At 31.3% G+C, this 57,671-nt stretch carries 40 protein-coding genes (2 of these 40 running past the window's edge); 23 read left to right on the top strand and 17 right to left on the bottom strand.

What is annotated here, in order from left to right:
* The 12 genes from rplP to rpsL all read right to left on the bottom strand — a co-directional run.
* Window positions 1–119 carry the 5' end (the start) of a 50S ribosomal protein L16 gene (rplP, locus tag DAD81_RS10095; protein WP_111708141.1) on the bottom strand. The gene continues 310 nt to the left of window position 1, outside the view, so 119 of the gene's 429 nt are visible here — the first part of the coding sequence; it begins with the start codon at window positions 117–119; the stop codon falls past the left edge of the window.
* Window positions 120–144: 25 nt separating this feature from the next.
* Window positions 145–876 carry a 30S ribosomal protein S3 gene (gene rpsC, locus DAD81_RS10100; RefSeq protein WP_111708142.1) on the bottom strand — a complete coding sequence of 244 codons (732 nt, stop codon included), beginning with the start codon at window positions 874–876 and terminating at the stop codon, window positions 145–147.
* Window positions 877–888: 12 nt separating this feature from the next.
* Entirely contained in the window at window positions 889–1,293 is a 405-nt protein-coding gene (gene rplV / locus DAD81_RS10105; protein WP_111708143.1) for a 50S ribosomal protein L22, read from the bottom strand.
* Window positions 1,294–1,302: 9 nt separating this feature from the next.
* Complete coding sequence (gene rpsS / locus DAD81_RS10110; RefSeq protein WP_111708144.1) at window positions 1,303–1,581, bottom strand: 30S ribosomal protein S19; 279 nt, start codon at window positions 1,579–1,581, stop codon at window positions 1,303–1,305.
* 7 nt (window positions 1,582–1,588) lie between these two features.
* Entirely contained in the window at window positions 1,589–2,413 is an 825-nt protein-coding gene (rplB, locus tag DAD81_RS10115; RefSeq protein ID WP_111708145.1) for a 50S ribosomal protein L2, read from the bottom strand.
* Window positions 2,414–2,424: 11 nt separating this feature from the next.
* Window positions 2,425–2,715, bottom strand: coding sequence for a 50S ribosomal protein L23 (rplW, locus tag DAD81_RS10120; RefSeq protein ID WP_111708146.1), 291 nt, complete (start codon window positions 2,713–2,715; stop codon window positions 2,425–2,427).
* Window positions 2,716–2,724: 9 nt separating this feature from the next.
* Window positions 2,725–3,354 carry a 50S ribosomal protein L4 gene (gene rplD / locus DAD81_RS10125; protein WP_111708147.1) on the bottom strand — a complete coding sequence of 210 codons (630 nt, stop codon included), beginning with the start codon at window positions 3,352–3,354 and terminating at the stop codon, window positions 2,725–2,727.
* Window positions 3,354–3,971, bottom strand: a complete 618-nt coding sequence (gene rplC, locus DAD81_RS10130; protein ID WP_111708148.1) for a 50S ribosomal protein L3 — start codon at window positions 3,969–3,971, stop codon at window positions 3,354–3,356. Before rplC ends, rplD begins: the two co-directional genes overlap by 1 nt.
* A 141-nt stretch (window positions 3,972–4,112) precedes the next feature.
* A complete protein-coding gene (rpsJ, locus tag DAD81_RS10135; protein WP_070237956.1) occupies window positions 4,113–4,418 on the bottom strand; it encodes a 30S ribosomal protein S10 in 306 nt (101 codons plus the stop codon).
* A 17-nt stretch (window positions 4,419–4,435) separates the two neighbouring features.
* Complete coding sequence (gene fusA, locus DAD81_RS10140) at window positions 4,436–6,553, bottom strand: elongation factor G (protein WP_111708149.1); 2,118 nt, start codon at window positions 6,551–6,553, stop codon at window positions 4,436–4,438.
* Window positions 6,554–6,565: 12 nt separating this feature from the next.
* A complete protein-coding gene (gene rpsG / locus DAD81_RS10145; RefSeq protein WP_111708150.1) occupies window positions 6,566–7,042 on the bottom strand; it encodes a 30S ribosomal protein S7 in 477 nt (158 codons plus the stop codon).
* Between the two features lie 23 nt (window positions 7,043–7,065).
* Window positions 7,066–7,440 (bottom strand): 30S ribosomal protein S12, encoded by a 375-nt coding sequence (gene rpsL / locus DAD81_RS10150; protein WP_068206887.1) that lies wholly within the window; start codon window positions 7,438–7,440, stop codon window positions 7,066–7,068.
* Between the two features lie 253 nt (window positions 7,441–7,693).
* On the opposite strand from rpsL, the gene DAD81_RS10155 reads away from it, so the two are divergent.
* From DAD81_RS10155 to DAD81_RS10265, 23 genes are all read left to right on the top strand, one after another.
* Entirely contained in the window at window positions 7,694–9,277 is a 1,584-nt protein-coding gene (locus DAD81_RS10155) for a ShlB/FhaC/HecB family hemolysin secretion/activation protein (RefSeq protein WP_157961113.1), read from the top strand.
* Between the two features lie 232 nt (window positions 9,278–9,509).
* Window positions 9,510–12,752, top strand: coding sequence for a SusC/RagA family TonB-linked outer membrane protein (locus DAD81_RS10160; protein WP_111708323.1), 3,243 nt, complete (start codon window positions 9,510–9,512; stop codon window positions 12,750–12,752).
* Window positions 12,753–12,763: 11 nt separating this feature from the next.
* Window positions 12,764–14,209: a SusD/RagB family nutrient-binding outer membrane lipoprotein gene (locus tag DAD81_RS10165; protein WP_111708152.1), complete on the top strand. Its 1,446-nt coding sequence runs from the start codon at window positions 12,764–12,766 to the stop codon at window positions 14,207–14,209.
* Window positions 14,210–14,636: 427 nt separating this feature from the next.
* Window positions 14,637–17,798 carry a SusC/RagA family TonB-linked outer membrane protein gene (locus tag DAD81_RS10170; RefSeq protein ID WP_111708153.1) on the top strand — a complete coding sequence of 1,054 codons (3,162 nt, stop codon included), beginning with the start codon at window positions 14,637–14,639 and terminating at the stop codon, window positions 17,796–17,798.
* A gap of 10 nt (window positions 17,799–17,808) precedes the next feature.
* Entirely contained in the window at window positions 17,809–19,329 is a 1,521-nt protein-coding gene (locus DAD81_RS10175) for a SusD/RagB family nutrient-binding outer membrane lipoprotein (RefSeq protein WP_111708154.1), read from the top strand.
* Between the two features lie 19 nt (window positions 19,330–19,348).
* A complete protein-coding gene (locus tag DAD81_RS10180; protein ID WP_111708155.1) occupies window positions 19,349–20,020 on the top strand; it encodes an immunoglobulin-like domain-containing protein in 672 nt (223 codons plus the stop codon).
* A gap of 10 nt (window positions 20,021–20,030) precedes the next feature.
* Complete coding sequence (locus tag DAD81_RS10185) at window positions 20,031–20,705, top strand: lipid-binding protein (RefSeq protein ID WP_111708156.1); 675 nt, start codon at window positions 20,031–20,033, stop codon at window positions 20,703–20,705.
* A 371-nt stretch (window positions 20,706–21,076) separates the two neighbouring features.
* A complete protein-coding gene (locus tag DAD81_RS10190; protein ID WP_111708157.1) occupies window positions 21,077–22,750 on the top strand; it encodes a sulfatase family protein in 1,674 nt (557 codons plus the stop codon).
* Window positions 22,751–22,835: 85 nt separating this feature from the next.
* On the top strand, window positions 22,836–25,334 hold the full coding sequence (locus DAD81_RS10195; RefSeq protein WP_111708158.1) for a glycoside hydrolase family 2 TIM barrel-domain containing protein: 2,499 nt from the start codon (window positions 22,836–22,838) through the stop codon (window positions 25,332–25,334).
* A 112-nt stretch (window positions 25,335–25,446) separates the two neighbouring features.
* Window positions 25,447–27,009 carry an alpha-L-fucosidase gene (locus DAD81_RS10200; protein WP_111708159.1) on the top strand — a complete coding sequence of 521 codons (1,563 nt, stop codon included), beginning with the start codon at window positions 25,447–25,449 and terminating at the stop codon, window positions 27,007–27,009.
* A gap of 674 nt (window positions 27,010–27,683) precedes the next feature.
* A complete protein-coding gene (locus DAD81_RS10205) occupies window positions 27,684–30,782 on the top strand; it encodes a SusC/RagA family TonB-linked outer membrane protein (RefSeq protein WP_111708160.1) in 3,099 nt (1,032 codons plus the stop codon).
* Window positions 30,783–30,804: 22 nt separating this feature from the next.
* A complete protein-coding gene (locus DAD81_RS10210) occupies window positions 30,805–32,331 on the top strand; it encodes a RagB/SusD family nutrient uptake outer membrane protein (protein ID WP_111708161.1) in 1,527 nt (508 codons plus the stop codon).
* A 168-nt stretch (window positions 32,332–32,499) separates the two neighbouring features.
* Window positions 32,500–33,504 carry a sugar kinase gene (locus DAD81_RS10215; protein WP_111708162.1) on the top strand — a complete coding sequence of 335 codons (1,005 nt, stop codon included), beginning with the start codon at window positions 32,500–32,502 and terminating at the stop codon, window positions 33,502–33,504.
* An 11-nt stretch (window positions 33,505–33,515) separates the two neighbouring features.
* Window positions 33,516–34,430: an alpha/beta hydrolase gene (locus DAD81_RS10220; protein ID WP_111708163.1), complete on the top strand. Its 915-nt coding sequence runs from the start codon at window positions 33,516–33,518 to the stop codon at window positions 34,428–34,430.
* A 127-nt stretch (window positions 34,431–34,557) separates the two neighbouring features.
* The gene (locus tag DAD81_RS10225) at window positions 34,558–36,123 is read left to right on the top strand and encodes an alpha-L-fucosidase (protein WP_111708164.1); all 1,566 of its coding nucleotides are present in this window, start codon (window positions 34,558–34,560) and stop codon (window positions 36,121–36,123) included.
* Between the two features lie 71 nt (window positions 36,124–36,194).
* Entirely contained in the window at window positions 36,195–36,281 is an 87-nt protein-coding gene (locus tag DAD81_RS21020) for a hypothetical protein (protein WP_245949229.1), read from the top strand.
* A gap of 232 nt (window positions 36,282–36,513) precedes the next feature.
* Window positions 36,514–38,988 (top strand): sugar-binding domain-containing protein, encoded by a 2,475-nt coding sequence (locus DAD81_RS10235; RefSeq protein ID WP_111708165.1) that lies wholly within the window; start codon window positions 36,514–36,516, stop codon window positions 38,986–38,988.
* Between the two features lie 2 nt (window positions 38,989–38,990).
* Window positions 38,991–42,269, top strand: a complete 3,279-nt coding sequence (locus tag DAD81_RS10240; RefSeq protein ID WP_157961114.1) for a VPS10 domain-containing protein — start codon at window positions 38,991–38,993, stop codon at window positions 42,267–42,269.
* Window positions 42,270–42,452: 183 nt separating this feature from the next.
* Window positions 42,453–45,092, top strand: a complete 2,640-nt coding sequence (locus tag DAD81_RS10245; RefSeq protein ID WP_111708166.1) for a T9SS type A sorting domain-containing protein — start codon at window positions 42,453–42,455, stop codon at window positions 45,090–45,092.
* A gap of 103 nt (window positions 45,093–45,195) precedes the next feature.
* A complete protein-coding gene (locus tag DAD81_RS10250) occupies window positions 45,196–47,934 on the top strand; it encodes a T9SS type A sorting domain-containing protein (RefSeq protein WP_111708167.1) in 2,739 nt (912 codons plus the stop codon).
* Entirely contained in the window at window positions 47,931–48,641 is a 711-nt protein-coding gene (locus DAD81_RS10255; RefSeq protein WP_111708168.1) for a hypothetical protein, read from the top strand. The genes DAD81_RS10250 and DAD81_RS10255 overlap by 4 nt, the downstream gene beginning before the upstream one ends.
* Window positions 48,642–48,663: 22 nt before the next feature.
* The gene (locus tag DAD81_RS10260; protein ID WP_111708169.1) at window positions 48,664–50,007 is read left to right on the top strand and encodes a family 43 glycosylhydrolase; all 1,344 of its coding nucleotides are present in this window, start codon (window positions 48,664–48,666) and stop codon (window positions 50,005–50,007) included.
* Complete coding sequence (locus tag DAD81_RS10265) at window positions 50,007–51,524, top strand: sulfatase family protein (protein WP_111708170.1); 1,518 nt, start codon at window positions 50,007–50,009, stop codon at window positions 51,522–51,524. Before DAD81_RS10260 ends, DAD81_RS10265 begins: the two co-directional genes overlap by 1 nt.
* Before the next feature lie 61 nt (window positions 51,525–51,585).
* On the opposite strand, the gene DAD81_RS10270 is transcribed toward DAD81_RS10265, so the two are convergent.
* The 5 genes in view from DAD81_RS10270 to DAD81_RS10290 are tightly spaced (at most 11 nt apart) and all read right to left on the bottom strand, a layout consistent with a single transcriptional unit that may run on beyond the window.
* Complete coding sequence (locus DAD81_RS10270; protein WP_111708171.1) at window positions 51,586–52,998, bottom strand: sulfatase; 1,413 nt, start codon at window positions 52,996–52,998, stop codon at window positions 51,586–51,588.
* Between the two features lie 5 nt (window positions 52,999–53,003).
* Window positions 53,004–54,410, bottom strand: coding sequence for a glycoside hydrolase family 28 protein (locus DAD81_RS10275; protein WP_111708172.1), 1,407 nt, complete (start codon window positions 54,408–54,410; stop codon window positions 53,004–53,006).
* 11 nt (window positions 54,411–54,421) lie between these two features.
* A complete protein-coding gene (locus DAD81_RS10280) occupies window positions 54,422–55,969 on the bottom strand; it encodes a sulfatase family protein (RefSeq protein ID WP_111708173.1) in 1,548 nt (515 codons plus the stop codon).
* Window positions 55,962–57,470 carry a sulfatase family protein gene (locus DAD81_RS10285; protein WP_111708174.1) on the bottom strand — a complete coding sequence of 503 codons (1,509 nt, stop codon included), beginning with the start codon at window positions 57,468–57,470 and terminating at the stop codon, window positions 55,962–55,964. The genes DAD81_RS10280 and DAD81_RS10285 overlap by 8 nt, the downstream gene beginning before the upstream one ends.
* Window positions 57,471–57,474: 4 nt before the next feature.
* Window positions 57,475–57,671 carry the final stretch of a glycoside hydrolase family protein gene (locus DAD81_RS10290; RefSeq protein WP_111708175.1) on the bottom strand. The gene runs 844 nt beyond the window's last position, so 197 of the gene's 1,041 nt are visible here — the last part of the coding sequence; its start codon lies beyond the right edge, outside the window; its stop codon occupies window positions 57,475–57,477.

The raw sequence follows: 57,671 nt of genomic DNA on the forward strand, positions 1-57,671 counted from the left end.
TCCAAAGATTTGATACCAAACATTCCATTAGAAAGTTGGTGTCCTCTTTGAGAATTTCCCTTCATATTACCTTTCGCCTTCTGTACTTTACGATATTTAACTCTCTTTGGCTGTAACATTTTTAATTTCTAAATTTTTAAAAATTTATTTTCTTCTACGTGGTGTTTGTGGTCTTTTAGAGTTTCTTCCTCTATCATTACCGCCCTTTCCTTGTTTTTTAGAAAGACCAACTAATGGAGATAATTCTCTTTTACCATAAACTTCACCTTTCATAATCCATACTTTAACACCTAAGCGTCCGTATGTAGTATGAGCCTCAACAAGTGCATAATCAATATCAGCTCTGAAAGTAGAAAGAGGAATTCTACCATCTTTATAGTGCTCAGAACGTGCCATTTCAGCTCCGTTTAAACGACCTGAAATTTGTACTTTAATACCTTCAGCGTTCATACGCATCGTAGCAGCGATTGCCATTTTAATTGCTCTTCTGTAAGAGATTCTACTCTCAATTTGACGAGCAATACTAGCAGCTACTAAACGTGCATCTAATTCTGGACGCTTAATTTCGAAAATATTAATCTGAACTTCTTTACCTGTAATTTTTTTAAGCTCTTCTTTTAACTTGTCTACCTCTTGTCCACCTTTCCCAATAATAATACCAGGTCTAGCAGTAGTGATAGTAACGGTTACAAGTTTAAGCGTACGCTCAATAATTACTGTTGAAACACTTGCTTTTGATAATCTGGCATGAACATACCTTCTTATCTTATCATCTTCAGCTAATTTATCACCGTAGTTTCTTCCTCCATACCAGTTAGAATCCCATCCTCTGATAATTCCTAAACGATTTCCTATTGGATTTGTTTTTTGTCCCATCTCTACTTATGATTAATTGCTAACATTTTTACTTCCTAAGACTAAAGTCACATGATTAGAACGTTTTCTAATTCTGTGTGCACGACCTTGTGGTGCTGGTCTTAATCTTTTTAACATTCCAGCGCTATCTACAAAAATTTCTTTTACAAATAAACCTGCATCTTCAATGCTTGCATCTTCGTTTTTTGCTTGCCAGTTTGCAATTGCACTTAACAATAATTTTTCTAGATTAATAGATGCTTCTTTAGCATTGAATTTTAAGATTTGAAGTGCTTTTTCAACCTCAACTCCTCTAACCAAATCAGCAACTATTCGCATTTTTCTTGGTGACGTAGGACAACCTGTAAGCTTAGCGAAAGCAATTTGCTTTTTCTCTTCTTTGATCTGTTGTGCTCTTAATTTTTTTCGAACTCCCATGATTACCTACTATTTTTTACCTTTATTTTTTGCACCAGCGTGTCCTCTATAAGAACGTGTTGGTGAAAATTCTCCTAATTTATGCCCTACCATGTTTTCTGTAACATATACAGGTACAAACTGACGACCGTTATGAACAGCTATAGTTTGTCCAACACTATCTGGAGTAATCATCGAGGCTCTTGACCAAGTTTTGATTACTGATTTTTTTCCAGACTCTAGGTTTGCTTCTATCTTCTTCTCAAGTTTATGAAAAACGTAAGGTCCTTTTTTTAATGAACGTGCCATATATCAATTATTTTTTTCTACGTTCTATAATATACTTATTACTCGCCTTGGTCTTAGATCTAGTTTTGAATCCTTTTGCAGGAATACCATTTTTAGATCTTGGATGACCTCCAGAAGATTTACCTTCTCCACCACCCATTGGGTGATCCACAGGATTCATCACTACCGGTCTTACTCTTGGTCTTCTACCTAACCAACGAGATCTACCCGCTTTACCAGATACCAATAATTGGTGATCTGAGTTAGATACAACTCCAATAGTTGCTTTACACGTAACAAGAATTAATCTTGTTTCACCTGAAGGCAATTTCACAGTTGCATATTTACCATCTCTTGCCATTAACTGAGCAAAAGAACCAGCACTACGAGCTAAAACAGCTCCTTGACCTGGATGTAATTCTATACAAGAAATTGTTGTTCCTAATGGAATTTCGTTTAGCAACATTGTATTTCCAACATCAGGAGTAGCTCCTTCACCAGAAATAATTGTTTGCCCTACTTGTAAACCATTTTGAGCTATGATGTATCTTTTATCACCATCTTTGTAAGAAACTAATGCGATAAACGCAGTACGATTTGGATCATACTCTATAGTTTTTACAGTTGCAGGAACACCGTTTTTATCTCTTTTAAAATCGATAATACGATATTTTTGTTTATGACCACCACCTAAATGGCGCATTGTCATTTTCCCACGATTGTTTCGACCTCCAGATCTTTTTTTCGGAGCTAGTAAACTTTTCTCCGGCTTATCAGTAGTTATGGTGTCGAACCCATTCACTACTCTAAAACGCTGACCTGGTGTTATTGCTTTTAACTTTCTAACTGACATTGTTATCTTTCTTAGATATTGCTATAAAAATCAATACTTTCTCCTTCAGCTAATTGAACTATTGCTTTTTTGTAAGCTCCTTTCATTGCTTGTACAATTCCACTTTTAGTGTACTTTGTATTACGTTGAACAGGATAATTCATAGTTCTTACACTTTCAATTTCAACACCATAAGCAGAAGCTACAGCATTTTTAATTTCAAGTTTATTAGCGTTTTTATTCACAACAAAAGCATAACGATTATATAACTCGCTATCATTAGTTGCTTTTTCCGTTATAATAGGTTTAATTAAAATACTCATATCTACTACCTATTTGCTTAAATTAGATTCAATTCCTTCTAAAGATCCTTCAGAAAGAATTACTTTGTTTGCATTTAGCAATTCATATGTACTTAATCCAGTGTTAGTTACTGTTTTTAAGCGTTTTAAATTGCGCGATGACAAATATACATTTTTATTTGGTTCAGCAAACACAAATAACGATTTTTTGTTTTCAATACCTAATGCATCTAAAACAGCTGTAAAGTTTTTTGTTTTTGGAGATTCAAAATTAAAGTCTTCAACAACTAAAATATTGTTCTCTTTTGCTTGAATACTAAGAGCAGATCTACGAGCTAATCTTTTTAAATTTTTATTCAATTTAAAAGAATGATCTTGAGGTCTTGGTCCAAATACTCTACCACCACCTCTAAATACCGGAGATTTAATACTACCCGCACGAGCGGTACCAGTACCTTTTTGCTTTTTAATTTTTCTAGTACTACCAGAAATTTCAGCTCTCTCTTTAGCTTTACTAGTTCCTTGTCTTTTGTTTGCCAAAAATTGCTTTACATCTAAATATACAGCGTGATCGTTTGGCTCAATTCCATATACAGCATCAGAAAGTTCAACTTTTCTACCTGTATCTTTTCCTTGTATGTCTAAAACTGATACTTCCATTATTTCTGAATGATTACATAAGCGTTTTTATGACCAGGAACTGCTCCCTTAACCACAAGTAAGTTCTTTTCAGCAACTACTTTTAAAACTCTTAAATTTTGAACTGTTACTTTCTTTCCTCCCATTCTTCCTGCCATACGCATTCCTTTGAATACTCTAGCTGGATAAGATGCCGCTCCAATTGATCCTGGCGCTCTTAAACGGTTATGTTGACCGTGAGTAGCTTGACCTACACCGGCAAATCCGTGACGTTTTACAACACCTTGAAATCCTTTACCTTTTGAAGTTGCTGATACATCAACAAACTCACCTTCGGTAAATAATTCAACTGTTACTTCATCACCTAATTTGTGTTCCTCATCAAAATCTTGAAATTCGATAACTTTTTTCTTGGCAGTTGATCCAGCTTTTTTAAAGTGACCATCTAAAGCTTTATTCGAGCTTTTTGCCTTCTTGTCATCGAAACCTAATTGAAGAGCGCTATACCCATCAATTTCTTCAGTTCTGACTTGGGTAACTACGCATGGACCTGCTTCGATTACTGTACAAGGAATATTCTTCCCGTTTTCGTCGAATAAGCTGGTCATTCCGATTTTTCTTCCTATTAACCCAGACATTCTAATTTGTATTAATTATTAATTTATTTTTATTATCTAAAAAACAGGGTTGAAAATAATTCAACCCTGAATTTATTTTCTTCCGTTTTTCCCTCGACTACCGCTTAGGACATGTAACCAAATAAAATTGGCTTTGTGAAATTAAACTTTAATTTCTACTTCTACTCCACTAGGTAATTCAAGTTTCATTAAAGCATCAATAGTCTTCGATGAAGAACTATAAATGTCTAACAATCTTTTATAAGAACTTAATTGGAATTGTTCTCTTGATTTTTTATTTACGTGCGGAGAACGTAATACTGTAAAAATCTTTTTATGAGTTGGTAATGGAATTGGACCATTAACAACAGCTCCAGTATTCTTAACCGTTTTAACGATTTTTTCAGCAGATTTATCTACTAAATTGTAATCGTACGATTTTAATTTTATTCTAATTTTTTGACTCATCGTTTATAATTTAGAGATTAACCTTTTGATTTTGCTATTACTTCTTCAGCAATGTTATTTGGACATTGTTCAAAATGTGAAAATTCCATTGATGATGATGCTCTACCTGATGATAATGTTCTTAATGTAGTTACATATCCAAACATTTCTGATAAAGGCACATTTGCTTTTACAACTTTTGCACCAGCTCTATCATCCATTGAGTTAACTTGACCTCTTCTTCTATTTAAATCTCCTACAATATCTCCCATGTTTTCTTCAGGAGTTACTACATCAATTTTCATTATAGGCTCAAGAATTACGGCTTTTGCAGCTTTAGCAGCATTTTTAAAACCTAATTTCGCAGCCAATTCGAATGATAATTGATCTGAATCCACTGCGTGGAAAGATCCATCATATAAAGTAACTTTTAAACTATCAACTTCGTAACCAGCTAATGGTCCGTTTTTCATAGCTTCTTTGAAACCTTTTTCAATTGAAGGTATAAATTCCTTAGGAACATTACCACCTTTAATATTATTAATAAAAGTTAATCCTGTTTCACCTTCATCAGCAGGCTCCATAATAAATTTGATATCAGCAAATTTACCACGTCCACCAGATTGCTTTTTATAAGATTCACGGTGATCTGCAGATGCTGTAATAGCTTCTTTGTATTCAACTTGTGGCTGACCTTCGTTTACTTCAACTTTAAACTCACGTCTTAAACGATCTACAATAATCTCTAAGTGTAATTCACCCATTCCAGAAATAATTGTTTGACCTGAATTTTCATCAGTTTTTGCAGTAAAAGTAGGATCTTCTTCAGCTAATTTACTTAAAGCCATTCCTAATTTATCAACATCAGCTTTTGTTTTAGGCTCAACAGCTATACCAATAACTGGATCTGGAAAATCCATCGATTCTAAAACGATAGGATGTTTCTCATCACACATAGTATCTCCAGTTTTAATATCTTTAAAACCAACACCAGCTCCAATATCTCCAGCTTCAATATAATCTATTGCATTTTGTTTGTTAGAGTGCATTTGGTATATACGTGAAATACGTTCTTTTTTACCTGAACGAGAATTCAAAATATATGAACCTGCATCTAAACGACCAGAATAAGCTCTGAAAAATGCTAAACGACCAACATAAGGGTCAGTTGCAATTTTAAACGCTAAAGCTGCAAAAGGTTCTTTAACATCTGGCTTACGAATTTCTTGTTCTTCTGTTTTTGGATTTATACCTAAAACACCCTCTTTATCAGTTGGTGAAGGTAAATATCTACATACAGCATCTAATAAGAATTGAACTCCTTTATTTTTAAAAGCAGAACCACAAACCATAGGAATGATAGACATATCCATTACAGCAGCACGCAATGCAGCGTGAATTTCATCTTCTGTAATAGAATTTTCATCTTCCATATATTTCTCTAAAAGAGCATCATCATATGCAGCAACTTCTTCAATAAGTTTACCACGTAATATATGAGCTTCCTCCTTTAAGTCTTCTGGGATATCAACAATATCAAAAGTAGATCCTTGTGTTTCATCATGCCATACAACTGCACGATTTTTCACTAAATCAACTACACCTTTAAATTCATCTTCATCACCAATATTCAAAACAATAGGCACTGCATTAGAACCTAACATTTCTTTTACTTGTTTACAAACTGCTAAAAAGTTAGATCCTTGACGGTCCATTTTATTAACGAAACCAATTCTTGGAACTTTATAATTATCAGCTAGTCTCCAGTTAGTTTCAGACTGAGGCTCAACACCATCAACTGCACTAAATAAGAATACTAAACCATCAAGCACACGTAATGAACGGTTTACTTCAACCGTAAAATCAACGTGACCTGGAGTATCTATTATATTAAAGTGATATCCTTTAGCATTTGCCGCTGGTTTACCATTTTCTGTTGGAAACTGCCATTCACATGTTGTAGCTGCAGAAGTAATTGTAATACCTCTTTCTTGCTCTTGCTCCATCCAGTCCATAGTTGCTGCACCATCATGTACTTCACCTATTTTATGAGAAACTCCTGTATAATATAAGATACGCTCTGTACATGTTGTTTTACCAGCATCAATATGAGCAGCAATTCCTATATTCCTTGTATATTTTAAATCTCTTGCCATTTTTAACTATAATTAAAATCTAAGATGAGAGAATGCTTTATTAGCATCAGCCATTTTATGAACATCCATTCTTTTCTTAACAGCAGCACCTTCTTCTTTCGCAGCAGCTAACACTTCAGCAGCTAAACGCTGAGCCATAGATTTTTCATTACGTTTTCTTGAATATGAAATCAGCCATTTTATAGCCATTGACACTTTACGGTCTGGTCTAATTTGCATTGGGATTTGAAATGTTGCACCACCTACTCGACGGCTACGCACTTCAACTTGTGGCATTACATTACTTAATGCATCTTTCCAAAGCTCTAATCCTGATTTTTCTTCATCTTGTTTCTTTTGTTCTACGATATCTAAAGCATCGTAAAAAACTTTAAAAGCTACAGATTTTTTACCATCCCACATCAAGTTATTCACAAAACGTGTTACTAACTGATCATTAAATTTAGGATCCGGTAAAAGAACTCTTTTTTTCGCCTTTCTTTTTCTCATGTCTTTACATTAAAGTTTTTAAATTACTTTTTAGGTGCTTTTGTACCGTACTTAGAGCGACGTTGTGTTCTTCCATCAACACCTGCTGTATCTAATGCTCCACGAACAATATGATATCTAACTCCTGGTAAATCTTTAACCCTTCCACCTCTAACTAATACTATCGAGTGCTCTTGTAAATTATGTCCTTCTCCAGGTATATAAGCATTTACTTCATTACCATTTGTTAACCTTACCCTTGCAACTTTACGCATTGCTGAGTTTGGTTTCTTTGGTGTTGTAGTGTAAACACGTGTACAAACCCCTCTTCTTTGAGGACATGAATTTAAAGCAGCCGATTTACTCTTCTTAGTTATTTTGGTTCTTCCTTTTCGTACTAATTGCGAAATTGTTGGCATACTAAAATCTTGTTATTAATTATTTTTTAATTCTTAGCTCTTTTCTAAGAGTGTGCAAATGTACAAATAATTTATTGTTAATCAAACATGTAGATATTTTATTTTAAAAAATACTATTTACACAATATTTATACAGTATATTCACAATGTAATTTCAACTAAATTGAAGCAATATTTAAAAATATCCTCTCTACTTATTTACCTATTTTTAACATCTAATATTGGAATTGGCCAAAATATTGAACTAAAAATAATGGCAAAAGACAGCCTAGAAATGAATGTTTTAAATTCAATATTTTACAATAAGCAACATAATAATAAAAATGAGATTTACAATGAAATAGAATCCATCTCTAAAAATTTAACCCAAAAAGGATACATTAATAATGAATACAATATTAAACGTAAAAAGGATTTATATACCTGTACATTCATATTAAATAAAAGAATAAAAAAAATTAGAATTAATATTGCTCAAAATTCTTTAGATAAAAATCTTCTTGAAGAACTTTCAGAAAATTTTTCGAATAACTTTTTTGAAACTACAACAGAAAAACTAGAATCCAATCTTACCCAAATAAAAGATTTTTACACAAAGCAAGGAAACACCTTTATTAAAGTTTCATTAAACAATATTAAATTAAGAAATAACATTCTTACAGCTAAGCTTAAAATAGATAATACTTACAAAAGAAAAATTGATAAAATTATTATTAAAGGCTATGATGAGTTTCCTTTAAAAATTATTAAAAACAAATTACATTTTAATAAGAGAACAATTTTCAACAAAACTGAATTAGATCATATAACTGAAAAGCTGAATAGTATCCCATATTTATTCCAATCAAAAAAACCTGAAGTATTATTTAAAAAAGATTCTACAATATTATATGTATATCTCAAAAAAAAAACTGAGAATCAATTTGACGGGTTGATTGGTTTTTCAAATAAAGAAGATTCTAAAAATATTAATTTAACTGGATATATAAATTTAAACCTTTCAAACACATTTAACAGAGGAGAAAATATTTCTTTAAATTGGAGAAGTAGTGATGGTAAAAAAAGATCTTTGGTTTTAATTTATAAAGCTCCATATATTTTTAAATCTAAATTAGGTTTTGAAGGTGAATTTAACCTTCAAAGAAACGACTCCACCTACACCAATCGAAATACAACTATAAATTTCAATTACAATTACCTAAAAAATCAATCTATTGGAGGGATTGTTAATTTTGAATCTTCAAACACAACACTTAATAATGATGAATTTAATCTAAAAAACTATTCTAAAAATTTATTTGGAATTTCATATAGTTTTGAACATTCAAAAACCACCAATAATTTTTTATTTATAAAGTTGAATTATTTAACAGGAACTAGATCTTCAAATTCAGACCAAGTAAAACAAGACAAATTTCAGTTTCACACTTCATATAAAACCAAATTAGGTGCAAAAAGTAAAATTTCAATTAAAAATAATATTGAAATATTAACTTCTAAAAAATTATTTCAAAATGAATTATTTCAAATTGGAGGATTTAATTCTATTAGAGGTTTTGACGAACAAAGTATTTTAACTTCAAATTACAATATTACTAATATTGAATATCAACTTTTCGTGAACAGTTCAAACTATCTTTTCACAGTTTCTGATTTTGGATTTATTAACAACAACAGCAACGAACCTTTAAAGAACCTAACTAGTATTGGTTTAGGATATAATTTTAGACAAAAAAATACAAATTTCAATATTAGCTATGTTCTTGGAAAAACTAATTTAGATTCGTTTCAATTTTCAAATGCTAAATTTCACATTAAGATGTCTTACTTTTTTTAAAAGAATATTTAAGAATTATACATTCATTTATGTGCGTTTTAACCCTAAATTCTTCGCTTAAGCTAAAACTTAGAAAACTTAAAAACAAATCTTTCTTCTTGTTAAAATTTTGTATTCTATTTTAACATATCACCATTGATATTTAACATTCATTGTGATTTTAACATATAAATATTAGGAATATTAACAAATTATTATGATTTTTAACGAAATTAATTCAAATAATTATATAATGAAAACAAAGTTTAATGGTATGTTAACGCTACTACTGGCGTTAATAGTGCAGATTTCATTTGCACAAGAAAAAACTGTTACTGGTAATGTTTCCGATGCAAGCGGACCACTGCCAGGTGTAACAGTAATTACAAAAGGCACAAAAACTGGTACTCAAACAGATTTTGATGGAAACTACTCAATTAAAGCTTCTAGCGGAGCTATTATTCAGTTTAGTTTTGTTGGAATGAATTCAGTTGAAAAAACTGTAGGCTCTTCTAATGTTATTAATGTAATAATGTCTGAAAGTGCAGAGGCCCTTGATGAAATTGTTATTACTGCCCTTGGTATTTCAAGAGACAAAAAATCATTAGGTTATTCAACCCAAAAAGTTGGTGGGGAAGAAATAACTAAAGTAAAAAGTTCAAATTTTGTAAATTCCTTATCAGGTAAAGCTTCGGGTATACAAATTAAGAAAAATAATAACATGGGTGGATCAACCAATGTTGTTATTAGAGGTAATGCTTCATTAACTGGGAGCAATCAAGCTTTATTTGTTATTGATGGAGTTCCTGTTAGTAACAATAATAGTAATGATCCTGATCAAGCTCAAGCTGTTGGTGGTTATTATGATTATGGTAATGCAGCTTCTGATATTAACCCTGAAGATATTGAATCTATAAATATTTTAAAAGGTGCTGCTGCATCTGCACTATACGGCTCTAGAGCTGCAAATGGTGTAATAATGATTACTACTAAAAAAGGTGGGAAATCTAAAGGATTTGGAATTACCATAAATTCTGGAGTAACAATTGGTACTGAAGACAAAAGCACTTTTACTAAATACCAAGAACAATATGGTGCTGGGTATGGACAATATTACGATGGACCAAACAGCCAATGGTACTCTGAAGATGTAACTGGTGATGGAAATCCTGATCAAGTTGCACTTTATACTGAAGATGGTTCTTTTGGAGCTCCATTTGATCCAAGCTTATTGGTTTATCAATGGGATTCTTTTGATCCAGACTCACCAAATTACAGAACAGCTACACCATGGATAGCTGCTAAAAATAATCCAAATTCTTTTTTTGAAAATCCAGTTACATTAACTAACTCAGTTTCTCTTCAAAGAGGATCTGAAGATGGTTCATTTAGATTAAATTATACAAATTTTGATCAATCAGGATTGTTACCAAATAGTTCTATCAAGAAGAATAACTTTTCTATGACTGGTACCGCTAAACTTAATGATAAGTTAACAGCTACCGGATATGCTAATTACATTAAAACAAACGGTAAAGGACGTAGTTCTACTGGTTACAATGATAATATTCTTGGGATGTTTAAACAATGGTGGCAAACTAACGTTGACCTTCAAGATCAAAAAGATATCTATTTTTCAACAGGAAGAAATGTTACTTGGAACCCTTCAACATCTGAAGCTGGTTCGGCTCCTATTTTCTGGGATAACCCATACTGGAGTAGATATGAAAATTACCAAACAGACGTTAGAAACAGGTTTATTGGAAATATTTCTTTAAACTATGAAATTAATGATTGGTTAAACGTTACTGGTAGAGTTGCTGCTGATACATATTCTGAATTACAAGAAGAACGAAGAGCAAACGGAAGTGTTCCTAGTGACTTTGGTGTAAGTAGAGGAACTGTAGACTCAGGTTATGGAAGAAAAAACATAAACTTTACTGAAACTAATTATGACTTAATGATTAATTTTAATAAAGACTTAACTGATAAAATAAATTTAAAAGGAATTTTAGGGTCTAATACAAGAAGAACTAATTTTGAATCTATCTACGCTTCTACAGCAGGTGGATTAAGTGTCCCTAAATTATATTCATTACAAAATAGTGTAGGTCCACTTCCATTACCAGAAGAAGTTGCTTCTAAAATTGGAGTTGATGGTTTATATGCCAGTGTATCATTTGGATACGATAACACATTTTTTATAGACGGTACTATTAGAAGAGACCACTCTTCTACATTACCAGAAGATCATAGTACTTTTTACTACCCATCTATTGCAACTAGTTTTGTATTTACAAAATTTATAGATCAAGATTGGTTAACTTTTGGTAAGTTAAGAATGAACTATGCTCAAGTAGGTAATAGTGCTCCATTCGACTTTTTATATGACACATATAATGTGAACATTCCACCGGGTGCACCAAGTACTTCAGTTGATAATGTTAAGAAAAATGTTGATTTAAAACCAGAAACTACAAATAGTTTTGAAGTTGGTTTAGACATGAAATTCTTAAAAAACAGATTAGGATTTGACTTTGCTTATTATAAAACAAATTCTGTTGATCAAATTTTTGGAGTTCCGGTTTCAAGAGCTTCAGGATATACTTCAAAAGTTTTAAACGCTGGTGAAATTGAAAATAAAGGGGTTGAATTAACCTTATTTGGAACACCAATTAAAAATACAGACTTTAAATGGGATGTACTTGTAAACTGGTCACAAAACAAAAACCAAGTAATTTCTCTTGAAGATGGAATTGACAACCTTCAATTAGGTAGCTTTCAACAAGGTATTACTATTAACGCAAGAGTTGGTGAACCTTATGGTACAATTCAAGGAACTGATTATACATATATAAATGGAGAAAAAGTTGTTGACCCTAGTAATGGTCAATACATTGCTTCTTCTACATCAGATGTAGTAATTGGAGATACAAATCCAGATTGGTTAATGGGGATTTCAAACAGCTTTAGCTATAAAAACTTCTCTTTCAGTTTTTTAATTGATATTCAACAAGGTGGGAGTATATTTTCTTTAGATCAAGCTTATGGGCTTGCAACTGGTTTACCTGCTGAAACAGCTTTCATTAATGATTTAGGAAACCCAAATAGAAATACTTTAGCTGACGGTGGTGGATTTATCAACCCTGGAGTTAATCCTGATGGATCAACTAATACAACAAGAATAGCATCTTCAAATTATGGAGCTCAAGGATACCGTAGAGGATTACCTAATGCTGCTTTTGTATATGACGCTAGTTATGTAAAATTAAGAGAGATCGCAATAACTTATAATTTTGATAAAGCATTAATGGACAAAACATTCTTAACAGGTGCTTCACTTAGTTTAACTGGTTCAAATGTTTGGATAATTAGTAAAAACCTACCTCATGCTGATCCAGAATCAGGTCTTTCAGCTGGTAACTTACAAGGTTACTCAACAGGTTCTTTACCTACAACTAGAGATTTCGGTTTTAATGTTAAACTACAATTTTAAAAAAAACAATGATGAAAAAAATAATAATACTAATAACGGCTATAATTTTAGTCTCTTGTTCTGATAATCTTGAAGATTTAAATAAGAACATTAAAGATCCTGCTGCTGTGCCTGGCGAAAGTTTGTTTACCGGTGCACAAAAGAATTTGGTTGATCAAATGATTGATTTAAATGTAAATAATAATAACGCTAAATTATGGGCGCAATATTTAACTGAAACAACCTATACTGATGAAAGTAATTACGATCAAACAACAAGAAGTATTCCAGACAACAATTGGAGTGTATTATACAAAGATGTATTAAAAGATTTAGATGAATCTGCCACTGTAATTGAAAATACTACTTATACTACAAATGAACTTAACGCTTTAAAACCAAATAAATTGGCAATTATTGAAATTCTAAATGTATTTACATATAGTGTTTTAATTGAAACTTATGGCGATGTGCCTTTTACTGAAGCATTAGATATTGATAATTTATTACCAAAATATGATGATGGTGAAACTACATATAAAGCTTTAGTGGGTAAATTAGCAGCAGCAATTAATGATCTAGATCCTAGTTTAGAAAGTTTTGGAAATGCTGATAGAATTTATGGTGGTGATGTAATGTCATGGAAAAAGTTTGCTGCTTCTTTAAAATTAAGAATGGGAATCTTATTATCTGATATAGATAGTCAATTTGCGAAAACAACTGTTGAGAGCGCTGTTGCTGATGGAGTGTTTACAAGTAATGCTGATAATGCTGGATTTACATATTTATCTTCAGATCCAAACACAAATCCAATTCATGATAATATGGTTTTAAGCGGAAGACATGATTATGTTGCCGGTAAAACAATTATTGATATGATGAACTCTCTTAACGACCCAAGAATATCTTCTTACTTCCTTCCTATTAGTGATGGTACTTATAAAGGCGGTGTTATTGGTGCATCTTCAAGTTTTTCATCACATTCACAAGTAACTCCTAGAGTTGAAGATGCTGTTGAGCCTGGAATTATACTTGATTATGCTGAAGTTGAGTTCTTATTAGCAGAAGCTGCAGCTAGAAATTTTGCTGTTGGAGGAACTGCTAACAGTCATTATGATAATGGAATAAAAGCCTCTTTTGAATTTTGGCAAGCTGGTGATGCAACTGCATACTTAACTCAGGCAAATGTAGATTATACAACTGCTATAGCTGCAAGCACTTCAGCTACACCTTGGAAAGAAGTTATTGGAAATCAAAAATGGATTGCTTTATTTAATAGAGGTCTTGAAGCTTGGACGTCAATTAGATTATTAGATTACCCTATTATGGCAACTCCTACTGAACCAGTAAGTGGATATCCTATGAGGTATTTATACCCAGTTATTGAACAAACATTAAATAACACTAATTATACTTCTGCTGCATCAACTATTGGTGGTGACAAAGCTGAAACAAAATTATTTTGGGATATATATTAATATCAATTAATAAAAGCTTAATTTAATCTTTTAGCTTTTATTTAAACAACAACAATCCTACTAAATCTTAAAATATTTAGTAGGATTTTGTTTTTTATACCCTACAAAAGAATTATGTATGATATCCAAAATCCAGCATTTAAAATAAAAATCATTATTTTATTCTTTCCATTACAGGCCTTCTATTTTAATACCAAATAAATTTCAATTAAAAATATAGTAAGTTTAATTAAATTTGTTTAATTTTATATTTTAGAATACTTCACAAAACATTTAGAATACATTTAACTCACCTCATTCTAGATTCTATCATATATTAACACATAGTAACTGTTTTTTAACATAATTTAATATTTTAACACATAAAAGTTTGGTTTATTAACAAATTATTAAGATTTTTGACCTAATTAATTCAAATAATTATATAATGAAAACAAAGTTTAATGGTTTATTAACGCTATTACTAGCGTTAATGGTGCAAATATCTTTTGCGCAAGAAAAAACTGTTACTGGTGTAGTTTCCGATTCAAGCGGGCCCCTACCTGGTGTAACAGTAATTGTTAAAGGTACAAATATGGGTACTCAGACTGATTTTGATGGTAAATATTCTGTAAAAGCAGCTACAGGAGCTGTATTACAATTTAGCTACATTGGAATGACCCAAACAGAAAGAACAGTTGGTTCTTCAAATGTTATTAACGTAACTATGAAAGAAAGTGCTGAAGCACTAGATGAAATAGTTATTACTGCAATGGGAGTTTCTAAACAAAAGAAAGCTATTGGTTATGCAATGACTTCAGTAGCCGGAGCAGACATTAATGAATCTCAAGCTGTAAACCCAATGACTGCTTTACAAGGTAAAGTATCAGGTTTAGATGTTTCAACAGCACCAGGTCCTGGAGCTACACAAAACGTAATAATTCGTGGAGCTTCTTCTTTTGGTAACAACCAACCTCTTTATATTGTTGATGGTGTTCCATTAACAAATACTCAAAGTAGATCGGGTAGTGATTTAAATAATCAAGTAGATTTCGGTTCTGGTATTAACTCTATTAATCCAAACGATATTAAAAACTTAACAGTTTTAAAAGGAGCTGCTGCAACTGCACTTTATGGTTCTCGTGCTGCCAATGGTATTATCATGATTACTACTAAAAAAGGTGAAAGCGGTAAATTAAGAGTTAGTTTTGATAGTTCTTATGGTATTTCTCGTGTTGGACACCTTCCTGAAAGTCAAACTCAATTCGGACAAGGATGGAGTGGAGATAGAGCTTTAGATGAAAACGGAAACTGGGGTGCTGCTTATGATGGTGTTGATAGAGTTTGGGGACGTGTAGTAAATAACAGTCAACAAATTAAGCCTTATGTATATTTAAAAAATACAATTAGAGATTTCTATGATTATGGTGAAAACTATAAAAATTCATTATCTCTTTCAGGAGGAAATGAAACTACAGATTACTATTTTTCATTATCACACAATAGTGTTGATGGAGTAATTCCAGGCGATAAAGATACTTATGAAAGATTTACAATTGCTACAAGAGGATCTCATACTTATAAAAAATTAAAAATAAGTACTTCTGTTAATTTTAGTAATGAACAAACAAGTTCAGTACCTTCAGGACAAGGTTCATCAACTTATCAATCTCTTTATGAAATTGCTAATGATTTATCTATTGTAGATATGGAAGATCAAACGAATCCATTCAATACTCCTGATAATTATTTTACACCTTATGGAGTAAATCCTTATTTTGTACTTAATAATGATAGTGCCGTTCAGAATAAAAACAAATTCTTTGGTAAATTTCAACTTGATTATAAAATACTTGATAATTTATCTTTAACGTATCGTTTTGGTGCAGATGTTGAAAACTCTACAGCAGATACTCACCAAGGTATTATCGCTTTTAGTCCTGATTCACCAAATTCTGGGTCTGATTCAGAAACTCCAGGTAATTATTCTCAACTAAGAAGAGAAAGAACACAAGTAAATCATGATTTAAATTTCACTTACAATAAAAGCTTAACTGAAGGTTTAGATTTAAACACTGTATTAGGATTTAATGCTAATGATAGAAAATCTAATTATCTTGAAGGAGCTATTACTTCAATAGATGTTCCTGGTTATTATAACTTAATTAATAGTTTAACACCTGCTCAAGCAACACAATACGAACAACACAGAAGATTAGTAGGTGCTTACCTTAGTGTAGATTTAAGTTTAAATAATTATTTATTTATGAACTTAACAGGAAGAAATGACTGGTCTTCTACTTTGCCAACTGAAAATAATTCTTTCTTTTATGGAGGTTCAACTTTAAGTTTTTTATTAACTGATTACTTAAGATCTAAAGATGTAGATACTGGTATTTTTAATTTCACAAAATTAAGAGTAGCTTATGGTAGCACAGGTAATGATGCAGATCCTTATAGAGTTTTTGATAGATATGTTGCTGGTTACTCTGCTAACCCAGGTTTTCCTGATGTTGATGACTTAACATTTCCTTTAGGTGGTGTAAACTCATATACTGCATCAAATGTATTAGGTAATTCAGCGCTTAAACCTGAAATAACTAAAGAATTTGAGATTGGTATTGAAAATAATATGCTTGATAATCGTGTTGGTTTTGAAGTTTCTTATTATAATAGATTTACTGAAGGATTAATCGCTTCTTTGCCAGTTGATCCATCAAGTGGTTATACTTCTGTTACTTCTAATCTTGGTGATGTAAGAAATAAAGGTATTGAGTTAAGTGTTAATTTTAAACCAATAAGAACTGATAATTTTACTTGGAACGTAAACTGGAACTATTCTGCAAACGACAACAAAGTTGAAAAATTAGATGTTGAAGAAGTATTTTTATCTGGTTTTGGAGATGGTGGTATGTATGCAGTTGAAGGAATGGCGCTAGGTCAATTTAAATTTGCTACAGCTCAAAAAACTACTATAAATGGTGAAGAATACACTGTAGTTGATGGTTCTGGTAACCCACAAGCTACTACTGATCAAGTACTTTTAAATAAAGATATCAACGAAAAATACAGAATGGGATTAACAAATACTTTCACTTGGAAAGGTTTATCTCTTACTGGAACTTTAGATTATAGATATGGTGGTTATATTTATTCAGGTACTAAAGATTATATGCACTGGACAGGAAGTTCTCCTGAAAGTGTATTAAATGATCGTAATGCATTCCTTATACCTAATTCAGTGATTGATAATGGGGATGGTACATTTACTGAAAACACAACTCCTGTTGATCCAACAGCATTGCATACTTTTTATAGCAATGGAGGTTTTGAAGGAGATTCATTTAACGTTATTGACAGATCTTATCTTAAATTAAGAAATGTAACTTTAGGTTATAATGTTGAAAAAAACTTTTGTGATAAATTAAATGTAGAGTCAATAAAAGTTTCTTTTACAGCTAGTAATTTTTTACTTTGGACACCTAAAGAAAATCCTTACATAGATCCTGAAACTACTACTTTTGGTAATGATTTAGATGCTAAATTTGGGGAATTCAGAGCTAATCCAACAAATGAAGTTTTCACACTTGGATTAAATATTAATCTATAAAACTTAAATAATGAAAAAACATATAATAAAATTAACATTTATAGCTCTAGCAATTTTCGCAAGTAGTTGCGACAGTTATTTAGATGTAAATAAAGATCCTAATGTATTAGGAGACACAGATGCACCAGAAATTCTTTTACCAAGTGCACAAGTGCAAATAGGAAATAACTTAATGGGCTGGGACTTAGGTTTTGGAGGAGCTTATTGGAGTGAATACTGGACACAGTCTTATACAGCATCACAATTTAAAACTTTGTGCGAGTATCAAGAAACAGATTTTAACGCTGCCTACCAAGGTTTAACAGCAGGAACTCTTAATGATTTAAAACGTATTAAAACATTATCAACAGACGCAGATAATCAAGGATACTATTATATTGCTGAAGCATTATCAATTTACACTTGGCAAATTATGACAGATTTATGGGGTGATATTCCTTACTCTGAAGCTTTAAAAGGTGATGAGGATTTAAAATCTCCTGTATTTGATAGTGGATCTGATATATATGCTGATCTTTTAACTAGAATAGATGCTTTATTAGCTATAGATGCTACTGATTTAACTATTGCTAATTCATTCGATTTTATTTATCAAGGAGATATGGAGCAATGGACTAAATTTGCAACTTCTCTTAAGTTAAAATTAATGATTCGTTTATCAGAAACTAGTGGTTATAACAATGCAGAATTAGTAACATTCATATCTAATAATTCTTTTTTAACTAGTTCAGCTAAAATTGATGGAAGCTATTGGTCAGATGATACTGAAGGTAAAAAACACCCTATGAGAGAATTTTCAACTGGTGGTGCTAATTACTTAGCTACTAATGTTATTGGATGTAAAACTTTTATAGATTATTTAAACACTAATAATGACCCTCGTATAGACGCTTTATTTACAGCTCCTTCTGGAGGTCATTTAGGAGCTTTCTTTGGTGATTTTGATTCTAAAAAAGATTCAGATTTAAATGGTACAAAAGATGAAGATGAAGATTATAGTGAAGCTATTTTTACTGCAGATATGGACTTAATGATTATGTCTGATTGGGAAGTAGCTTTTTATATAGCAGAAGTTTATGCAAGAGCTAATGATGTAGCAAATGCTAAAATGTACTATGATATGGGAGTTCAAGCTTCTTTAGCTCAAAATTCTATAACTAATAATGATATTATTACAACTGGTTATGCTCAATGGGTAAATGGTACTGTTGAAGAGAATATCAAAGAAATTTCAATGCAAAAATGGGTTGCCAATGCAAACTATCAACATATTGAATCTTTCTTAGAACGTAATAGAACTAAATATCCTGCTGTTAGTGAAATTGATGTTAAAGCTGATCGTAATTTTGCTTACTTAAATTTCCCAGTTGGAGACTTTACAGTTTCAGTAAATGGTAGAGCAAAAACAAATGGAAACTTACCTGCTTCACCTGTTTATCCTTCTGCTGTTCTTAATAGAAATGAAAATGCTCCATCTCAAAAAGTGGATTTATTAGAAAAAGTTTGGTGGAATCAAAAAATTGGTAAATAATATTAAAAAAAATTAAATTATGAACAAATTAATTTATAAAATAATTCCTGTTTTACTTGTTCTCTTCATGTCTTGTGAACAAGATAACGAAACAGAAGGAGTTTCAAGAGTTACCTTCTATAATGATATAGAATTTATTGGTGATGAAAACATGATCGTTGACCAAGGAGGATCTTTTGTTGATCCTGGAGCTATTGCATTTGAAGGTGAAACTGATGTTACCGATCAAATAACAGTTTCTGGAACAGTTGACACGAACACAATAGGTTATTACCAAGTAGAATACAACATAGTAAATGTAGATGGCTTTGGTAAATCAATTGTTAGAAACGTATTTGTTGCTCCTGCAGATCGTTCTACTTCTGATATTTATGCTGGAACATATACAGGTGTTGTAAGTACTGGAACACATACTGATGTTACAACAATTACACATCTTGGAGATGGTTTATATTATTGTACAGACTTTATTGGAGGACGTTACAATATAGGTTTTGGATATGGTCCCGTATACAAACTTAGTGGCTATTTTTATGTAAATGGTGATGGTCAAAGTTTCGGAGCTCTAATAGTTAATTCCGTTTGGGGTCCTTGGGATGTTTTTGATCCAACATTAACAGGAACTACATTCCATCACCTTATTTCCAGTGGTGGTGGTACTAAAAGAGATGTAACTTTAATTAAACAATAAAACAGAAAACATGAAAAAAAATATAATATATATCTCATTAATATTATTTTCTTTTACAATAAATTCTTGTAATGAAGATGTAGAAGTATGGGACAGTAATACACTAAACTATTCAGGAACTTATTTCTGGGAATTATTAAGTGAAGATGGGGCTGATACCTTTCTATCTTACGACTATGATGGTCAAAAAATATTGATCTATAACACTTCTGATAATGTTGAAAATGAAATTTGGATGGAAGATACTGAACATATTTTCCCTTTAAAAAGCAAATTTTCTTTACAAGGTAATTCAGAATCATTTAGCTCTACTAGTACAAATTTTGATGAGCTAACTAATAACCTTTTAGCTGTAGAATTACCTAGTAGTACTCCTTCTGCTTCAAATGAGGAATTAGTTGAAGATAGAGACTATATTAGAAATTTTATTGTTGAGGGTAAAATCTTATCAGATGCAGGAACTACAGCTAGTGGAAACCCTGTTGATAGTCTTTACATTAAAATAAAGTTATTAAGTGGTACAGTTAAATTTACAAGTTACAGCGTACCTGTTAATTTAAGAGCAGATCCTGAAGTAGAAGAATTTGCTTGGGAATATGTTGGTGTAACTTATGATAGTACTCGTGATGAAAGTTATGTAATTTCTGGTTATAGAAAAACTGGTTTTTCTGAAGATGATCACTAAGATTAAATAAAATAGTATTTTAAAACCACCTCAATTGAGGTGGTTTTTTTTTGACTAGTTTTAAACAACTAATAAAAATTAAGACTTAGGATATTATCTATTTGTACATTCCTTTTCTGTTATATGGTTCATACATCACCCTAAATTTATCTCAGGGTCTCACCTTACTTTTCTGATATACAGAATTATGTGATTCTAAAACAATTTAAGAATGACTAATTTTATATTTTTATCACTCTTTTATGCATCTACAAAAATCTACACACAAAATTTAAAAAACATAATAATTTCCTAAAAAAAAACATATGTGGTAATTCAAAACATATTAAAAAACGACCTTTATACTCACAATAATTTCAATTCAATTAAAAATGATTAATAGAATATTTATTCTTTGCTTCTTATTAGCAATAGGAACATCGTGTTCAGAAAAAGCAAAACCTGAACCTCCAAAAAAACCAAACATTATTTACATAATGTCTGATGATCACACAACTCAAGCTTTTGGTATTTATGGTAGTAGATTAGCTGGCTTAAACCCTACTCCTACTTTAGATAAAATAGCGAATGAAGGTATTATTTTTGATAATTGTTTCGTAAATAATTCAATTTGTACTCCAAGTAGAGCTGCTATTATGAGTGGTCAACACAGTCAAGCAAATGGCGTTTTAGATTTAGAAGGTGAATTACCAATGAATCATCAATACTTACCAATTGAAATGAAAAAATTGGGTTATCAAACAGCAATGATTGGTAAATGGCATTTAAAAGCTGAACCTAATTTTGATTATTATAATGTTTTTACAAAACACGGTCAGCAAGGTTCTTATTTTGATCCTTATTTAACTCAAACAGGAATGCACTTTGCAGAAGAAACAGACCCTTCATATGAAGGAAAACAATATATGGGTTACAGTTCAGACATTGTTACCGATATATCTTTAGATTGGTTAAAAAACAAAAGAGATAAAACAAAACCTTTTATTTTATTTCACCAATACAAAGCGCCACATGATGATTTTGAATATGCACCAAGATATAAAGATTATTTAGCCGATACTTTTATTCCAGAACCAGCAAACTTATACGACAATGCTAATAATGGTTCTATTGCTACAAAAGGTGAAAATGGAGAATTATTATCTGTTATTGGTTCTTCCGTTTCAAAAAGAAATACCATAAGAAATATGGGAATGCGTATTTGGAGTAAACAATACACTAAAAGAAACAATCCTGATTTTGACATTCACCAAGCTGATAATTTAAATGATAAAGAATATACCTCTGCAACTTACCAAGAATACGTAAAACGTTATTTACGTTGCGTTAAAGGTGTTGATGATAACGTAGCTCGTTTAATTGAATATTTAAAAGCTGAAGGATTGTATGACAACACAATTATTGTTTATACAGGTGACCAAGGCTTTATGTTAGGTGAACACGATTATATTGATAAACGTTGGATGTACGAAGAAGCTTTTAGAATGCCTTTCTTTGTTCGTTATCCTGAAAAAATAAAAGCTGGTACAAGAACTGATGCTATTATAAATAATACAGACTTTGCTCCTACTTTAATTGAGATGGCTGGCGGAACGCCACCAGAAGAAATGCAAGGTCATAGTTTTAAACATATTTTAGAAACAGGACAAGAACCTGAAGGTTGGCAACAATCTACATATTACCGTTATTGGATGCATATGGCGCACGCACATGCAAACCCTGCTCATTTTGGAATAAGAACAAAACAATACAAATTAATTTTCTTCTATGGAAGATATTGGGTAGATACAGATAAACCAGGTGCTGTTTGGAACAAAGCAAGTTGGGGTAATAGATTTGAATTACATACACCAGCGGCTTGGGAGTTTTACGACTTAAGTAAAGACCCTACTGAATCTAACAATGCATACAAAGATCCTGCTTACAAAGATATTATTACTAATTTAAAAGAACAATTAACAGCAAAACGTAAGGAACTTAATGAAGAAGATGGAGATAAATACCCACATATTCAAAAAGTAATTGACGAACACTGGAATGATTAGTATTCATTTAAAATAAAACCAAGAACGCCACACAAATCTTATGATATGTTTGGCGTTTTTTTCAATCTAAAAACCACAAATAATAATGCGTCTGCTATCAAGTTTATTTTTAATCTGTTTATTATTTTTTTCTTGTAATTCTAAAACAATATCTCCTACTCCAAGACATGAAAATGATTTTAACTTTAACTGGAAATTTTTTAAAACAAAAGACCAACTAGCTATTTCTGATATATCAGACAAAAACAATTGGCAATCAGTAAAAATACCACACGATTGGGCTATTAAAACACCATACAATCAAGCTTACCAAATTACAGACTCCACTCCTAACCTAAGTTATATTGGCTGGTATAAAAAGGAATTCACGTTACCAAAAGATTTAAAAGGAAAAAACATTAGAATAGATTTTGATGGTGTTTATAACAATGCTGAAGTATATTTAAATGGCACAAAAATTACTGAAAGACCTTATGGTTTTAGTCCTTTTAGTGCCTACATTTCAGATGAAATTAATATTGGAGAAAAAAATACACTTGTTGTAAAAGTAGATAGAACCGCCTTTTTAGATGGAAGATGGTACAACGGAGCTGGAATTTATAGAGATGTGAAACTTGTTATTACAGAACCAATTCATATTAAAAAATGGGGAATTGGAATTACCACTCCAAAAATTTCTAAAACTAATTCAACTATAAAAATTAAAACTGAAATTGTAAATGGTCTTCAAAAAGAAAACCTTTCAATTAAATATCAAATTAAAGACACTTCAAATAAAATACTAAAAGAGCAGATCAGTAAAGCTTCCAAAGGCCTAACAACTACTTCCTTAAATATAGAAAACCCTAACCTTTGGAGTATTAAAACCCCTTACCTATATACTTTAACTACTACTGTTATTGACGATAAGGGAAAAATTTGGGATAAAAAAAATGAAACATTTGGTATTAGAAGCTTAAAATATACAGCAAATGATGGATTTTATTTGAACGGTGAAAAAACATACTTTAAGGGCGTTTGCTTACACCATGATGCTGGTGGAATCGGTGTTGCTGTTCCAGATGATGTTTGGCGAAGAAGATTAAATATTTTAAAAGAAGGTGGTGTAAATGCAATTAGAACTTCTCACAACACACCATCTAAAAGATTTTTAAATTTATGTGATGAACTTGGTTTTTTAGTGCAAGCCGAAACTTTTGACGAAATGGATTACCCTAAAGACAAACGTAGAAATTACAATTCAAAAGGTAAAGATCCATTAACTGAAGGTTATAGCAATCATTTTCAAAAATGGGGTGAACGAGATTTAAAAGATATGTTGTTACGTGATAGAAATCATCCTTCGGTAGTTATGTGGAGCATTGGAAATGAAATTGAATGGACATATCCTCGTTATGGAAAATCTAGTGGTTATTGGAATTCCGATAAAAAATATTATTATGATGAACCTCCAATTTCTATTGCTGAAATGAAGGAGAATATGAAGAATAATCCTCGACTAAAATACGAATTGGCTAAAACAGCTCAAAAATTATCTAAATGGGTAAAAGAAATTGACACTACCCGACCGGTAACCGCTAATTTGGTAATTCCTACAGTGAGTCATTTTTCTGGTTATACAGATGCGCTAGATATTGTTGGTTACAGTTACAGAGCTTCAGTGTATGATTATGGACATAGAAATTATCCTGAAAAAATGATTTTAGGAACTGAAAACTGGGCGAATTGGGTTGAATGGAAATCAGTTTTAGACAATCCACATATTCCTGGAATATTTTTATGGACTGGTATTTTTTATATGGGTGAAACTAGCGATGTTAATGAAAGAGGTAGTGATAGCGGTTTAATTGATTTTGCTGGATTTAAAACACCACGTTGGCATATGTTTAAAACTTTGTGGAATAACGCACCAGAAATATATGCAACTACTATAAAATTAGAAAATTCTGAATATGTAAATAAAAATGGAGAGGCGATTGAAAAAACCAAAGATTTATGGAAAAAAAGACGTTGGGGTTTTCAACCGTTTAACACCCATTGGAATTATAATAAAAACGAAAATATTGTGGTTGAAGTTTATACCAACTCTCCTACGGCAGAATTATTTATAAATGATAAATCTTATGGAGTAAAAAAACTAAATTCAAATGAAGACCATATCATTAAATGGATTGTTCCATTTGAAAAAGGCACCTTAAAGGTTGTTGGAGAGGATAATAGCTTAGTTTATGAGATAAAAACCGCTGAAACACCTTCTATGTTAGAATTAAAATCAGATAGAACAGAGTTTAAAGCAAATGCCTATGATGTTGCTCATATAGAAGTTCAATTAACTGATAAACATGGAATTCCAGTAAAACATCTAAATCAGGAAATTTCATTTGAAATAGAAGGCCCTGCTAATTTATTATCTATAGACAATGGGAACAATGTTCAAAGAAAAAAATTTGATACTAAAAGTTGTATTACTGATAAAGGAAAGCTGTTATTAATAATTCAAGCCACAAAAGAAAAAGGAAATGTTAGCATAAAAGCTATTTCAAATAACTGTAAGACAAAAACAATTAGCTTAAAAGCTAATTAATTTCTATATTCTTAACTAATTAAACATTTAGTATATCAAAAAGAACATATGTATTAATTGAAATGATTTATTACAGCGACCTTAGCATCACAAAACCAACTCTAAAAGCTTTATGAAAAAATTAAAGAAATATTATTTATTTACTACCCTAATACTTGCAATAGTCTTATACTCTTGCGGAGAAAAAGCAGCTGAAAAAAATGCTGATGATAAAAAGGTAGCTGAAATACAAAAACCTACATACGAAGCCAACTGGGAATCTATAAAAAAGAATTATAAGGATCCAGCATGGTTTAATAAAACTAAATTTGGAATATTTATTCACTGGGGAGCATACTCAGTACCTGCTTTCGGATCTGAATGGTATCCTCGTCAAATGTATATGGATACTGCAACTTTTACAGCGCAATTAAAACTTCAAACTACTGGGCCAAACGAAACATACACGCACCATAAAAAGACTTGGGGAGATCAAAAAACATTTGGATATAAAGATTTTATTCCAATGTTTAAAGCCGAAAAGTTTGATGCGAATGAATGGATTGATTTATTCAAAAAAGCAGGAGCTAAATATGTGATTCCAGTAGCAGATCATCATGACGGGTTTGCAATGTATAAATCTAATACAACTCGTTGGAACGCCTATGATATGGGACCTAAAAGAGATGTTTTAGGAGAGTTATTTAAAGCTGGTCGTGCAAAAGGTATGATTATGGGTACATCTTCTCATTTTGCTTTTAACTGGTCTTTTTACAATAAAAAAGATCGTTTTGATACTACTGATCCAGCATATGCTGATTTATACTCTTCTAAAGGAAAAGATTTAACTGAACCTGTTTCTGAAAAATTTAAACAACGTTGGTGGGAAAGAACTAAAGACGTTATAGATAATTATCAACCAGATATTTTATGGTTCGATTTTTATTTAGATATTGATGATTATGCAGATATGAGACCTAAATTAGCCGCTTATTACTATAATAAAGGAATAGAATGGGGAAAAGAAGTTGTACTACAAGATAAAAACTTTTCTCATGAAGCCTTTCCTGAAGGAACTGTTGTATATGATTTAGAAAGAGGTAAATTACCTGGTATTAGAAAATTACCTTGGCAAACAGATACTTCAATTGGAAAAAACTCTTGGAGTTATGTTACCAATTGGAAATCAAAAACTGCAAATCAATTAGTTGATGATTTAGTTGACATTGTAAGTAAAAACGGTTGTTTATTACTAAATGTAGGTCCTAAATCTGACGGAACTATCCCTGATGATCAAAAAGAAATATTACTTCAAATTGGAGCTTGGTTAGATATTAACGGAGAAGCAATATATGATACAAAATATTGGAAAACTTTTGGAGAAGGGCCAACAGAGGTAAAAAAAGGACATCATTCTGAAGGTAATAACAAAGATTTATCTTCTAAAGATATTAGATTTACCAATAAAGAAAATAGTTTATATGCTATTGTATTAGATTGGCCAAAAAATGGGAAAGTAAACATTACTTCACTTGCTAAAAATACTGAATACTCAAAAGATTTAGACATTAAAGATATTAGTATTTTAGGAAGTACTGAAAAAATTAAATGGAAACAAACTAAACAAGGTTTAATAGTTACAATGCCTAAAAAACAACCGTGTAACTTTGCTTACACAATTAAACTATCTATCTAAACAACAGCATTTTAAAACTCGTAAAAAAACTCTATAAACTTTATAGAGTTTTTTTTTGTTAAAAAAAGTGTAATAAATACATTTAATTATAATTATTTTTATAGATTTGAATATCATTAAACAAAAAAACCAAATTAAACAAATCAAAACAGTATATATTTTTAACCAAATTATATGTTATATTATTTACAAACCAAACTTAATATCTTTATGTCAAAAACTCAAATCAATTTATATAGAAGTATTTAAACATCATTCAAATCTTTATTTTAATAAATAAAAATCCTGAATAATATAAATACCTTTAATTATTATTTTTCTATGTTTTAATATACCTCATTAAAAAAACCAACTAAAACTAACAAAAAGGTAACATATGGTCTTAACCAAATTGTATGTTAAATTAACCAAACTCAAACTCAACAAATTTTAATGACAAAAAAACCGAACTCTTTTAACCTTTTAAATTAATTTATTTAAAAATATTTGAATTTTCATTCAAACCTTTATTTTCAACAAATAAAGATTCTGAAGCGGAGAAATACACCTTATTTTTAAAAAAATAAACAAGAACAGCTCAATAAACATTTCTTAATGCTTATTAGGTATGGTAATAAAACTGTACTTGTTTAAAACTCAAATTAAACTCAAATTAAACTAAACTCAAATCAATTATGAAGAACAGATTATCGAATCTATTCAGAAAAGCCTCCTTTTTAGGCTTATTTCTAACACTATTGAGCGTTCAGCAATTTTACGCTCAAAAAACTGTAACAGGTAAAGTTACAGACGAAACCAATCAGGGTATTCCTGGTGTAAACATTATTAAACAAGGAACATCTAATGGTGTTACTACAGATTTTGATGGGAATTACTCAATCGAAACAAACAGTTCTGATGTTTTGGTATTTTCTTTTGTAGGTTACAAAAACAAAACTATTACTGTTGGTGCAAACACTAAATTAAATGTAAAATTAGATCCGGATGTAGCTGCTTTAGACGAAATTGTGGTTATTGGATATGGTACAGCTAAAAAGAGTGATTTAACAGGTTCTGTTAGTTCTATTTCAGCTAAAGATTTATTAAAAGCTCCTATTACTAAAATTGGATCTGGATTACAAGGGAAAATTTCTGGGGTAAACATTCAACAAACTACTGGTGCTCCTGGTCAATCAATGAAAATTCGTATTCGTGGTGGTAGTTCAATTAACTACAGTAATGCTCCTTTATATGTTATTGATGGTTTTATTGGAGCTGATATTTCAACTATTAACCCTAGTGACATTGCAAGTATTAACTTTTTAAAAGATGCTTCTGCAACTGCAATTTATGGTTCTAGAGGTGCAAATGGTGTAGTTTTAATTACTACTGTAGCTCCTAAAGAAGGTGCTTTAAAAGTTACGTTTGATACTAACCTTTCATTTAGTAACATGATAAATACGTATGATTTATTACCAGCAGATGAAATGGCTGAGTTAATGAACATTCAAAGAGTTTCTGTAGGAAGACCTCTTGCATTTACAGACAATGAAATCGCTGAATTTAAAGTTCTTGGTGGTACTGATTATCAAGATTTAGTTTCAAGACAAGGGATTAAAAAGAACACAACATTAAATTTAACAGGAGGTAGTGAGAACTTAAAATATTTTTTCTCTGCTAACCATTTAGATGAAGAAGGAGTTATTAAAAATTCATTTTATAAAAGAACATCTATTCGTTCAAATATCTCTGGTAATATAGGTGAGAAAATTAAATTTAAATTTAACACTTATGGTACTCATATTGATTCTCAAGCAAACGGAAGAGGTTCAGCTGGACAAGGTAATGCAATAGGTGCAGCAGTAATTTATCCACAAGTATGGCCTTCAAAAGATGCTGATGGGAATTTCTTAGATCCAAATACATTTGAAGATTATAATGGTGCTTTTTTAATTGGTAGATTGGTAAATCCGGAACAAGCTATTCTAGAAAACCAAGAAACTATGAATGATAAAGTTATCTCTAACATTGATTTAAATGTAGATTTAGGACATAATTTAACTCTTAACTTAGGAGCTTCAGGAAGTTTTGGTTCTGGATATAGCGGAAAAAGAACATTACCTAACTTTATTGATATAACTAGAGAAAATTCTACAGCAACACAAACCACAAACAGAAGTTACAATTACTTAATGAATGGTCAACTTACTTATGAAAAAGAATTTGGAAAGCATAAAGTAAAAGCTTCTGCTGTTTACGAATTCTCAAAAGGAACTAACCGTAACAATTCAGCAACTGTTGGAGGCCTTTCTACATTAGCTAATGAATGGTATTTATTACAAAACGGTGCTCCTTCTTCAATTACTTCTGGTTATAGTGAAGGAAAATTACGTTCTTATATGACACGTATTAACTATAGTTTTGACAACAAATATTTATTAACCGCATCAATGCGTGCAGATGGATCTTCAAGATTTAATGAAGATAACCGTTGGGGTTATTTCCCTTCAGCTGCGTTAGCTTGGAAAGCTTCTGAAGAAGACTTTATTCAAGACATTAACTGGATTGATAATTTAAAAGTTAGAGTAGGTTTTGGTGCAACAGGTAACCAGGCAATTCCTTACAATGCAATTTTATCTCAATTTGATACTTCTGCTGATGCTGCTAGATATAACTATTATCAATTCAATGGAACAGAAACTTACCAAGGTGTAATTCCTGGAGCAGTATTTGACCCTAACATTCAATGGGAAACTACAACATCTTATAATGCGGGTGTAGATTTAACAATTTTAGATGGAAAAATTTCTACTACAATAGATGTATATTCTAAAAAAGGTTCTGATATTATTATTGCAAAATCCATTCCTAGATATACAGGATTAGAAGCAATAACAAACAATTATGCTGATATTGACAATAATGGTATTGAAGTTGGTATAAACTGGAATATTATGAGTACTGATGACCTTCACTGGACATCTTATTTCAATTTTTCAAGAAACAAAAACACTGTTCAAAATTTAGGTCAATCAAACGGTGAACCTGTAGATCATATCTTTGTTGCAAATGAAGACCCAATTGGTATTTGGAGTTTAGTTGGAGGTAACAATAAATTTATTGTTCAAAAAGGTGAATCAATGGGTTCATTATACGGATTACACGCACTTGGTGTTTGGCAAGCTGATGAAGCTACAGAGGCTGCTGGATATAGTTCTTACCCAGGTGAAGTTAAATATGAAGATATTGATGGTGATGGAGTAATATCTGCTGAAGATAGACAAATTGTTGGACAAGCTTCTCCAGAATTTACTTTTGGTTTAGGTACAAGCGTTGCATACAAAAACTTTGACTTATCAGTACAATGTGTAGGCTCAATTGGTAATGATATCTATAATTGGTCTAATAATAGATTAGATTACAATATTCTAAACCCAGATTATAGAGATAGATGGTCTCCAACAAATACAGGTTCAACACAACAAGTTATGCCTTATGGTACTGATTATACGTTAACGTATCTTGTTGATCAATACGTTGAAGATGGATCATACTTTAAAGTAAGTAACTTAACTTTAGGTCACAATTTCCCTGAGTCTGTTACAAATGCATTAAATTTATCTAATTTACGTTTATACGCTAGTGTTGATAATGTATTAACTATTACAAACTACAGTGGTCTTGATCCAGAATCTTCTAGTACAAGTATTACTAGTGATTCTCAAGCAGGGATAGATGCATTTTCTTACCCATTAACAAGAACTTTTGCATTAGGTGTTAAAGTAACGTTTTAATTAACTAAAAATATTATAAAAAATGAAACAACATATATTAAAATTTAAACTACTAATGATTGCTGCATTTTCAATTATATTTGGAAGTTGTGAAGATTTAGAAGTAGGGGCTGAAGGTACAATAGCCCAGGAAACATTTTACGCCGATGAGAACACATTAGAAGCTGGTGTAATAGGGATATTTGGAACGTTACACAGAAACGTATGGTCTATTGATAATTACGCACATTATTCAGGAGCAGATGATTTAACATCTCGTTTAGGTAGTAACAAATGGGTAGTTTTAGAATCTGACCAATTTGCTAGAACTTCTGGTAATTCTTGGTCTACTGTAGATTATGATGGTAAATATAAAACCATTTTAGGATGTAACAGTTTTATTGCAAATGCACACCCAGAAGGTGCTGATGAAACTGTTGTAAATGCAGCACAGGCAAATGCTTATTTTATTCGAGCTTATTGTTATTTACATTTAGCAACAACTTATGGAGATGTTCCAATGCCTTTAGTACCAACTCCAGACCTTCAAATTTCAAAAACTCCAAAACGTGAAGTTTTGGCGCAAGTAATTAGTGATTTAGAATTTGCTGAACAATATGCTGATAACGTAAGAGATACAAATCCTTTAGTACAAGATGGGCATGTGTCTAAAACTGCTGCACAAGCATTTTTAGCTAAAACTTATATGATACTGTCTGGTTATCCTTACAATGAAAATACTTGGGGAGATGTTAAGGAGTATACAAGAAAAATTGTGAATGCTGGTGTTTATTCATTAAATGATGATTATGCTTATTGTTTCCAAGACCCACACCAAGTTAATAAAGAAATGATTTTTGCTCATATTATGAACAGAGAATCATGGCCAATTACAACACAAAACAGAGTTTATGGATTTAGATGGGCTAACTGGATGGATTTATACATGGAGTGGACTTATTTTAATAATTTCCCTGACGGATATAGAAAAGAGTTCTCTACTGCAACAGATGGTAATGAACACTTTGCTACTTTTGGAAACCCGATTGTAACTAAATTTACTTGGGGAACAAAAGCTCCAAATTCAACTGACCCAATTGATCACGTATTCGAAAATACATGGCAAACATCTAATGACAGAGCTGCAATGCGTATGTCTGAAGTTATGTTAATGTATGCTGAAGCATGTGCTAATACTGGTGAAAATGCTGAGGCTATTAAATACTTAAACTATGTTAAACGTAGAGCTTATGCTAAAGGATCAACAAAACAAGCGCAAGTTGCTGCTTTACCTGCTGGTTTCTGGATGGATGCTGACGCTGCTATTGATTATACAGCTGCTGATGGTGATTTAATTGATGCAATTATTACTGAACGTAAATACGAATTTTTAGGTGAAGCTGGTGGTAACAGATGGGTAGATTTAGTACGTTTAGATAAGGTTGCTGAAGCAAATGCTACACGTGATTCTAGAGATATTCCTTTAATTGGAAATCCAGCAGATAAAAGTTTATGGTGGACTCCAATCCCTGCAACTGAAACTGCTTTAAATCCAAATCTTATTGACTAAGATTAAAACCAACTAAAAAAAATTAAACACAAGTTAAGTTTATTTTTAAAATGGCTGATTTCAATTATGAAATCAGCCTTTTTTTTATTAATTTTTTAAATTTTATGACTAATGTTATTTAATTTCATTTTTTAAGCTATAATTTTACGTCAATCAAAACACTTTTTTATGAGTCAAATTATAACATTTGGAGAAGTTCTAATGCGTTTATCTCCTGAAGGAAATAAAAAATTTATTCAATCTAATTTATTAGAATTTTATTTTGGAGGAACCGAAATAAATGTAGGAATTTCAATTGCTAATTTTGGAGGTGATGTAAAGCATATTTCTTGTATATCCGAAGATTTTGTTGGAGACACTGCAATTTCTTACTTAAGAAAATTTGGTGTAGATACTTCAGCAATTGTCCGTTCTAAAAGGCCTTTAGGCGTATATTTTTTAGAAGTTGGGGCTGTTATGCGCCCAAGTTCAATATCATACAATAGATCCCACTCTTCATTTTCTGAAATAAACCCTTCATTGGTAGATTGGAATAAATCTTTAGAAGGAGGTAAATGGTTTCATTGGACAGGTATTACTCCTGCCCTATGCCAAGGCGGTTATGAAACTTTAAAAGAAGGATTAATTTTAGCTCGTGAAAAAGGTATGGAAGTTTCTGCCGACCCTACTTATAGAAGTGGTTTATGGCAATATGGAGGAGATCCAAAAGAAATTCTGTCTGATTTATTAAATTATTCAACCATTTTTATTGGTGGTGTTAATGAAATTAATGAAGTTTTAGGTACAAATTTTTCGTATTCAAAAGAAGACTTTATTGAAGCAAGTAAATTGTTAATGAAAGAATTCCCTTCTATAACTAAGGTATTTGATAAAATAAGAACGGCTGTTAATGCTTCTTGGCATAAAATTAGGTCTAGAATGTGGAACGGTGTAGAATTTAGAAAAACTGAAGATTTAGATATTACACATATTGTAGACAGAATAGGAACTGGAGATGCTTTTGCTGCCGGATTAATATATGGTTTACAACATTTTGACGATTATAAATCTATGGAATTTGCTGCTGCCGCAAGTGCCTTAAAACATACTTATGAAGGTGATGTTAACTTTTCAACTGTAAATGAAGTTATGAATATTTTAGATGGAAATACATCCGGAAGATTTAACAGATAATTATTTAAATAATGAATAAAAACTTATTTACAACAATACTTTTTGCTTTAATAGTTATGAATGCGTTTTCTCAAAAAACAATTCCTCTTTGGAAGAAAACACCTCCAAATCAAATAAAATCTTCTGAAAAAGAAATTATTAAGGAAACCAACATTATTAGAATTTCAAATGTTCAAAAACCTGCTATTGAGGCCTATTTTACAACTAAAAAACTAAATACTAAAAAAGCTATTTTAATTTGTCCTGGAGGTGGTTATGGTATTTTAGCTTGGAACCACGAAGGTACAAACTTTGCTGAATGGTTTGCTTCAAAAGGTATAAACGCTTTTGTACTAAAATATAGATTACCGGATTCCAAATCTCTTACAAAACCTCACCTTGCTCCTCTTCAAGATGCGCAAAGAGCTATGAGAATTATTCGAAAAAATGCAAAAAAATGGAATATTAATGAAAATCAAATTGGAGTTATAGGTTTTTCTGCAGGAGGTCATTTAGCTTCTACAATAGGCACTCACTATAATTATGATGCTTATAAAAAACAAGATAAAATTGATAAAGTTAGTGCAAAACCTAATTTTATGGGATTAATATATCCCGTAATTTCAATGCAAAAAGGAATTACTCATGAGGGATCTAAAAGGCATTTAATTGGCAGTAACCCTTCAGAAGAAATGGTTAATTTATTTTCTAATGAATTACAAGTAAACGCAGAAACCTCACCAACATTTTTATTACATTCAACAATTGACAAAGCAGTACCTATAAAAAATACATTATTATTTTTTGAAGCTCTTCAAAAAAATAATGTTAAAACTGAAATGCATATTTACCCTTTGGGCGGTCATGGTTTTGGTTTTGCCAAAGGACAAAATCAATTAGAGCTTTGGCCTGAACTTTTTTATACTTGGTTAATTAACTTAAAATAAGTTTAAAAGCTTTATTTTATAATTAATTCAATAATTCTATTATTTAAACCAATTGGTTTAAATAATAGATATGCTATAATTACATTTGATTGTGAAATCCAATTTTATAATTTAAGGTAATTAAAAAATGAAAACTGTTATTACTAGATTTTTACTTACAGCTATTACACTGTTAATTTTAACAGCGTGTAACAATAAATCTTCTGAAAAAAAAATTATTCAAAAAAAGTATTCTCCAAATTGGGAATCTTTACAACAACATAAAACACCTGAATGGTTTTTAGACGCCAAATTTGGGATCTATTTTCATTGGGGCGTTTATTCCTATATGGGAAAGGGAGAATGGTACTCAAGACAAATGTATGAAGATAAGCAAGAAGGTTGGGGTAAAGATGTTCGACCACACCACTTAGCAACTTACGGTAAAGATATACACTATCATGATTTTTTTAAAGAATTTACAGCCACACATTTTGATGCTGATGATTGGGCGCAACTTTTTAAAGCTTCTGGAGCTAAATATGTGGGCCCGGTTGCTGAACACTGTGATAATTTTTCTAATTGGGATAGTAAAGTAAACAAATATAATACTGTTAATTTTGGTCCAAAACGTGATATTGTTGGTGAATTAGAAAAATCTATCAAAGCTCAAGGAATGAAATTTGTGACTACTTTTCATCACTCTTGGGAATGGGGTTGGTACAACACCTGGAGCGGAAGAATAGATACTACTGCTGTTGGTTTTGAAGATTTTTATGGAGAGAAGACCTTACCAGAAACATTTAACAGTTTTAAAGGAGGTTTTGACGCTAGTGGCCAATTTACAGGAAAAATAGATCCAAAATATGCTCCTAGCAGAAAATTTATAGATACTTGGAAAACAAAAATTTATGAAGTTGTAGACAAATACCAACCGGATTTATTATGGTTTGACAGCCGTTTGTTTGTGATTCCTGAAAAAGACAGACAAGAAATGGTTGCTCATTATTACAATAAAGGTGAAGAATGGAATAAACCTGTTACTTTAACCTATAAAAATGAAGATTTACCAAAAAACATTGCAGTAATTGACTTAGAGAAAGGGCGTTTTGATGAAAAAACTGAATTCCCTTGGTTAACAGATGATTCCTTTGCTTGGCATTCTTGGAGTTGGAGACCAAAAATGCGCTTAAAAACCTCAAATATTATTATTGATGAAATAATTGATATTTCAAGTAAAAATGGATGTTTAATTTTAAACATTACTCCTTCTAGCGATGGATTAATTCCTGAAGAAATGAGAACTGGTTTATTAGAAATTGGTGAATGGCTAAAAGTTAATGGTGAAGGTATTTATGAAACCAGACCATTTTTAACCTACGGTGAAGGTACTACAAAGCTTAAGAAAAATCATTTTGGAGGCGTACAAGGTGACGGTGTAAAATTCCAATCAACCGATTTTAGATTTACACAAAACAAAGCAAAAGATATAGTTTACATTATTCAATTAGAGATTCCAGAACCAAACCAAGAGTTTATATTAAAAACTTTTGCAAAAGATGGAATTGCTGAAAACGAACAAATTAAATCTATTTCATTAATTGGAAGTAATGATACCATTAAATGGGAGAAAACTAATGCTGGTTTAAAAATTAGCTCTCCAAAGAAATTTCCAAATCAAAAAGCATTGGTTTATAAAGTAAACTTAAAATAAATTAAAAATCTAGAGCTTGGTTAAAAGATGACAAAACAAGATTAATTAGCCCTACTATTGCTTCTTGGGAATTGTATGATTTAACCAATGATTCAAAAGAGGTTAATAATGTTTACAATAATCCAAAATACAAGAATCTTATTAAAAGGTTGAGATGAAGCGACAACGCGCACTATACAATGAAACTGACAAAGATTATCCACATATTCAAAAAATTATTGATAAACATTGGAATGACTAATTTTAGTTGTTGATACACACAATATTAATGCCTTAAAACACATTCGTTCTATAATCAGAAACATTTGTGCATTCAATCATTTAACACTTGGCTTATTTTTGTATAGTTCAAAATAGAACTTTTTTAAATTCAAAAATAAACCAAGTAAAATGACTCGACTGTCTAAATTATCAACAAGTATTTTTAGCTTATTAATTATTTCGTTAATTCTAACTGTTTCCTGCGAAAAAAAAGAAGCTGAACTTCAAACTGCAAATATTAATTTCAACAAAGATTGGCAATTTTCTAAAGGAGAAGTTACTGAAGCTATTCAACCAAATTTTGATGATTCTAAATGGGAAACTATTAAAGTTCCTCACGATTGGAGTATAAAAGGTCCTTTTTCAAAAGAGAATCCTTCTTTTTCAAGAGGAGGTTGGTTACCAACTGGAAAATGTACATATAGAAAAACATTTACGGTACCTGCAAATAAAAAAGAAAACAAAGTATTTGTTTATTTTGATGGTGCTTACAGAAATTCTGTAGTTTACATAAACGGGCAAAAAGTTGGTTACAGACCAATGGGTTATATTGGTTTTGAATACGATTTAACTGAATACATAAATTTTGATAAAGAAAATGTTTTAACTGTTACTTTAGACAATTCTGAACAACCAGGCTCTCGTTGGTATACTGGAACTGGAATTTATAGAGATGTTACGTTAAAAATTAGAAATAAAACTTACATACCAAACTGGAGCTTGTATGTTACAACTCCTAAAATTTCAAAAGAAAACGCAACAATAAACGCTGCTTTTGAAATTAAAAACGAATTTAAAGAAGCTACTAATATTACAGCTAAAACTATTGTTTTACAAAATAATATTGAAGTTGCTTCAAAAGAAAACAAGATTACTGTTTCTCCAGAGAAAATTGAAAGTCAAAATGTTACTATTAATATAACTAATCCAAAATTATGGGCACCAGAAACGCCAGAATTATATACGGTTAAAGTTCAATTATTTAATGATGGTGAATTAATTGGTGAAGAAACTACAAGAACAGGAATTAGAGATCTTAAGTATAGTAATAAAACAGGTTTTTCTATAAACGGAGTTCAAACAAAACTAAAAGGTGTTTGCTTACATCACGCTGGTGGTCCAATTGGTGCTGCTATTTATAAAAGAACTATTCAACGTCAGTTAGAAATTTTACGTGAAATGGGTTGTAATGCGGTACGTACTTCTCACAATCCTTTTTCTACTGAATTTTTAGAAACTTGTGATGAAATGGGATTCTTAGTAATGAACGAAGTTTTTGATGAATGGGAAATAGTAAAAAACCCTACTACCGTTCAAGAAGGAAAAAAGATACGTATTCCTGTAAAATATTATGCTGATAAGTTTAAAGAATGGGCAGATACAGATTTAACTGATTTTGTGTTACGAGATAGAAACCACCCATCAGTTGTAATGTGGAGTATTGGAAACGAAATTGATCAAATGAAAACAGATGAAGGAATTCCAATTGCAAATAGATTAATTGATATTATTCATAATTTAGATAACCGTCCTGTTACAAATGGATTAATTGGTTATGGTTGGGATGCTTGGCCAAGTGAAGGTGCTGCACAAACTAGTGATATTAGAGGTTATAATTATATTAAAGAAAATGGTTTAGACCGTGAAGATGAAATTGCACCAGACGCAATGGGAGTAGTTACTGAATGTGCTTCTGCTCAATCTTATTATCCTCGTAGCACATATTTATACGGAAAAGAAAAAGAAGCTTGGTGGAAAAAACTAGGTTATACAAGTCAAGAATCTTATGAATGGGTTGAACAGCGAGAATTAATTGGTTTTAGAGGTGTGCAAGCTTGGAAAGATATTAAGAATAGAGATGATATAATGGGACAATTTATTTGGACTGGTTGGGATTACTTAGGCGAAGTTATTCCTTATGGTTGGCCAGCACGTTCATCTTCATTTGCCCCTATTGATTTATGTGGTTTTCCTAAAGATGGTTATTATTTTTACCAATCTCAATGGACTAACAAACCAATGGTTCATATTTTCCCTCATTGGAATTTAGATGGTATGGAAGGTAAAGAAGTTACCGTTTATGCTTATACAAATGGTGATGAAATTGAATTATTTCAAGATGGAAAATCTTTAGGTAAACAAAAAAATAACTTAAACGATGTTGAGTACCAACAATGGAAAGTTACCTACAAACCTGGTAGTTTAAAAGCTGTTTCTTATAAGAATGGAAAAGAAATTGCAACTAAACAAGTAAATACAGCCGGTAAAGCTGCTAGAATTGAATTATTTGTTAGAAGAACAAACTTAAAAGCAGACGGAGAAGATTTATCTTATATAGAATGTACAGTAATAGATAAAGATGGAAATGTAGTTCCTAAAGCTGATAATCTAATCAATTTTGAAGTGAAAGGTGAAGGAACTTTAATTGGTGTTGGAAATGGAGATAATATGAATTTAGATTCTTTTCAAGCTTCAAACAGGAAAGCCTTTAGTGGTAAATGTTTAGCTATAATTAAAACTACTGAAATAGCAGGTTCTATTAAATTTACAGCTTCAGCAGAAGGATTAGAAACTTCAACAATTACGTTTAATACTTCAAAATAAAAATGAAATATTACATAGCATTATTTTCAATATTCTTTGTTAGTTTATGTGTAAATGCCCAGTTAGATACTGAATACTTTAATAAACTACAAACAGAGCGAGTTTCTTCAACAGATAAGGTTGAATGGAGACAGGTTGGACCAGGAATGGCTGGTTATTGTGAAGAATTTTGGTGTCATCCAACCGATGTAAATGTGCTATTTATGTCTCCAGATATGTACAATAGCTATGGAAGCTGGGATAATGGTAAATCTTGGCAAACCATAAAAAATTATGACGGAACCGGAAAGGATATGCGACGAATTCAATCTATTGTATTTTCACATCAAGATGCGGATTTTGGTTATGCTATAGACGTAAGAGGTGATTTATACAACACAACTGATAGAGGAAGAAGTTGGACTTATGTAAAAGATTTAGGAGGTAAACATGCTGAACTAGCTGTTGATCCAACAAATGACAATAACTGGTATATTGGAGCTGGTGATTTTTGGAATGTAAAAGCAAATCATAGAAAAAAGAGTGATTTGCTAGGCTATGTTTATAAATATGCTGAATACGGACATATTTTGAAAAGTACAGATAAAGGAACGTCGTGGCAAAAGAAAAAAAACGGTTTACCTTCCACCCTAGATGTTGGAAGAATTATTGTTGACCCAAACAATTCAAACAACATAATTATTGCAACAAATTCAGGAGTATTTAAAAGTATTGACCAAGGTGAAAATTGGAGTTTAAGCGGAACAGGTTTACCAAATAACTTACCTCGTGATATGACTTCATTTTATGACAAAAACACTAACGAGTTTATTCTGTATTTAATTGAACAAACCTTTTACGAAGCTAATGGAAATACAACAAATGCAAAAGGTGGAATTTATAAAAGTTTAGATGGTGGTGCAAATTGGACAAGTATTACTGGTAATTTCTCATTTGACTTAACAAAACTGACCAACTATACAACTCAACAAAAATATTGGAGAGCCATTGGTTTTTGGTTTGATAAAAGTTCAACAGAAATTAAAAACCTATACCCAAACTATCCTAAAAATACGTTACCTGTATTAAATAGATTGGTTGTAAATCCATTAAACAAAAATGAAATTTACATTTCACATAATGTAAAACATGATTATTCATTTTTACCTGGTGATGTTTGGAAAACAACAGACGGAGGACAAAATTGGATTACAACTACTAGAACAGGTAAATATTGGTCACAAAATAAAGATGCGTCCTATTGGGTTTCAAAAAATACTCCGAAAGGGCAGAATACTACATTCGCTCATTTACATCATGAAAAATCTGAAAATGAGGAAACATTTGGAAATCGATTTTTAGAAATTAATATTAAAGGAGAAGTGTTTATTTGCTTAGATCAACAAACTATGCGATCTAACGATAACGGATCTACCTGGAACCAAGTTGATGATTTTGAAACAGAAAAAGACAGTAAACATTGGGTTGCTCGTGGCGATAGCAATTTACCTGGTAGGTTTATGTTATTAGAAACGGGTAAAGATGGCAGATATCTTTTTTGCAGCGGTGAACACGGTTTATGGCAAACTGCTAATTTAGGTTCATATGAAGATAAAAATGCATATGCCGTAGAACAAATTGAAGGCCAGGTTAACAGTGGTGGAGCACATTCTATTTCTTCTGTTGCAGTGCATCCAAACGATCCAAACATCATTTACACATTACAATTTAGACAGTCTCACAGAGGGCAATTTAGAAAATCTATTGATGGAGGGAAAACTTGGAACAACCTTTCCTTTCCTTTAGTTTATGGCGGAAATTTATCTTCAGATAATATATTTCAATACTCACTTACAATTGATCCTGAAAACCCTAATAATATATATTTCTGTGTAATTGCAAATCCAATTGCCGAAGTTTCGGGAAAATTATTACCTACAGATTTTAAAACACTTGGTGTTATGAAAAGTTCTGATGAAGGTAAAACCTGGTCTACCATGAATAACGGTTTACCAGATAATGCAAGTGTAAGAAGGTTAAAAATAGATCCGGCAAACTCATCAACCTTATATGCAGCTTTAAATGAAAGTCCTAAAGGTGAAAAAGGAGGTTTATTTAAAACTACAGACAAAGCAAAAAACTGGTCTAAAGTTTCAATCCCTTCAGAAATAAAATCGGTTAATAATGTTTTTATAGACAGAAATACAAATTACATTTTTATTTCTTGTGGAAGATATGAAGGTACTTTTAATGAAGGTGGCGTTTGGAGAAGTAAAGACAATGGTACTTCTTGGGAAAAAATATTTGACATGCCTTATGTTTGGCAAACTGAAACCTCACCTATTAATGCAAACATAATTACGGTAAATGTTCCTCTTCAACATGAAAACAAAGGCGCAACAACCTACAATCCAGGAGCATACTTATCTTTAGACGGTGGAAAAACTTGGATAAAAATAAATAAAAATTTAGGTCAGCCAGATACAATTACTGATTTAAAACCTGATCCAAAAAATGAAAATGTATTATGGTGCGCACTTAAGGGCAGTGGCTGGACTAGAGGTGTTTACGAAACTAACACACCAAAAAAAACAAAATTCACGTTAAATAGCACAGGGAATTCTTGTCCCAATACTAAAAATGGAATTATAACAATTAACTCTAATCTTATAGGAGATTACCAAGTTAATATTAAAAATAATTCTATTGATAGTACTAAAGATTTTTCAAGTTCTTACACTTTTAAAAATTTAGCTACAGGAACTTACTTTGTTAAAATCACATCAAACATAGATTCTTCTTTGGCTTGGGAATATTCAATTAATATTTCAGAACCTGAAAATTTAAATGTTAGTTCTAAAGTGAATTCCGCAAAAAAACAGGTATCTTTTAATTTAAAAGGAGCAAAAAGTTATAATATAAAACTAAATGAAACTACTTTTTCAACTTCCCAATCTACTATTAATTTGTCTCTGAAAGAAGGAAATAACACAATTGAAATACGAACTGATAAAGATTGCCAAGGTTATTTTAAAAAAGATGTTTTTATTTCCAATGAAATTAGCGCGTACCCAAATCCATTCAATTCAGATTTTACTATAAATATAGGCGAAACTTTATCTAAAAAGGTTTTGGTTAATCTATATTCTAGTATTGGAGCATTAACCTATTCAAAAGAGCACCAAGCTGTAAATGGAAAAATTAATTTAAACATCCCTAATATTTCTATAGGATTGTTCTATTTAACTGTAAATACGGGAACTAAAGTAAAAAACATTAAAATTCTTAAACAATCCTTATAGTATATAAGCCAATAGTTTCTGCTCTATAAAAATATAAATTGGAAATTGCGATTAATTATGGTAACCAATACTATTAATTTATTCAATAAATTTTTAAATTAATATGAAACGAGCATGCTAAAAAGTTTATTACCCAACAAAATGACTAATAGCATGTAACTTTTAAAATAATAATATTAACATATGAAAAAACTATTACTCTCAACTTTCACATTACTAGCAAGTATCTTCTTCATTTCAGCTCAAGACATTGTTGATGTAAATTTAGATGTAAAACATTCTGTTGGCGGAGTGTCTGAATTAGATCGCTCAAAATACTTAATGCTTCATGCCGGAGTTGATGATAATGAATGGCCAAATGAAGAATTTAAACGAGAATTTTTAGAAGATTACGACACTTATTTAGGTAGAAATAATGGTTCCCTACCTTGGAATTATTCAATTTGCGAAGAAGATCCAAATAAACCTGGATGGCCAAGTGTTTCATATTTACAAACTGAAGGAGCTAAAGCCATTGCTAATTATAAATCCAATACTAGTGAACACAAATATGAAAATAGAATAAGTAGCTATATGATGGGTGGTCAAGAAGGTATGTATCCGAATGGGAAACATGAAATTAATCCACGAAAAAACGGACTTGACAACTGGATTATGGAAAAAGATGGCTATAAACCAATTGCTGAATTTTACGCTAATTATTTTAAATATTCTTTTGGTTCTGGCGGTGTTAACGGACAACCTTTTCCGGCCTATATAGAAGTTTTAAATGAACCTTTTGTAAAAGCTAATAGCATTGGAACAACTAGAGAAAACATTTCTCAAATGCATAAGATTGTTGCACAAAGAATTAAAGCATTAAATCCACAAGCAAAAGTTGGTGGTTATAGTGCAGCACATCCTGCTTTTGAAGCTGCGGACTTTCAACATTGGGAAAAAAACTGGAAAACATTTATAGATATTGCAGGAGAAGATATGGATTTCTTCTCGTTACACTTGTATGATAATGTTCAAAAAAATGATGAAGGACAATACAGAGCAGGTAGTAATGTAGAAGCTATTTTAGATATGGTTGAACATTATGAATATTTAAAATTAGGTGAGGTAAAACCATTTTGCCTTTCAGAATATGGTTGTTTAAATACTGAAGGAGAATTATATACTAAAGAAAGAGACTGGCATAATTTGCGTTCATTTTCAACTATGATGATGCAATTTTTAGAAAGACCAGATATTATTGATCAAGCGTTACCATTTATTATTTTAAAAGCCAATTGGTGGAGCCCTTCAGGATCACAAGATCCAAATGCTAAATATGCACATAGATTATTTCGTCAGAAAAAAGAATTAGCAGGAGAAACTGGTGATGAATGGGTATATACTGAAATTGTGAAATTTTATCAAATGTGGGCCAATGTAAAAGGTACAAGAGTTGATACGAAATCTAGTAATTTAGATACTCAAATAGATACTTATGTAAATGGTAAAAAAGCATATGTTATTATAAATAATATGCATCACGAGGCTCGCACGGTAGATCTAAATTTAAAAGGGTTTGGAGATGCTCAACTTCAAAATATAGTAATGAAACATTTAAATGCTGAAAACAATGGAATTCCAGCTTTAGATGAAGAAACATTTACTTCAAACATAAATAAAGTAAATATTGGTCGTGAAGCAACTATAATTCTTGAATACACATTCGATAAAGCTATTGACGTTTCAGAAACTTCAAACGAAACAAAATATTTTGCTGACACTTATTATAAACCAATTAATGCAAATCAGAGTAATATTTTTAATATTAATTCTGTAAACCTTGCAGCAAATGGTGAAGCTGTTTTACGTTTAGGACTTGGTAGAGCTCACGAAAAATCATTAAAACCTACTTTAACAATTAATGGTACAACTGTTGACGTACCAACAAATTGGAGAGGAAACGACCAAAAAGGACGTGACGAATTCTTTGGTGTTTTAGAAATTGAAGTTCCTTATAACATTCTAAAAACAGACAATAAAGTATCCATTTCCTTTAATGACAATGGTGGTCATATAAGTAGTTTAACTATGCAAGTTTTTAATTTTAGTAAAGAAATTACTAGAAGTGAAGAAAAATTAAGTTTAAATAATTTTCAGATTAAAACAATTGGTGAAACCTGTGTAAACAAAGACAATGGAATTGTTGAAATTACTGCAATTGACAACCTTAATTATACAGCAACAATAAAATCTCTAAATTTAACTAAGAATTTTACTCAAAATACTTTATTTGATAATTTACCAATTGGAAATCATGAATTATGTATCACAATTCCAAGCAAACCCAATTTTAAACAATGCTTTACATTTAACATTATTGAAGCTGAAGCTTTAAAAGTTTCGTCTAAAATAAGTAAAGAAAATAAAACTGTTGTTTACAACTTAAAAGGAAGTGAAAACTATTCTATTCTGTTAAATAATAAAACTTATAAAACAACAAATTCTACTATTGAATTACCTTTAGTAAATGGCTTAAACACTATAGAAATTAAAACAGATAAAGATTGCCAAGGTATTTATAAAAAAGAATTATTTATTGGTAGTGAAGTTATTGCATATCCAAATCCATTTACAAATAACTTTACAATTAACCTTGGAGAGGATACAAGCAAAACAGCCATAATTAAAGCATTTACAAGTGTAGGCAGTTTGGCTTTTGCAAATGAATATTCTATAAACAATGGCAAATTAAACCTCAACCTTTCAAACCTAAATACAGGAATTTATTTTCTTTCTGTTGAAACTGAACAATCTACAAAAAGAATAAAAATTATAAAACAATAAGAACTTCAACAGTAATTATTTAAAAAAATAAACAACTTAATTAAAATACATATCGACAACTTAAAACAAGATCTAGGTTTTAAGTAAAAAACAAATACTCAAAATGAAATACACATCTAATATTTTATTTGTACTTATTTTTATCATTTCTATAAACAGTTTTGCAAAAAACATTTATGTTTCAAAAGACGGAAATGATTCAAATACTGGAACCGAAGAAAAACCTTACTTAACAATTTCTAAAGCTGCTTCCGTTGCTGTAGCTGGTGATATTATTTTTATTCATGAAGGAACATATGAAGAAACCTTAAAACCAACAAATTCTGGTAGTGCGGGAAATCCAATAATCTTTCAATCATATCCAGGAGAACGTGTTATAATTTCTGCAATGGAATCACTTTCTGGTTGGACACAAGAAGGCGGATCAATATATAAAACCATTATAGAATTTCCTGATCTTGATCAGCAAAACTTTGTGGTAAATAATAATACCATTCTAAATTTAGCCCGATGGCCTAATAAAACTGACGAAAACTCTTTTTTAATAAGTACCATTAGAAACACTGGTGGAAGTGGTCCGGATGTAGAGCAAGGAGCCTATTTAACCGAAAATACTATTCCTGGTTACGATTGGACAGGTGGTGCCATCTTTTTTTATGGAGACAAACCAGGATCTGGTTGGACGGCTTGGAAAAGAACAATAACTAGTAGTTCATCAGGAAGAGTAAATTTTAACTTAACTTTTAATAAAAATGAATCTTGGGTTAGAACTTTTCATGCGCCACAAGATTTAGGTGATTTTTATTTAGAAGGAGTTAAAGGCGCATTAGATTATGAAAATGAATGGTGGTTTGATAAATCTACAAAAGAACTATTTATTCAACTTCCTAATGGAACCCCTCCAGTTGATGGAGTTGTTAAAATGCGACGAAGACTAGAAACTATTAACCTAAAAGACAAAAGCTATATAGAAATAAGAAATTTAGCTGTTTTTGGAGGAAGCATTAATATGGAAGATTCTTCTACTTGGCAATCAAACGGTAACACCCGTACTACCAATAATGTACTTTATGGTATTTCTTCTTTTTATGGAAACCATACACAAGGTATATCTGATTCTTCTCGTTCAGGAAAAGCAAGTATAAATTTACAAGGTTCAAACAACACTATTGAAAAATGTGAAATTGCTTTTAATGCAGCTTCAGGAATTCAAGCCAGAGGAAATTATCAAACAATAAAGAATAATTATATTCATGACTTTGACTTTATATCAAATTATGATGGACCATTGGTTGTTAGAGGAATTAATGATAGTAAAATACTAAATAATACGGTTTTTAATGGAGGAAGAGATGCTATTCAATATTTCGGAACAAATAATGAACTTGCTTATAATGATGTTTCAAGAAGTAATTTATTAGCCGATGATTGTGGTTTATTTTATACAACAGGAGCACAATATACTACTGAAATACATCACAATTGGTTTCATGACGCTGCTTCAACTGGAGATAAAAAGAAAGCCGCCGGAATTTATTTAGATAATGATGCTGCTGGTTTTAATGTACATCATAATGTTATTTGGAACACAGAATGGTCTAATATTCAAATAAACTGGAATGGTAAAGACATTAATGTCTACAACAATACTTTATGGAACGGCTCAGCTGTTATGGGAGCTTGGCATAAGGATGGTACTTCTTTTTCAAATGTAAATGTATGGAATAATTTAAGTGACAAAGATAGTTGGGAGCCACAATCTGACAAACAAAATAATTTAACGGAAACATCTGTGGTTTTTAGAGATTTTGATAATTCTGATTTTTACCTAAAAGCCGACTCAAACCCAATTGACCAAGGAAAAGAAATTACTGGAATTACAGATAACTATGTTGCAAATGCTCCTGATGTTGGTGCTTATGAATATGGTGGAGATGATTGGTCTGCTGGTATAACTTGGAACCCCGATTATGGAGCTGCAGATTTAGGCTGTTACGGTTTACCTGGTGAAGATTGTATTAACCTGCCTCAAAATGATGAAGATAAAGACGGTGTAGCCGATGCATTTGATAATTGTCCTGGAACACCAGTAGGAACTCCTGTTAATGCTTCAGGATGTAAGTATTTCTCATTGCCAGCAACCAATTTTACTGTGTTTGTTCAAGGTGAAGAATGTACAAATAGTAACAATGGTGCAATTACTATTACATCTGCAGATACATCACTGTCATTTACAGCAACTATTGAACAATCTAGCACTTCAAAAGATTTTACTTCATCTGTTAAATTTGAAAACTTAAATGCTGGAAATTATACCGTATGTATAACTACAACAGCAAGTGATGATTATAAACAATGTTTTAATGTGACAATTGACCAGCCAGCGGCCTTAAAAGTTAATACGAAAATAAATGAAGAAAAACAACAAGTAAGTATTCAACTGAAAGGAGGAAATACCTACCGAATTAAACTAAATGATTTTGTTACAAAAACGGATAAAAGTGAAATTACTTTAGATTTAAACTATGGATCAAATAAACTAATGATAACAACTGATAAAGATTGTCAAGGTAAACACGATCAAAACATTCAATTATTCGACACTCCCACTATTTATCCTACAGTAGTTGATGATTATTTAAACATTTCGTTTCCAATTTCTATAAATGAAAATATAAATATTAAAATTATTGATCCCTCAGGAAAGCTTATTGTAAATACATCTAAAAAAATTCAAAATAATTATACTACAATAGATGTATCTGGTTTAAATAGCGGCTTATACATTGTTAAAATTGTATCACCAACCACCAACTTTAATTCTAAAATTATTAAGCAATGATAAAAATTAACAACCTTTTTAAAACTTTAGTCCTTCTATTTTCTTTTATTGTTATTGCTTGTGGCGGAAGCGATGATGAACCATCTAATCCAACTCCTACTCCAGATCCTATTCCTGAGGCGACCATATTAATAGAACCACTTAATAATACGGATTGTAACCAAGGTGAAATAATTTCAGATAAAAACAGTAATGTATTATTTGAATGGAATAAGGCTTTAAATACAACCAAATATACCCTAAGCATTAAAAACTTAAATACTAACAAAGTAGAAGAAAAAACTACAGCAGAAACAAGTTTAACGGTTACTTTATTAAGAGGTACGCCTTATTCTTGGAATGTAGTTTCTATAAACAGCACAAAAGTGACTAAAATTAGTAATACTTGGAAATTTTTTAATGCAGGAAAAGGAACAGAAAATTACACTCCCTTTCCGGCAGAGCTTGTAAGCCCAGAAATGGGGTCTCTATCAAATACAACCGTAACTTTAAAATGGAATGGCAGTGATATTGATGAAGATATTGAATCCTACAATGTTTATTTAGGAACAAACCCTACTCCAACAAAACTATTAAAAACTACTGTAAATGACTCAATTTCTGAAGTAATACTTAATAGTGATACTTTGTATTATTGGATGGTTGTTACTAAAGATAGTCAAGGAAATACATCAAATTCAGAAGTTTTCGAATTTAGAACCAATTAATATAATTAAAACAAAAAAGTAAATGAAAAAAGTAACAACATTCACTTTATTCTTAGTCGCAATTCAATTTTGTTTTGCGCAAAACCCATTAGTAACACATATGTTTACTGCCGACCCAACAGCTCGCGTTTTCAATGGTAAATTATATGTATACCCTTCTAGCGATACCTATCCTCCAGCTGGAAGAGAAAAAGAATTTCCACGTTTTTGTATGCCTGGTTACCACGCATTTTCATTAGAAAACGGATCAACGTGGAAAGATTACGGATGGATACTAAAAGAAAATGACGTGCCTTGGGGAAACAAAGACACTTTTGCAATGTGGGCGCCAGATTGCATAAAAAAAGGAGATACTTACTATTACTACTACCCTGCCGCCCCTAAAGATGGCTCTTCATTTAGACGTATTGGTGTTGGTACATCAAAAAACCCAACAGGCCCCTTTAAATGGGAAAAGAATTATATAAAAGGTGTTAGTGGAATTGATCCTGGTTTATTTATAGATGATAACGAAAAAGGTTATTTATATTTTGGCGGCGGTAAAGAGTTATTTGTAGCTCCTTTAAAAGAGAATATGAAAGAAATTGCTGCAGACCCAATAAAAGTTGAAGGCTTACCTGCAGGTTACAAAGAAGGTTCTTTCGCCTTTAAAAAAGATAGTATTTACTACTTTACATTTGCGCACGTTTTTCCTGATGAAGGTTATACAATTGGTTATGCTACAGCTAAAAATCCACTAGGTCCTTTTACATATCAAGGAAAAATAATGGATAATATTAACAATGGTACAAATCATCATTCTGTTGTAAAATACAATGGAAAATGGATGCTATTTTATCATTATTGGGATTTAAGTGGTTTTAACAAATTGCGTTCTATGTGTGCGGATTATTTGGAATTCAAAAAAGATGGAACCATTAAAAAAGTAAAACCAACTAAGAGAGGAATTGGAAACCCAACTATTGGAGAAGAAATTCAAATAGACAGATACAATGAAATTGATGGAGCTAAAACCGCTTATGTTGGAGGTAATGAACCTGCAGGATGGATGGTTACTGAAACTACAATGATGAGTTCTGTTAAATTTAATGGTGTTGACTTTGGAAAAGGAACCGCAACAAAAATTAAAGCAAGAGTTGCAAGTGGACAACGTATTGGTAGTTTTGAAATTAGAATAGGAAATCCTAAAGGAAAACTAATTGCAACATTCCCTGTAAAATATACTGGCGGGTGGAATTCATGGACAACAATTGAAACTGAATTAACTGAAAAGGTAACTGGGTTACAAAATATTGTAGTTGTTTTTAAATCTGATTGGGGATCAACAAAAATTGTAAACTTAAACTGGCTTAAATTAATAGAATAATGAATAAATATATAATTAAATTACTGTTACTACTTATTCCATTTATTGGCTTTACACAAGAAAAACCAAATGTTATTGTTGTTTTAGCTGATGATTTTGGAGTTGGAGATATTTCACACTACAGAAAAATACATTCTGATAATATTATTGTTGAGACTCCTACTTTAGACAAACTGGCTAAAGAAGGAAAAATATTTACAGATGCGCATTCACCTGCAGCATTGTGCGCTCCTACTCGATATGCTATTATGACCGGAAATCATTGTTATAGAAGTTATGCTCCATCTGGAGTTTGGGGTTGTTACCAACCTTCACCAATTGAAAAAAATCAATTAACTTTAGGTAAACTAATGAAACAAGCTGGTTATAAAACTTCCTTTTTTGGTAAATGGGGATTTGGAATGGATTTCGCTAAAAAAGGAGAACCAAATACTACCTATAGAAGTTCAAGAAAAGAATTTGAAATAGATGTTGACATTACTAAAGTTATAGATAGAGGCCCTGTCCAAAATGGTTTTGATTATAGCTATATGTTTCCTGCAGGAATTCAAGCTGAGCCCTATGCCGTTTATGAAAATGGTATAATGACTCCTTTAAAAGAAGATTCAAAAATTGTACTTATTACACAAAAATATGTAGATCACCTTGGTTTTAAACTTGACAAAAAAGAAGGTTTAGGAGATAGTAATTGGAATCCTTTTAATGCTGGTACATTGTTAATAAACAAAGCAGTTGATTTTATAGAAAGAAGTAGTGAAACAAAACAACCTTTCTTTATGTATTACTGCTCGCAAGCGGTTCATAAACCACATACGCCTTCAAAAAAATTAAACGGAACTAAAATAGCTGGCACAACCCCATCAAGTCATTTAGATATGGTTAAGGAACTAGATGTGCAAGTGCAAATGATGATTGAAACATTGAAACGCAAAGGGGTTTATAACAATACTTTAATTATTTTCACTTCTGATAACGGAGGCTTACAAATTAAAGAAACTATTGCTTCAAAACATCAATCTAGTGATATTTTTAGAGGTGGTAAAAACTCTTGTTTTGAAGGAGGAACTAGAGTTCCTTTTATAACTTGGTGGCCAGGAAAAATTAAGGCAAATACTGTTTCTAACGAACCGATTATTGGAATTGATATAATGGCAACTTTGGCTGATTTAACCAATCAAAATATTGAAGAAAATCAGGCTATGGACTCTTCAAACCTATTACCAATTTTGTTGGATGAAAAAAACATTCAACCACATCCATTTTTATTAACACAAAGTGGAACAGGAAAACGAGCTATGATTACTGAAAATGGTTGGAAATTAATTATTCAAATTGATAAAAAAGATAAAACTTTTAAAAAGAGAACACCTTTTGCGTTATTTAATTTGAATGATAATATTTCTGAAGACGAAAAAGAGAACCTCATTAACAACCCAAAATACAAGGATAAAATAGACAAATTATTTAAAAAATATAATACTACTAGAAATAGTAAAATTAAAACAGGAATACTGTAAATAGAAGTAAAAAAGAGGAATTTTTAGATTAAAAATTCCTCTTTTTCTTTTTATAATATTTTTAATAATGCTTTTTCTTTAACTTTTCCTTTTCAATATCAAAATCCGGATTTAATTCCATCATTTGAGCATCAACTGAGGTTCTCCAAGTATTTAACTTTTTTAATAACCGTGCTGCTTTTTTCGGTTTAGAACTTGTAAGATTTGCAGTTTCATTTATATCCTTTTTAAGGTTATAAAGTTCCAAACTTCCATCTTCATAAAACTCTATCAATTTCCATTTCTTATCTCTAATTGCACCGTAAGGATTTGTTCTATGGTAATGTGGATAATGCCAATACAATTCTTTTCTTTTCAATTTTTTTGTCAATCCAGTTAAAAGTGGTTTCAAACTTACACCATCTTTATGTTGCTCTGGTTTTAGGGTTATCTCTGCAAGATCCAATAACGTTGGGTAAAAATCAGTTCCTATTACCATTTCATTACTTGTAGAGCCAGCCTTTATTTTATTCGGCCATTTTATAACAAATGGCTCTCTCGTTCCTCCTTCATGAGAAAACCCTTTAAAATCTCTTAAACCACCCGTAGTTTCATCGTAATTACCTCCATTATCTCCTGTTAAGATTACAATAGTATTCTCTGCAACCCCCATTTCGTCGAGTTTATCTAAAATTCGACCAACACTATTATCTAATTTCTCTACCATTCCAGCTCTAGCTGGATCCATATACTGATTTTTCGAATTATTGAAGGTCTTTGCCTTTTCCTTATATTTCTTAACTAACTCAGGTGGTGACATTACTGGGCCGTGAATTGTATAATAAGAAAAATACAATAAAAAAGGATTTTTCTTATTTACCGTATCTAAAATTTGAATAGCAGCATCCGTTAATTTATCTGTCAAGAAATCTCCTTTTTCACCATCATCAAGATTTGGCATATCAAAGGGAGAAAAATATTTACCTCTACCTTTTGGCTGCCCCCATTCTCTTCCTCCAATATTAATATCAAAACCGTGATCAGTAGGATAATGCTCTTCAAAATCATCTTGCCCAATTGGCATTAAATGCCATTTCCCTAAAAAAGCAGTTGAATAACCAGCTTCTTTCAAGGCTTCAGGCAATAATACTTCTTTATGTTCCAACCTCATATTCCAATCCGGAACAGTTAATTTAGCATATGGTCTTTTATGGCCATCAATCCAATCTGTTAATTTTAAACGTGCCGGATACTTACCCGTTAAAATTGCTGCTCTACTAGGTGAACAAACAGTACAAGCTGCATAACTATTTGTAAATAACATACCTTGGCTTGCTAACTTATCTATATTTGGAGTTTCATTAAATTCCGCTCCATAACATCCAAAATCTCCCCAACCTACATCATCTACTAACAAAAAAACAATATTTGGTTTACTATTTTGAGCTATAATTATTGTTGGAATTAATACTAGTAATTTAATCAGGTTTCTCATTTAATTTATTTTTGAATCAAAATATCTTCTTTTGTTAAAACTTTACCATTCGCTCTAATATTTCTAGTTGAACTATTTTTTACATTATTAAAAACAACTGGTAAACGTTTGTCTTCTTTGTTCGTTTTTATTGATATGTTTTCCAAATTTAAACCATTTAAATGTCGTGCATAAATTCCGTAAGCAGGTAAACCTTTAACTACATAAAACTCAGGCCAGCGCTTCACATTATCTAACGTATACTCTTTAACATCTAATTTTTCAGCGTCTTCAGTTGTACCTCCACCTGAAACAATAAAATCTACATTTGAAATTGAAATATCTTCAATTTCGTGTCCTGGAATTCCTGTTAAGAAAAAAGCTGAATGTTTATCTCCTTTTGAATTATCAACTATAATATTATCAAATTTCATATTATGCATACGTTTCAAAGGTTCATATTCACCTTCAGGAGTTTCCACACTTGCAATTTGCTGGCAGAAAGTCATAAAAATTGGACGTGGTACATTTTCCATTACCAAATTACTAAACGTCATATGACTCATATTTCCACCTTCATTTTGCTGAATTTTTAACCCAGAATCTTGAATATCTCTAAATGTACAGTTAGAAACCGTAACATATTCAATATCTCCTCTAGATAATAATCCAATTCTTATTCCTCCCCATTTTGTAGTAAAATTACAATTGGTAATAGTAACATTTCTACAAGGTTTCTCTGGAAGTGAAGTTTGCAAACAAATACAATCATCACTATTATCAAAATTTGAATTGCTTACTCTCACATTTTGGCATCCATCAAAATCCAACCCATCTCCGTTAAAATTTGCTCTACTAATAATGGTAATTCCATCAACAGTAATATTATTACAATACAAAAAGGCCGAGGTCCAAGCAGCTGGATTTATTAAATGAATATCACGTAATGAAATATTTGAACAATCTTTTAAACGCAATAACATTGGGCGTTTTATCTTCCCTTTGCGTGGAAAGTTTTCATAATGTCCATTTCCATCAATAGTTCCGTGACCTTCAAAAGCTATTGAAGTTGCATTTTCAGCATAAATTAAACACGCATTTTTAGAAGGTTCTCCTTTATACATATTTTTATGAACTCCTTCTAACGGGTAATCATCTTGATTAACACTTCCTTGTAAAACCGTTCCATTATCCACATACAATGTTACATTGCTTTTCATAAAAATGGTTCCAATAACATAAATTCCTCCGCCATCTACCATTACTGTTCCACCACCGTTTTTGTTGCAATCGTCTATTGCTTTTTGAACAGCAATAGTATTCACCGTTTTCCCATCATCAATTGCTCCATACGCAGCAACATTATACTCTTTAGCAACTACTGATACTATTGTAAAAACAGCTAGTAAAAGTGTTAATTTTAATTTATTCATCGTTTTTTATTTTATTGCTTAGGGAAATATCTCATACTACTATACCTTTTGTAAGTATCAAAAATCCCTTTATTTGGACCAACAATTCTTGGGTCGTTAGTTCTTTTTAATTCCGTTAATAACTCTTTCTTTAAACTATTTTCAATCTTTTTATTTGCTAAAGTTCCTGATATATTATTTAAACAAGCTGTATCTTCTTTCAAATTATACATTTCAAATTCAGGTCTTTTATCCGTTGCTAAATCAAAGTAATAACCATACTTTTTAGAATTTTTATTCTTTGTAAGAAATGATTTAGAAGGTGAACCATCTATATCTGCATAAACATTATCAACCAAATCTCCTTCTTTTTTACCTTTTTTAAACATTTTAGCATCTCCAGCAGGCCAACGTTCAGGCTTCATATTCCAGATTAATAAATAATCACCTTTTCTTATACTTCGTTGTGGATAACCCATATTTGCATGTCTAGCAGAAGTATGTCTTTCTCTTCCTGAAAACACAGCTTTCTCAATTCTCAAATTCTTTTTACCTTTTAAAACCTTTAACAAGCTTTTTCCTGTTATAGGTTGCATATTTTCAGCTTTAACTTGTGCAATCTCCAAAATTGTTGGAGCTAATTCAACAAAACCAACTGGCTGACTAATTCTTTTATTTTTTGAAAACTCTCTAGGGTATCTTATTGCTAAAGGCACATGCACACCATAATCGTAACAATTGGCTTTTGCTCTTGGAAACGGCATTCCATTATCTGCAGTAACAATAACTACTGTATTTTCTAACTCTCCTATTTCTTCCAAATAAGTTAACATTTTAGTTAAATGCAAATCGAACCATTCAATTTCAACCGCATAATCAAGCATATCGCCTCTAATAACATCATTATCAGGGAAAAATGCAGGAACCTCAACATCTTTCAACTGCTTATTAGTTCTTTTCCAAGAATCTTTTTCATAACCTCTATGTGCTTCGTGACCTCCATACCAAAAGAAAAATGGTTTATCTTCTTTTGAATTCTCCATAAAATATTTGAAATTCTCAAAGTAATTTTTATCACTTATTTTATTGGTAAACCTTTCATCATTAGATTCATTGTAAACAATTTTACTATGATACGGACCAGCAGCATTTTCTTTTCTCCACAACGAATCTTTTTCACTTAACGCATATCTAAAAGGCGATACACCTTTACCTGCAACACCTACAGCATACCCATTGTTTTTTAATTCATCAGTAAACGGTACATATTTTTTCATCCAAGAAGAACCGTGCTGACCTGATTGTTCATTTTGCCAAGGATGTCTTCCCGTTACAATTGAACTTCTTGAAGGCGCACATCCTGGTGAACCAGCATAACAGTTTTCAAAATAGATTCCTTCACGAGCTATTCTATCAAAAGATGGCGTATTCACAAATTTACTTCCTGCAAAACTTGTATGCGGATAAGAAACATCATCGCAAATTGCAAATAAAATGTTTGGCCTTTTTACGTTTTTTTGAGCAGTTACTGATCCTACAACTATAAAAAATAGTGCTATTACAATCTTAATTTTATTCATTTGTTAACTTTAATAGATTATCTACTTTTGTTCCTTCTGGAACTTTCTTAACATTTAAAAGTTCTCTTGCTTTTAAAACTTTGTCTCCTGTTTCTTTTTGCCATTGATACAATACATTTTGATATTTTATGACTTGTGATTTGTATGCTGATTTCAATGCTAAATTTACAGTTTCGTCTATATCATTATTTAAATTATATAACTCAAATGGGTATTTTTTTTCGGGTTCAAAATAAATGCGTTGTAGTTCATTTAAACTATCTTTCTTATACAAATTTAACATACTTTTAAAAGTAAGTGTACGTTTCGCATATCCATTCCCTCTAAATGACAACTCTGGAAAAAAGTGATGTATATATTGATATTCTTTTGAAATCACAGCTCTTGAACAATCAAAAGTACCATCCATTCCATCACGTGTAGCAAAAATATAATTTCGCTTTTTTGGTTTTTCACTCAACAAATCTAACCCTTCCATTGTTCTAGGAATTTCTATTCCAACTGCTTTTAAACACGTTGGAGCAATATCAATAATACTTGCTAGTTCTTCATTCTTTTCTGAAGACTTAATATTATTAGGCCACTTCATAATCATTGGAATATGCGTTCCTGAAGTCCATAAACTTTGTTTGTGTCGTTGTAAAGTTGCTCCGTGATCAGACATTAAAATAACTAGTGTATTATCTGCATACCCTGAATTATCTAATGCTCTTAAAAATTTACCAACTTCAAAATCTACATGAGAAACAGCATCTAAACTTAAAGCTAATACCTCACGAACCTCTCCTGTATCAGCATAATGAGGCGGAATATTAATCTTTGTTGAGTCTACTGCAATCCCCCTTTCCTTAGCCCATTTTCTCCCCGGAACAAATCCGTGTTTTTTACCAGTTTCAATATTTGCATAGGCGAAAAATGGTTGATTACTTCCTTTTAAATCCCATTTTCCACCTTTAAAATAGCTGTCAATATTTTCTGGATCTATAGTTTGAAGGTTTTTAAAAACTTCTTTCCCACTTTCTCTATTATTTTCAGATTTTCCTCTGTCAAAATTTAAATCTGTTTTAGCGGTAGCTCCATATAACTTTTGATACATTATATCTCCATTACTTCTGAAATTTACTGTAAAATATCCTGCATTATCCATCAATTCCGTAAGAATAGTATAACCTTCAGGTAATTTATCTATATAAGAACTACGGTGATGAGGCGCTCCAATAGTAGAAGCATAACAACCCGTAAACAATGTGGTATGACTTGGACTACAAACTGTTGCCGCTGAGTAAGCCCGTGTAAACAACATTCCTTCTGAAGCTAATTTATCTATGTTTGGTGTTTTAACCAAGGTGTTACCATAACAACCAAAATCTGGGTCCAAATCATCCAAAAATAAGATTAGAATATTAGGTTTACTTTTTTGTGTTAATTTCTCTTTTGAAGCACACGAAATATTCAACCCTAAAAGAAGAATCATTCCAATATTTAATAATCTAACTAACATAAAACTAATGTTTATCTATTTTTGATAAATCAATTTTCAACACTGCACCACTATGTTTTCTGTCCTCTCGCATAATTGCATTAAACAAATATTCAGGTTCTTCATTTTTCCATAAAACTTGAACACGCTCATACCTACATTTCTCACAAACTGGAAAATAATGATCTCCCTTATAATGACTTCGCTGATATTCTCCCCAAT

It is taken from the genome of Lutibacter citreus, assembly GCF_003260195.1.
Taxonomy (GTDB): domain Bacteria; phylum Bacteroidota; class Bacteroidia; order Flavobacteriales; family Flavobacteriaceae; genus Lutibacter; species Lutibacter citreus.

Coding starts and splice junctions, on each gene's coding strand:
- rpsC (WP_111708142.1), bottom strand. CDS start 876: ATGGGACAAAAAACAAATCCAATAGGAAATCGTTTAGGAATTATCAGA.
- rplV (WP_111708143.1), bottom strand. CDS start 1,293: ATGGGAGTTCGAAAAAAATTAAGAGCACAACAGATCAAAGAAGAGAAA.
- rpsS (WP_111708144.1), bottom strand. CDS start 1,581: ATGGCACGTTCATTAAAAAAAGGACCTTACGTTTTTCATAAACTTGAG.
- rplB (WP_111708145.1), bottom strand. CDS start 2,413: ATGTCAGTTAGAAAGTTAAAAGCAATAACACCAGGTCAGCGTTTTAGA.
- rplW (WP_111708146.1), bottom strand. CDS start 2,715: ATGAGTATTTTAATTAAACCTATTATAACGGAAAAAGCAACTAATGAT.
- rplD (WP_111708147.1), bottom strand. CDS start 3,354: ATGGAAGTATCAGTTTTAGACATACAAGGAAAAGATACAGGTAGAAAA.
- rplC (WP_111708148.1), bottom strand. CDS start 3,971: ATGTCTGGGTTAATAGGAAGAAAAATCGGAATGACCAGCTTATTCGAC.
- rpsJ (WP_070237956.1), bottom strand. CDS start 4,418: ATGAGTCAAAAAATTAGAATAAAATTAAAATCGTACGATTACAATTTA.
- fusA (WP_111708149.1), bottom strand. CDS start 6,553: ATGGCAAGAGATTTAAAATATACAAGGAATATAGGAATTGCTGCTCAT.
- rpsG (WP_111708150.1), bottom strand. CDS start 7,042: ATGAGAAAAAGAAAGGCGAAAAAAAGAGTTCTTTTACCGGATCCTAAA.
- rpsL (WP_068206887.1), bottom strand. CDS start 7,440: ATGCCAACAATTTCGCAATTAGTACGAAAAGGAAGAACCAAAATAACT.
- DAD81_RS10155 (WP_157961113.1), top strand. CDS start 7,694: ATGGCAAAAGACAGCCTAGAAATGAATGTTTTAAATTCAATATTTTAC.
- DAD81_RS10160 (WP_111708323.1), top strand. CDS start 9,510: ATGAAAACAAAGTTTAATGGTATGTTAACGCTACTACTGGCGTTAATA.
- DAD81_RS10165 (WP_111708152.1), top strand. CDS start 12,764: ATGAAAAAAATAATAATACTAATAACGGCTATAATTTTAGTCTCTTGT.
- DAD81_RS10170 (WP_111708153.1), top strand. CDS start 14,637: ATGAAAACAAAGTTTAATGGTTTATTAACGCTATTACTAGCGTTAATG.
- DAD81_RS10175 (WP_111708154.1), top strand. CDS start 17,809: ATGAAAAAACATATAATAAAATTAACATTTATAGCTCTAGCAATTTTC.
- DAD81_RS10180 (WP_111708155.1), top strand. CDS start 19,349: ATGAACAAATTAATTTATAAAATAATTCCTGTTTTACTTGTTCTCTTC.
- DAD81_RS10185 (WP_111708156.1), top strand. CDS start 20,031: ATGAAAAAAAATATAATATATATCTCATTAATATTATTTTCTTTTACA.
- DAD81_RS10190 (WP_111708157.1), top strand. CDS start 21,077: ATGATTAATAGAATATTTATTCTTTGCTTCTTATTAGCAATAGGAACA.
- DAD81_RS10195 (WP_111708158.1), top strand. CDS start 22,836: ATGCGTCTGCTATCAAGTTTATTTTTAATCTGTTTATTATTTTTTTCT.
- DAD81_RS10200 (WP_111708159.1), top strand. CDS start 25,447: ATGAAAAAATTAAAGAAATATTATTTATTTACTACCCTAATACTTGCA.
- DAD81_RS10205 (WP_111708160.1), top strand. CDS start 27,684: ATGAAGAACAGATTATCGAATCTATTCAGAAAAGCCTCCTTTTTAGGC.
- DAD81_RS10210 (WP_111708161.1), top strand. CDS start 30,805: ATGAAACAACATATATTAAAATTTAAACTACTAATGATTGCTGCATTT.
- DAD81_RS10215 (WP_111708162.1), top strand. CDS start 32,500: ATGAGTCAAATTATAACATTTGGAGAAGTTCTAATGCGTTTATCTCCT.
- DAD81_RS10220 (WP_111708163.1), top strand. CDS start 33,516: ATGAATAAAAACTTATTTACAACAATACTTTTTGCTTTAATAGTTATG.
- DAD81_RS10225 (WP_111708164.1), top strand. CDS start 34,558: ATGAAAACTGTTATTACTAGATTTTTACTTACAGCTATTACACTGTTA.
- DAD81_RS10235 (WP_111708165.1), top strand. CDS start 36,514: ATGACTCGACTGTCTAAATTATCAACAAGTATTTTTAGCTTATTAATT.
- DAD81_RS10240 (WP_157961114.1), top strand. CDS start 38,991: ATGAAATATTACATAGCATTATTTTCAATATTCTTTGTTAGTTTATGT.
- DAD81_RS10245 (WP_111708166.1), top strand. CDS start 42,453: ATGAAAAAACTATTACTCTCAACTTTCACATTACTAGCAAGTATCTTC.
- DAD81_RS10250 (WP_111708167.1), top strand. CDS start 45,196: ATGAAATACACATCTAATATTTTATTTGTACTTATTTTTATCATTTCT.
- DAD81_RS10255 (WP_111708168.1), top strand. CDS start 47,931: ATGATAAAAATTAACAACCTTTTTAAAACTTTAGTCCTTCTATTTTCT.
- DAD81_RS10260 (WP_111708169.1), top strand. CDS start 48,664: ATGAAAAAAGTAACAACATTCACTTTATTCTTAGTCGCAATTCAATTT.
- DAD81_RS10265 (WP_111708170.1), top strand. CDS start 50,007: ATGAATAAATATATAATTAAATTACTGTTACTACTTATTCCATTTATT.
- DAD81_RS10270 (WP_111708171.1), bottom strand. CDS start 52,998: ATGAGAAACCTGATTAAATTACTAGTATTAATTCCAACAATAATTATA.
- DAD81_RS10275 (WP_111708172.1), bottom strand. CDS start 54,410: ATGAATAAATTAAAATTAACACTTTTACTAGCTGTTTTTACAATAGTA.
- DAD81_RS10280 (WP_111708173.1), bottom strand. CDS start 55,969: ATGAATAAAATTAAGATTGTAATAGCACTATTTTTTATAGTTGTAGGA.
- DAD81_RS10285 (WP_111708174.1), bottom strand. CDS start 57,470: ATGTTAGTTAGATTATTAAATATTGGAATGATTCTTCTTTTAGGGTTG.